Source organism: Methylophilus sp. E2MeOHC9, from assembly GCF_058744375.1.
Genome location: NZ_CP196024.1, coordinates 1608913 through 1666374 on the forward strand (window position 1 = coordinate 1608913; position 57462 = coordinate 1666374).

The window sequence follows — 57462 nt, forward strand, 5'->3', positions numbered from 1 at the left end:
GCGATTATTTTCCTCGACCTGGACCGCTTTAAAGAGGTGAATGACTCGCAGGGGCATGACCAGGGCGACCGCTTACTGTTACAGGCCGGGCACAGATTAATACAATGCATTGATGAAAATGGCCTGGTGGCGCGCCTAGGCGGTGACGAGTTTGTGCTGATGCTCAGCGATGCGCATGCAGGCCACGTAGAAGACATCGCCCAGAAAGTCATTGATAGTTTGTCTGAGCCATTCAAGCTGGAGCATACGCATGCCTATGTAGCGGCAAGTCTGGGTATCGCGATTTTTCCGGATGATGCCAGCAACAAAGAAGACCTGATGAAGCGGGTAGACCAGGCCATGTATGCCTCCAAGCAAAAGGGCGGCAACTGTTTTACCTATTTTACGCCACGTATGCAGGAGAACGCCGAGCGCCGCATGCAGTTGTCACATGACTTGCATATGGCAATCAACGGCCAGCAGTTTTTTCTTGAGTATCAGCCGGTGGTGAATCTGCAAACCAATACCGTGCTCAAAGCCGAGGCATTGATACGCTGGCAACACCCGGTCAAAGGTGTGATCCCGCCTATGGAGTTTATCGGCATTGCAGAAGATACCTTGTTGATTGTGCCGATAGGCGAGTGGGTCTTCAAAACCGCGATTGAACAATGCAGGCAATGGCGCATATCGCTCAATCCCGATTTTCAGATAGCGATCAACAAATCACCGGTACAGTTTGCAGCAGAATATAAAAAGCAGCGCGACTGGTTAAAAGAAATTTTGCATGGCACGACTGAGCGCAATATGGTGGTGGTTGAAATCACCGAGCGTTTGCTGCTGGATGCCAATACCCAAGTCAGCGAGCGGCTGGCGAAATATCAGCAGGCGGGTGTGCAGGTGGCGCTGGATGATTTTGGCACCGGCTATTCGGCCTTGTCCTATTTAAAGAAATTCCCGATTGATTATGTCAAGATTGATCGCTCGTTTGTGCGTGAGCTGGAGACTTCAAGTGAGGATGGCGCCTTATGTCGCGCCATTATCATGATGGCGCATAGCCTGGGCATGCAGGTCATCGCCGAGGGGATAGAAAGCCAGCGCCAGCTGGAGATTTTGCGCGATATGGGCTGTGACCACGGCCAGGGGTTTTATTTCTCGCAACCATTACGCCCGGATGATTTTGTAGCCTGGGTGCAGGAGTGGCAGCGGCATCCCGTCGCACAATAATGGGTGCCGTGAATAGTTGCTATTTGCTGTGCAGTTGCAACATCGCTTTTTCAAATTGCCCTTGCGCCAGCAGGTCAGTCACGGTGGTGGATTTAATAATGCTGTCGTCAATCGCCAGCTGTTCCTCTTTGCCGGCTGCTTTCAGCACATAATTCACGACTTCTGCCTTGTTGCCCGGGTGGCCTATGCCCAGCCGCAGGCGCCAGTAGTCAGGTGTGTTTAAGGCAGCATGGATATCGCGCAAGCCGTTATGCCCGCCATGGCCGCCGCCAAATTTCAGTTTGGCCTGGCCGGGTGGCAAGTCCAGCTCATCATGGACCACCAGAATCTCGGCAGGGGTGATTTTGTAGTAATTGGCGATCGCAGCAACAGATTTGCCACTGGCGTTCATAAAGGTGGTCGGTTTAAGCAACCATTTATCACTGTGGGGTTGCCATTTTCCGGCGATGCCAAACAGTTTGGTTTCTACCGACAGGCGGCTGGCAGATTGTTGCGCCAGTAAATCGACCAGCCAGAAGCCAGCATTGTGCCGGGTCATGGTGTACTTCTCGCCCGGATTACCCAGGCCTACAATTAATTTAATCCCGCTCATGCCATTGTCTTTAATGATTTAAAACCTGCAGCTGTAAATGCTGCAACGATGAAGTAACTTTTGCCCATAAAAAAACGCGCACAAAAGTGTGCGCGTTTATTTTAGCGTTAAAACGACTGTAAAGCCGATTATTCCGCAGCTGGTGCTTCTACTTCAGCGTCAGCTGAATCGTCACCACCACGTGGTTTCAGAATCGTTGCAATCGCTGCATCATCACCGTGTGCCAGTTGTACGAACTCAACGCCTTTAGGCAGTTTCACTTCGGACAAGTGTACAGAGTGACCTGTTTCCAGGTTGCTCAGGTCGATTTCGATGAACTCAGGCAGGTCTTTTGCCAGGCAGCTGATGTCAGCTTCAGTCTGGATGTGAGAAATGCTACCGCCACCCAGTTTTACGCCAGGCGCTGCATCTTCGTTCACGAAGTGGAAAGGCACTTTAACGTGGATTTTTTCTGAAGCAGACACACGTTGGAAGTCGATGTGCTGAATCGTATTACGCACCGGGTGCAGTTGGTAGTCACGCAGTAACACGCTTTCTGCTTTGCCATCCAGAACCAGGCTCAGGATAGAAGCGTGGAACGCTTCGTGGCGGAACTCCAGAAACAGTTCTTTGTGGTTGAACTCGATGGAAACAGCTGGCTGCTCACCACCGTAAACTACACCTGGCACATTGCCAGCGCGACGCAGGCGGCGGCTCGCACCCGTACCTTTAACGTCACGTTTGACGGCTTTAATTTCGATACTCATTTGAGAACTCCTAAAAACACCATAATGGTGGCACTACACTAAAATCCACCCGCCGCGACCAGCAGGTGGTGTAAATCTTATCTTTAATCCCAGAGGCTATTTAAGCCTTAATCAATGCTATCTAGCTTAACTTATGGATTTTCAATCCATAAATAGCGAAGAAACGGATTCTTCCTGGCTGATACGCTTGATGGTTTCTGCCAGCAAGGTGGCAGCGCTCAACTGGCGTATCTTTGGACAGTTCTGGGCATTGGTGTTCAATGCAATGGTGTTGGTCACGACCAGTTCATCCAGCTCGGAAGCCATGATGCGCTCGCCGGCACCACCCGACAACACCGGGTGCGTGGCGTATGCCACCACTTTTAACGCACCCTGGTTTTTCAGGGCGGCAGCGGCTTCACACAGTGTGTTTGCCGTATCCACCATGTCATCCATGATGACACAGGTGCGGCCTTCCACTTCACCAATAATATTCATGACCTTGGCGACGTTCGCTTTTGGGCGACGTTTGTCGATAATCGCCAGGTCAGCATTCAATTGTTTGGCTGCGGCACGGGCACGCACCACACCACCTACGTCCGGAGAGACCACGACCAGGTTTTCATACTTCTGTTGCACCAGGTCATCCAGCAAAATCGGCGTGGCATAAATGTTATCGACCGGGATATCAAAAAAGCCCTGAATCTGGTCTGAGTGCAAATCCATGGTCAGCAGGCGGTTCACACCCACGCTGGTGAGCATGTTGGCCACTACTTTGGCGGTGATCGCCACACGGGCAGAGCGCGGACGCCTGTCCTGGCGTGAGTAGCCCAGGTAGGGGATAGCGGCAGTAATCCGTCCGGCAGATGAGCGACGCAATGCGTCAACCATCACCATGACCTCCATCAGGCTGTCATTGGTCGGGTAGCTGGTGGATTGCAGCACGAATACATCGCGGCCGCGTACGTTCTCCAGCAGCTCGAGCATGATTTCACCATCTGAAAAACGGCCAACATCTGCGCGCCCTAGTTCAATGCCCAAATGCGTGGCAACTTCTTGTGCCAGTACCGGATTGGCATTGCCGGTAAAAACCATCATGTTGGCGTTACTCAACGTTGTACCCTTTTCAGCGAAAACGATGTCTTAAAACCCGAATTCCTGCCAGAGACAGGAATCTACAAAAAATTTAAGCGTGTAAATTGTTAAATCTACACGCTTTAAATTTGGCTGAGGAGGAAGGATTCGAACCTTCGCATGCCGGAATCAAAATCCGGTGCCTTAACCAGCTTGGCGACTCCCCAAAAACTTGTCTTACAACCGCTTTTTAGCCTGGCGACTTAATCTTTCGCTGAGCTGAAAAGCGGATGGTATTTTAACCCTTTTGCCCAAAAACCAGAAGTGTTTTCTGGTCGATTTGCAATCAATTCATCTGCTTTTTCTGCACTATCTACCGCAACGAATACTGAAGCACCGGAACCACTCATACGGGCATCGCCGTATTGCTTTAACCAGGTTAACGTATGATTCACTTCAGGGTAGAGTGCACAAACGACTGCTTCCATATCGTTTCTGGTTTGCTGCCAGAACGCGCTGGAATTAGCGCCGTTTGAAAAGTCCGCTATTCTCAATGGTTTTGAATCTCTTGTCAATGCTTGATGCGCAAATATTTGTGCGGTTGGAACCTGTACCTTCGGGGTGATCACTACATAGTATTTATCCATGATCTCGGGCGGTAAAGAAACGGCAGAAAGCTGTTCGCCCACGCCTTCAGCCCAGGCAGGCTGGCCGAAAATAAAGACCGGCACATCTGCGCCCAGGGTCAGGCCTATGTTCATCAGCTGCTGGCGTGTATAGCCCAATTGCCATAATTGGTTAAGTGCGAGCAAGACAGTCGCCGCATCTGAGCTGCCGCCGCCAAGGCCGCCACCCATGGGCGTGCGCTTGTTGCAGTGGATATCGGCACCGAGCTGGCAGCCGCTTGCTGTTTGCAAAGCACGTGCCGCACGTATGGTCAGGTCATTTTCCGGCAATACGCCCGGCAAGGGATTTTGCAGCAGGAGTTGTCCATCGGTACGCAGGGTGATGCGCAGGTCATCGCCATAATCGAGCAGCAGGAAAATGCTTTGCAAAGCATGATAGCCATCTGCGCGGCGGCTGGTGATATGTAAAAACAGGTTGAGTTTGCACGGGGCGAAAAATAATGAAGCATCCATGCCGCTATTGTAAAGCATGCGCCCAAGGTTAAAAGCGCAAAGCATGTTAAACAATCAAAGCCGTGTTCAATCGCCTAACCATGCCACGCGCGTTACTCCAGTATCATGCGGCCCTGGCTATCCTGGAGTGGACGCAAGTTTGGCTCACCTATCGCCTGCTGCAAGCTGGTCAGTTGTCCTTTGGATATTTTCAGTGCTTCTTTCATGATGATCCACTGTACGCCTTCGGTGCAGGGCGGTGAGGTCAGCGAGCCGGTATAGCGGTAATAGGCCGGTTTTGCTGGCATCAAATCTGCCGGGGTGACGCGGATCGCCAGTGATTTGCTTTGTTCTTTCTCTTTCGGGATGCTGTTCAGCAGCGTATCTATGGTGCTGTTGGCTGCGCCTTCTTCCAGCATCACCGCAATAATGACGCGATGCCCGGCTTTGTCCTCATGCACCATCTGCAGTTCTGCGGCATAGGATTTCTGTTTGATCTGGTGCTCGGAAGGCGCATGCACACTAATGTATTTCAACTGGTATGGTTTTTGATCCAGCACCATCATGTTGCCACTTCCTGCATCGAGGATCAGGCTGTGATCTTTCAGCGCGATATTTTTCAGCGGGAACTTCTGCAACCGTTTGATCGGTTTGAGCGCTGCGGTAATCGTGTTGTCGACATTGATCGGTGACTGCTGGCTACCTGCATTACACACGGCATAGTCCGGGTTGAGGCTGCCCCATTTCTCAGGGCCGCGTGGACCACTATACGCCCACGATTTATCTTCTTTATTGCCTTTTGCAGCTTTGTCTTTGCCTGGCTCTGCCTCAGCCTTTTTGCTTGCCGGGTCTTTGGATGCAGGTTTTTCAGTGGCTGGTTTCGCTGCGGGCGCATTTTTGCCATCTGCTTTTTCAGCTGTTTTTTCGACAGGTTTCTCTTCTGCCGGTGGGGTAGCCGCTGGCTCGGCCACACTGTTTGTAGCGGCCGGTTTATCTTTATCACTGGCTACGGCAGGTTGAATCGGGTTGGCGGCACGGTTGGCGACGGCTTCGGCGCGTTGTTTTTCCTTGGCTTGCCATTTGCAAGCATATTGTTGGGTGATCTCTACTTCAGAGTCAGGCAATGGCTCAATAAAGTCAGCCTGTTTGAGCGTGGTGCCTGCCGAGTAGACCAGCTCGCCCTGATCGTACTGGAACACCTGGATGGTCGCGGCTTTGCGCTTGGCGCAATCAAAATACCATAAGGCTTTGGCGTGGTTATACACACGGTCCACCGATTCCACATTTTTCTGCGGCTGGCGGTAATCCACTTTCACCCAGGCTTTGATATAGGTTTTTTCTTCGACCAGTGATTGTTTATCGACCATCAACTGGTTAGCGTCTGTTTTCTTGATCGACAGCCATTGAGCGGCCTGGCAATCGACAGGGCGCAGGCAGGCGAGTATCAGCAGGCTGGAGGCTAGCCAAAAACGGGAGTAAGTGAGTGAAAACAGATAACGGCTCATAGTGCCATTATCGACAGCTGGCGCTGAATCTTTAGCTCAGCACGCAGCGTTTTGCGGCAAGGCATATGCCGCGTGGCTGTATGCCTTATTGGTGGCTAATTCCACTTACCAATGCTGAATCACCAGTTTCAGTCTGACGTCCTGCTGTTGCAAGCGGGTCGTAAACGGCAGTGACTCCGAGAGGCCATTCAGTGCCGCCATCTGGTAATCATCATATTCTATACGCCAGTCATCCTGCGTCAGTGTGGCGGGTTCGCCGCTGGCGAGATAGCTGGCCTGGTAAGGGCTGGCAGTGTGCGGGATACCTAATATCCATTGGCTTAGGCCTGCCAGCGGCAAGCGCCAGCCCAGCAGGCGTTCAGTCAGGCTGGCAACGTCGGCGGCATGGTGTTGCTTGCCGCTCTGGTCTGTCAGCGTCACCGATTGGGCGGTGCGATGAATCAACGCCACCTGTTGCCCTAGCGGGCTGAATATCCGCATATGGTCTTCCTGGCCGGCGTGTTGCCACTCTAGGCGCGCGGTGTAGCCCTTGCCGCCGTACTGCACGGCCAGCTTGGCTTCCAGGGAAAACTGCTGCACGGCCGCCAGTTTTTGCATGCGTTGCTGCGCAGCGCTGTTGGCGGTCTGGCTCACCGGCGGTTTGGGCACGGTGCTGCAAGCAATCACGGTGAAAGCTAGCAGGCAGGTAGCCGCCATTCTGCCCCAGGTTTGGGGAATCGACAGGTGCCAGGTACGCATTACAGGTTGGATTTCAGTTTCTGCGCGGTGGAGGCCAGCACTTCGTTATCAGGATTGGCAGACAGGGCTCTATCCAGGATATCTTTGGCTTCTTCGCGCTGGCCTTGTTTCCATAATACCTCGGCCAGGTGGGCAGCAATTTCCGGATCCTGCTGGATAGCGTAAGCGCGACGCAATTGCTCAGTGGCATGGCCAATGTCGCCCAGTCTGTAATAAACCCAGCCCAAGCTGTCCATGATGTAATGGTCTTCCGGGGATAGCTTGGTCGCCGTTTCAATCAGGTTTTTGGCTTCGACCAGATTAATGTTACGGTCCGCATAGGAATAACCCAGGGCATTATAGGCTGCAGCATAGTCCGGCTTGAGTTTGATGACTTTATTTAAAGTGTCTTCCATGGCCTTGAAGTTACCCACGCGCTCCGCATTCAGTGCGTAATCATATAAAAGTTCGGGACTGTCCGGAAATGTCTGCACGGCTTTTTCGAGCAGCGCATAGGATTCATTAGTGCGTTTCGCCTGATTGAGCATCAAAGCCTGGTTTTGAATGACCAGTGTCTGTTGTTCAGCAGTCAGTCCATTGACATTGTCCAGCATGGTGATCGCGGCATCGACACCATCACGGCGGGAAATAATCGATGCAGCTGCCAACCTGCCTGCCAGGAACTGTTCGCCATCGCCGATTTTGTCAAACCATTGCAGGGCGCGCGCATCGTCGTGCTGTTCTGCAGCAGAACGGCCTAAGTTAAAATAAATCCTGTTTGGTTCCTTAAAGCCTACGTCCAGTGCATGCTGCAGGTAGCGGTCGGCGAACTCATATTCTTTCGCATCCAGTGCCAGCAAGCCAACAATGACGTTCATCTCCGGATTGTTCTGGTGTCTTTCCACCAGTTTGGTGAATTCTACTTTGGCATCGGTGGCGTTTTTCTGGATGAGCAATGTGCGCGCCAATGCCAGCCTGATCTGGTCAGCATCAGGATGCGATTCCAGGAATTCGCGATAGTAGGCAATGCCTTTTTGCGGGTCTTTTTCGCTCAGCATCTGGCCGCGGATTTGCGCCGGTGCCTCCCAGCCTGGGCGCAGTTTGGACGCTTCTTTCAGCTCTTTTTCCATCAAGGTTTCATTACGCGCAAAGTAGGCGGCCTGCGAGATGGCAAAATGGGCTTCTGGTAATTTTGGGTAAGGCTTGGCCAGGCGCTGAATGGTTTCCAGCACGCTATTTTTGTCTGTGACGCGCATCATCAGGCTGTTCAGTTCCATAAATGCACTGGGGCGGATGCGCTCATCGGCCAGCACTTTCTGGATCTTAGGTTCCGCTTTTTTCAGTTCACCATTGGCAATCAGTAACTGGCTGGCCGCTTGTGCTGCAGGGAGCGAGTCCGGCACCAGTTCTGACCACAATTCTGCCGAAGGTAAGGCAAGTTGGGGCGCCCGTGCAATGGTCGCTGCCTGAGTGGCGCGTTCAGCGAGTAAAGGGTCGCGTGTCTGCTTGGCTAAATCCAGGAACAACTGGCTGGCCAGCACAAACTCACCGCGCTGGGCGGCGACTTCACCGAGCAGGTATTTGTAGACAAATTCGGCAGTCGGCGTTGTCATTGTTGCAGTGGTGCCGGCAGACCAGACTGGAGGCGCCATTAACGCAAGCCACAGCGCCAATGCCGGGCGGCGCAATAAGGTAGGTTTTAGCTTGAAATGGCGGGTTTGAGGCATACTGGATTCCTGTTTAATAAGTCTGGTAATGGCGGCTGCAGTGAGGGTCACGAAGCGGGTAAAAGTAAGGCTGAATTTTAGTTTAGTCCGTGACAGTTGCTGCAAGTTCATCCATAATGTGCGATTTGTAACTGAATTGTAATTGGCGTCTAGATGCAGGTTAAAACGTCGTGTATGTCACTATAACTTTTTGGTGAAAACTTTGTCTAGGAATTTACTTTGGGATTTATTGACGGGTATGAAATCCAGCCGGTCACAAGTAGTGGTTCCAGGTATCCCCAAGTCAGCAAGTGTGTGGAAGAATTATGGCAAATTTGACAGTAGAAGCAATTGAATTGACCCGCCTTTATGGAGGGCGCGCTGCGGTAAGCGATGTGACCTTCAGTCTGCAACAAGGGCAGGTGCTAGGTTTTCTGGGGCCGAATGGCGCAGGTAAATCTACGACCATGAAAATGCTGACCGGTAATCTTGCACCGAGTGCCGGCAGTGTCAAAATCTGTGGCATCGATATGATAGAAAGCCCGAAAGAAGCCAAGGCTTTGATCGGCTACCTGCCTGAAATGCGCCCCTTATATAAAGAATTCACGGTTGACGAATACCTGACCATTGCGGCGCGCCTGCATAATGTCGCTGGCAAGCATGTTAAAAGAGCTGTTGAGCATGCCAAAGAGCGCTGTGGTTTGACGCATATGAGCAAGCGCCTGATTGAAAACCTGTCTAACGGTTACCAGCAGCGTGTGGGCATTGCCCAGGCCATTATTCATAACCCCATGGTGGTGATCCTCGATGAACCCACCGTGGGCCTGGATCCTATCCAGATCCGCGATATCCGCGCCCTGATCAAGGAGATCGGCCAGGAACACAGTGTGATCGTGTCTACCCATATCCTGCCGGAAGTCGAAATGGTGTGTGACCATGTGCAGATTATCGATAAAGGCAAACTGGTGTTCAACGGCGGTATCGATGTGCTTAAGCAGCAGCGGATTGGTAACAAGTTGCTGGTAGGCTTGCGTCAGGTGCCGGATATCGCTCAACTGTTAGCCATTGAAGGGGTGGCGGAAGCCGAGCCCGCAGATGGTTTATGGCGTATCCGCTTCCATGAAGGCAGCCAGCCGCACGAAGCCATCGTGCAGGCCGCTGTAAAGCATGGCTGGGGCTTGTATCATATCGCGCCTGATCAAACCAGCCTGGAAGATGTCTTCGTCCAGCTGACTTATCAAGACACGACCACTTCTGCAGACCTGCCCAAAGCAGCGTAGCTCACTCTGCCAGACCACTTATGTTGAAAGACCATCAATGTTGAATATTGCAAGAAAAGAACTGCAAAGCATGTTCGCCTCACCAATGGGGTGGATCATCCTGGCGGTCATCGCCGCCATGTTTGGTAATTACTTTGCCAATGGCGTCACTGATTACCTGGATGTCGCCTCGGGTGCCATCCGCCCGGCAGAGCGGTTTGGCATTACACAAGCGGTTTCGCAAAGTGTGTATGGCTCAGCTTCTTTTATCATGTTGTTTGCCGTGCCTTTGCTTTCCATGCGGCTGATCGCTGAAGAACGCCGTAGCCAAACCATGCCATTTTTGTTCAGCTCGCCGTTATCCATCACTGATATCGTGGTTGGCAAGTTTTTAGGCCTGATGGCATTCCTGGCAACGCTTATCTTGTATATCGGCCTGATGCTGTCTACCCTGAATCTGTGGTCGGATATCGATTTTGGCTACATTATTGCTAACACCATAGGCCTGTTTTTGCTGGTGGGCAGCTTTTGTGCGTTGGGCATTTATTTTTCCAGCCTGACTTCCCAGCCTATCATCGCCGGCATTCTGAGTTTTATTTTTTCTTTTATCCTGATGATTCTGGGGCGCTTTTTTGCGAATGACCCTACCAATGTCGCGGGGCAGTTTTCTTTCTCTACGCATTTTCAGTCGTTTGCCAGCGGGCTGATTGATACTGCAGATCTAGCCTTCTTTATACTGTTTATCGTGACATTTTTGACATTGACCATCCGTCGCCTGGATGCTGATCGTCTGCGCGGTTAACGCGCCCTGATTTTAAGTTTGAAAGCATTATGAAAATTAATCGTAAGTTAAGATTGCAGTTGCTGGCACAAAACTGGATGTTTGTGCTGGTGTTCCTGGCCCTGATCGTGATGCTAGGCTACCTCTCCAGCCAATATCGCTGGACCAGGGATATTACCCAGGCAAATCGCAACATCCTGACTCAGGGCAGTGTCAACGTGCTCAAGCAGATGGAAGGTGATATCAATATTACTGTCTACGCCACCAAGGATGATGCCAGCAATGGCGATACTTTCCGCAAGGGCATGCTCGACTTCGTTGCGCGCTATCAGCGTGAAAAGAAAAATGTCTTTATCTCCTTCGTTAACCCCTCCGAAGAGCCAAAGCTGGCGCAGGAAGCCGGTGTCAAGGTCGATGGCGAGACCATTGTTGAATACAACAAACGCAGTGAGCACATCAACCCGCCGTTTGCCGAGCAGGAAATGACCAACTTACTGGTGCGTCTGTCACGCACCAATAACCAGCCGGTCATGTACCTGGATGGGCATGGCGAACGCTTGCTGCAAGGCGTAAAAAATCACGACCTGGGCGAGTTTGGCAAACAACTGGAAAGCAAGGGTTTCAAGTTTGCCAACCCGGATCTGACCATTGCGCAGGAAGTCCCGGCCAATGGTTCTATGCTGGTGATCGCCGCACCGCAAGTGGACGTGAGCGCAGTAGAAGCCAAAAAAATCAAAGCCTATATTGAAGCCGGTGGCAATGTGCTGTGGTTGCTGGATGATGATAACCTGCGCGGTTTGCAGGAAGTGGCTGACTACCTGGGCATCAAAGTATCGTCAGGCATGGTGGTAGACCGTGCCGCCGAACAATACGGCGCGGATCCAAAAATGTCATTCGCCAGCCTGTATGGCGACCATCCGGTCACGCGTAACTTTATGTTGCGTACCGTGTTCCCGGAAGCGCATGAAGTCGATGGCCGCGCGTCAGACGACCTTGGCTGGAAAGTAGGGCGCCTGATTGATGTGGCACAGAATGGCTGGCTGGAATCAGACAAAATTCCTGCCGGTGCACAAAACCTGAAAGTACGCTTTGATCATGGTAAGGATAAACCAGGCCCTATCAATATCGGCGTGGCTCTGGAACGCCAGTACGGCAAAAAAGGACAGCGCGTGGTGGTGATTGGTAATGCCAACTTCCTGGCAAATACTTTTATCACCAATGGCGGTAACCTGGATCTGGGCATCAACATCATTAACTGGCTGGCTGGCGATGACCGTCTGATTACTATCCAGCCTATGCCATTGAAAGATATCAATATTAATATCCCTTCCGGCTCGATTGCCGCATTGGTTGTGGGGTATGGCACACAATATGTCTTGCCGATCGTCATCCTGGTTGCGGGCATGTTCTTGTGGTGGAAGCGCCGTAAAGCCTGAGTTTGAATTGTTAAAGTCGTATCGCGGACGGAGTTGCCTGCAATGAAAAAAAGATGGATATTGAACCTGTTGCTGCTGGCAGTGGTAGTCGGGATTGCACTTTTCCTGCACTTCAAGCCAGCAGAAAAAGCAGTCAGTGCCAGGTTTGAAGTGTCTACGCTCAAAATGGCCGATGCCGATGCGTTGAAGATTGAATTCCCCGCCAAGGCACCGACGGTTTTTGAACGGCAGAATGCTTACTGGATGATGCGTAAGCCCTATGCCGCCCGCGCCGATCAGATGTCTGTCCAGCGTGCCCTGTCTATTATTGCCGCAACCAGTGCCGCCAAATTGCCTTTGCAGGATGCGGCCAAATACGGGCTGGATCAACCGGAGTTAAAAGTGACTTTGTCCGGCAAGCAAGGCGAGCATGTGTTTGTTTTTGGCACGCACAATCCGGTGACTGAAGAACAATATGTGGGTTATGCGGGTAATGTGTTTTTGCTTTCAGGGCAATATAGCGAAGCGGCGGCGACGCAACCGATTGAAATGATAGACAAAAGCCCGCTGTCCCCGGCAGAGCGCAAGCAGCTGGCAGGCTTTGACCTGGCGCACCTGGAACAATGGGAAGAGAATGCGCTCAAGGTGCAACTGGCTAGCGATGGCAAATGGTCGGCCAATGACCCTAAAGCCAAGCCCACCCAGAATGAGATGAATGAGTGGCTGGATTTTACCTGGGCGCAAGCCCAGGCCACTTCAGTTGAAGTGTATACCCCGGATCGCAAACAACCTTATCCTTCATTTGAGGTGTTGCTGAAGGACGGCAAGAAAGTGCATTTTGATAAAATCCAGGAGTCGCCGGAATACCTGCTGGCACGCCCGGATGAAGGCATTATTTATCATTTCCCCAATGATGCCGGCTTCACCATGGTCAATCCGCCAGTCAATATTCAGGCACTCAAGAGTAAGTAAACGCCATGCCTGAATTACCTGAGGTAGAGGTCACCCGCCTGGGCCTGTTGCCGGTACAGGGCGCGCGCATACGCGAAGTGACTATCCGGCATCATGGACTGCGCTGGCCGATCCCAGCCGACCTGCCGCAGCATTTGCAAGGCCAGCGTGTATTGCAATTAACGCGACGGGCTAAATATATCCTGATTGAAATTGGTGACAGCACCCGCAAAGGCGTGCTGTTGCTGCATTTAGGCATGTCCGGGCGGCTATGTCTGCTGGAACGCTATTTCCCGCACGAGAAGCACGATCATGTCGACATCGCGTTTGAAGACGGACGCGTGATCCGCTTGCGTGACCCACGTCGCTTTGGTGCCGTGTTATGGTTGGATCAGGAGCCTTCGCAGCACCCCTTGCTGAGTAGCCTGGGGCCGGAACCGCTGGATGACACATTCGATGGCGAATATTTATTCCAGCAGTTACGCTCACGCAATGCAGCAATCAAGCCTACCATCATGGATGCGCATATTGTGGTCGGTGTTGGGAATATCTATGCCAGTGAATCGTTATTTCGCGCACGTATCCACCCGGAAACACCTTCCAGGCAGCTGACATTATTGCAATGCCAGTTACTGGTCGCAGAAATCAAGGCGACATTGCATGCGGCATTAGCCGCTGGGGGTAGCAGTTTGCGGGATTTTTTTGGTGCAGATGGCAATCCTGGTTATTTCCAGCAGACTTACTATGTCTATGGCCGTACAGGAGAGCCTTGCCGGGTCTGTGGGCAGCTGATCCGTACTATCCGCCTGGGTCAGCGCTCTACTTTTTTTTGTGCGACCTGTCAGCCGCGTACAGTGGCTTAACGCTTACTTTCTTCAACCAGTCTGTATCAAGTCGGATTCATTATCCGTATCGCCGTCAGGCTTGATGCAGTTGCGTCCGGCATGCTTGGCTTCATACAGATGATGGTCGGCACGTTCTACCACCTGTGCAAACGCTTCACTCTGTTGCATCTCAGCCAACCCGGCGCTGATAGTCACCCTGACCACCTGGTTATTAAAATGAAATTGCAGGCCAGCCACTGCGGCGCGGATGATTTCCGTAATGCCTCGGGCGCGGTCAATATCACAACCGGACAATAGCAGCAGGAACTCCTCACCGCCCCAGCGGCAAACAATATCTTCCTCACGCACATGAGACTTGATCAACTGTGCAATACGGGTCAAGACCAAGTCGCCTGCCTGATGGCCATAAGTATCGTTAATCAGCTTGAATAAATCGATATCCAGCAGGACTAAAGACAGCGGTTCGTCACGGCGTTTGCAGCGCGCAACCGCCTGTTTGAAATAAAACTCAAATACCTGGCGGCTGGTTGCGCCCGTCAGTTTATCCTGCGTCGCCATCGCTTCCAGTCTTTCGTGGTAGCCACGCACTGCAAAATGCGCCAGCAACAGGACAATCACGCTGATCACCAGGGCCACGGTCATGTTGATGATAAACGCTTTTTCAATGCGCTCAGAACTCGGGTCATTGACTTGTTCCACAATCAAATACCAGTCAAACTCGGGCACCAGCCGGCTGTTGAGGTATAGCGTGCTGCCATTATTGGTTTTAAATGAAAACGAGGCGCTGGGCGATGTCAGGATTTTGACAAACGCTTTATCCAGTGCCGCCTTGTTTTTGTTGTGCAGCTCGGAATGATACTGGCTGCTGCGCAACATGACTTCACCCTGTCGGTTCACAAAATAAATCTCGCGGCCATAGCGTTTCTGGTAGTTTTCTATCAGTTCGACCACTGATTGCAATGCCAGCCCGACACCGATAATGCCGATAAAGTTATTGGATTTATCCTCAATGCGGTAATTGACGAAAATGCTCAAGCGGCGGTGATCGGCAGTATCGCGATCGATATTGATGACATATGGGTGATGCGATTTTTTTGCCTCGAAATACCAGCTTTCATCCTCATTGGCTTCTGAGACTTTTTTCAGCACACCGGTAGGATGATAATAAAACCTGGATTTTTCAGAGATGAAGAACGCGGTGATTGTGTTATATTTTTTCTGGATCTGCGCCAGGTAGCTGGTCATTTTGCTGGCGTCTTTTTCGCCGCCGTTGACCCAATCAAACACAAACACATCATTGGCCATCAGTGAAGAAATCAGCAACGGTTGCAGCAAATCACGCTGGATCTCTGAGTAAATATTGTCGCTGGTGAGTGGCAGCATTTCTTGCTGCAGGCGTTCGGTGAGCGAGTCTTTGGCGACAAAGTAGCCGATCAGGCTGGTCGCCAGAAAGCCCGTCAATACAATGACGCTAAGAAGGATGGTGTAAAACCGCTTGTTAACTACCATAAGTTTCTTGCTGAGTGAAAAAAACAATCCCGGGCATTATCGCGAATGCCATACTTTTTTGTTAACTGGAACAATCACTGCTTTAAACGGTTATTCATCAATTGGTCATTTAAAAGTGATTAAAGTTTAATGCAGTGTTCAGATGCATGTTATTCCGTATGTCTGCGCGAGGCATGTTCATGCAGGTATCCATGCGGTGGTTGCGGGCTGCCGCCCAGCTTTTGCGGTAACAATGAGCCTATCACCATGGCAATGGCGCTGACCAGTAATCCCAATAATTGTGCCGGTACCAGGCTTTCTTCACCGAACATGACTTCAAGCGATATCCAACTGCCTATGCCTAAAATAATGGCAGCCAGTGCACCCTGGCTGGTAGCGCGCTTCCAGAATGCGCCAAATACCAATGGCACAAAAGCACCCGCCAGCGTGATCTTATAGGCGCTTTCCACCATGCCAAAAATGGAGAGTTCAGAGTTCAGTGCATAAAACAGCACCATGGCGGCAAAACCCACCAGGCACAGGCGCATGACACGCAGGAAGGCGTGGTCACTCATGTCAGGCACAAAGCCCTTGATCACGTTTTCAGCAAAGGTCACTGAAGGAGCCAGCAGCGTCGCCGATGAGCAACTCATGATCGCTGACAGCACGGCACCGAAGAAAATCGCCTGCGCCAGCAATGGTGTGTGGGTCAGTACCAGCGTAGGTAACACGCGTTGCGAGTCCGTTTCAACCAGCGCGCCAAAGGTGGCCGGGTCGATCAAGGTTGCCGCGTAAGCAATAAACATCGGCACAAAGGTGAAACAGAAATAGATACTGGCGCCGAGCAGCGATCCCCACAAGGCGATATTGGCAGTCTTGGCCGAGGTGATGCGCTGGAAAACATCTTGCTGCGGGATTGAGCCCAGCATCATGGTCAGCCAGCCGCCGAGGAAAGTCAGCCAGACGCTCCAGTTGGTCGATTGCGGGAAAAAATGCAGTTTTCCGGCATTGCGCGCATGCTCAATCACCGGCGCAACACCGCCAGTTTGACCAGACACGATGCTGGCAATGTAGAGCAGGCCGCCAATGACGACGATCATCTGCACAAAATCGAGGATGGCGACTGACAGCATACCGCCCAACGTGGTGTAGGTGAGCACAATCGCGGTGCCAACTATCATGCCGGTCGGTTCTGAGATATAGCCATTGCTGATCAGGTTGAAGATCAGGCCCAGTGCCTTGATTTGCGCGGCTACCCAGCCCATGTAAGACACCACGATGGCGATGGTGGTGAGAATCTCGACCGTGCGGTTATAGCGCATGCGGTAAAAGTCCCCCAGCGTGAGGATATTCAGTTTGTACAGGCGGCTGGAAAAGAAAATGCCAGCCAGGATCAGGCACATGCTGGAGCCAAACGGGTCGGCGGCAATGCCGGTCAAGCCTTCACGCACAAAGGTCGCAGAGACGCCAAACACCGCTTCGGCGCCAAACCAGGTGGCAAACACGGTAGCAGTGACCACCGGTAGCGGTAAATGGCGGCCAGCCACCGCATAATCTTTTGTGCTGTGGACGTTTCTGGCAGCGACCAGGCCGATCCCGATAGAGACCAGTAAATACGCCATGACAAACCAGATCAGCACTGTCCGTTTCCCTTAAAGCCGTTGCAAACGGCAGATTTTAAAACAAAAATTATTGATTGATAACGTTTCTTTTTGGCAGGAAATAAAAAAGCCTGAATCTCAGGCTTTTCTACCATGCAGAACATAAGCGTGTATTGAGCAAAGCTTATGTCATCCAGAACAGGATCAGGCTACTCACTTGCACGAGCACTAATGCCGCAATAGCTGCACCTAACCATTTTTGCCATTGGGATTGTTTCTGCTGGGTAGCCAGCAGGGTATCAATATAAGTTTGCTGTTTTGCGAACTCACTCTGGTTGCGCAAATACTGCTCGAATAGCCTGGGTATTTCAGCCGCGTGCGCGAGCACATAGGGCAGTTCGTGTTTCGCCGATTTGATCAACCTGCGCCAGCCTATCTGTTCACTCATCCAGCGTTTGAGGAAGGGTTTTGCGCTATGCCATAAGTCGATATTCGGGTCCAGCTCGCGCCCCATACCTTCGATATTCAGCAGGGTTTTTTGCAGCATGATCAGCTGCGGCTGGATGTTGACGCCAAAACGACGCGACATCTGGAACAGGCTGAGCAGGGTACGGCCAAAGGAGATATCCTTAAGCGGCTTCTCGAAGATAGGTTCGCAAATGGCGCGGATTGCCGTTTCCAACGCTTCCACATTGGTATCCGCAGGTACCCAGCCAGATTCGATATGTGCTACCGCAACATCACGGTAGTCACGGTTGAAAAATGCCAGGAAATTACGCGCCAGGTAATACTGGTCTGTAGGTGACAAGCTACCCATAATGCCAAAATCCAGCGCAATAAACTTGCCTTTGTCCGGCCCTTCGGTGACCACCTGGATATTGCCCGGATGCATGTCGGCATGAAAGAAACCATCGCGGAACACCTGGGTAAAAAAGATTTCAACGCCTTCGTGTGCGAGTTGCGTCAGGTTGATGCCAGCGGCCCTCAGGGCTTCAGTATTGCGTACAGGCGTGCCGAACATGCGTTGCATGGTCATCACCTGTTTGCGCGAATAATCCCAATATACAACAGGCACCAGCAGGCGTTTGTCACTGAAGTTGCGGCCCAGTTGCGAGCACTGCGCGGCTTCCAGGGTCAGGTCCAGTTCGTGCTCGGTGTGGCGTGCAAATTCTTCCACCATTTCATCCGGTTTCAGGCGGCGGCCCTCGCTGGATAGTTTTTTTACCCACCAGGCGATGGTACGTAATAAGGCGATATCCCTGTGGATGATGGCTGCAATGCCTGGACGCAAGACTTTGACGGCCACCTGTTCGCCACTATGCAGCGTGGCAAAATGCACTTGCGCAACAGAGGCACTGGCGACTGGTACCGGGTCAAATTCGGCGTAAGTGCTGTTCAGAGGCGCATTAAATGCTTCAATCAAAATCGCTTCCACCTGGCTAAACGCAAATGGCGGCACCTGGTCTTGCAGTTTGGTGAGTTCATCCGCGACATCAGGTGGCAGCAGGTCGCGGCGGGTAGACAGCATCTGGCCGAATTTAACGAAGATAGGCCCTAGCGTTTCCAGTGCCAGCCTCAGCCGGATCGCGCGTTGTTGCGGTGCGCTGCGCCAGAAGAAAAGCAGGTTCAGCAGACGCGGCAATAGATTGGACTTCTCTTCACGTACAAAAAAGATGTCCAGCCGGTACCAGATAAATACACCGATAATATGAAAGAAACGAAACCAGTGCATGTTTATCGGCTTTCTGAGGAAGAGGTGTTTGCCAGCAATTTATCCACGCGCGATTGCAGGCGATCAGTATCTTCACGCAAGCGGTCTACAGACTGATTAAAGTGTTCTATGCTGGTTTTTTTTGCGATCAGTGGCTGTTCTTCCTGCCAGTATTCCACCAGCATTTCCCCCAGGTTTTTGGCATTGGCCTGTAACTTCCGGAATTTTTCCTGGCCAAGCTCTACCACTTGATAGGCCGCAATGTCGCCGACCACTTTGCTTAAATCGCCTTCTACATCCCAGCGCGCGGCAGATAGTATTTTGCCGACTTCAATGCCTAACGCCACATCGCCTTCGATTTTTATCAGGCTGGCGGCCAGCGGGTCTTTGCGCATTAAACGCATGACCAGGCTGGGTGGTAAATGGATGGTGGCATCCGCAGTGGCAGAATCAGCCGCGACGGCCAGTTCGCCATTGGGCAAAATAGTCAGGTTGACTTGTGCGACCTTGAAATCAAACCTCAGCGTCTGGTTGGCATAAGGTTGCAGCAGCGGCGCCGTCCAGTCGTTTTGCTGCATCAGGTGCTGCAACACAAATTGAATCAATGGTTTAAACATAGAATTAGAGTTTAATGCCTTTGTGCAATGCGACGACGCCTGCGGTCAGGTTGTAATAATCCACCTTCGCAAAGCCTGCGTCATGCATCATTTTCTTCAGGGTTTCCTGATCCGGATGCATGCGTATGCTTTCCGCCAGGTAACGATAGCTGGGTTCGTCATTGGCGATCCATTTGCCCAGCTTGGGTAGCAGTTTGAAAGAGTAGGTATCGTACAGTTTTTCCAGCGGCTGCCAGACTTTGGAGAACTCCAGCACCAGCAAGCGTCCGCCGGGTTTCAGCACGCGCTGCATTTCGCGCAGGGCATTGTCTTTATGTGTCATGTTGCGCAAACCGAATGCCACGATGACACAGTTAAACGATTCATCGGCAAAGGGTAGGGTTTCAGCGTTGCATTGCGCGGCTGGCACAGTCAGCCCGGCATCTATCATACGGTCACGGCCCACGCCCAGCATGGAGGCATTGATATCTGTCAAAATGACCTGGCCGGGATTGTGCGCCGATTGCGTGCCGACTTTTTTAGCAAACAAGCTGGATAAATCGCCACTGCCGCCTGCAATATCCAGCACCTTGTCACCCTGGCCAACGCCGCTGACATCGACTGCAAAACGCTTCCACACACGGTGTAGCCCGGCTGACATGACGTCATTCATGATGTTGTATTTTTGCGCGACCGAATGGAACACCTCGCCGACCTTTTTTTGCTTGTCGTGCTCAGCCACGGTCTCGAAACCGAAGTGGGTGGTTTTTTGCTGTCCTGGCGTGTCTTGCATGTTTAAGTTTCCTTGCGCGGCTGACCGGCGATGGTCAGTTTGGTGATGTAGTCCTGCCACAGGCTTTCATAGTGCTGGGCCAGGTAGTACAAATAATCCCATGAATACAGGCCCGTATCATGACCGTCGTCAAATATCAGCTTGACGGCATATCTGCCCACCGGTTCGATGCCGCTGATGTTGACAAGTTCTTTGCCTATCTGCAGGACTTCCTGCCCGGCGCCATGGCCACGCACTTCGGCAGAAGGCGAGTACACGCGCAAAAACTCGCATGACAGCATGCATTCGGTATCGTTATCGAAATGAATTTCCAGCAAGCGCGAGCCCTGATGCAACTGGATCAGGGTAGGGATGGGTGAATCTGGGAGAAGACCGCTCATAAGATTGAAGAAAGTCGTGTTTCAGGCCGTTATATGACTAATGCGCATGATAGCAGATGACAACCGCCTACGCATAAATGCGTATAAAGCTAATCTTATGGTTGATAATTCATTTTATTTATGAATTAATGGCTATACCTACATGATTTATTTGAACTTTTCTGAAATCGTGATAGATTAGCAAAAAACAGGCAATCCTAAGTAGGTTACCGAATAACTATTAAGCAGGTCCTATGGAAAATAACAGACTGGCACAACAATTTGATTTGTATACACGCTGGCGTGAAACAATTGCTGATGTACTGGGGGAGTATCGGCGCTGGTTGGCCGATAAGCAGCTTAGCGATGTGCAACTTGAAGAACGTATTCAGCATCAGCTTAACCGTTTACGCGAAGATAAGCTGAATGTCGCATTTGTAGCCGAATTTTCACGCGGTAAATCCGAGCTTATCAACGCCATTTTCTTTTCTGATTATGGTCATCGATTATTACCTTCCGGCGCCGGGCGCACCACCATGTGTCCCACCGAGTTGCGCTATGACATGGGTAAACCCGTCAGCCTGTCGCTGTTGCCCATCGAAAGCAGTGCCAACCAGATTTCTATCAGTGAATACCGGCGCATGCCACAGGCATGGTCTGTGATCGAGTTTGATGCCCATTCACGCGAGAGCATGGTCGAAGCATTTAAAGAGGTCAGCCGCACACGTCGCGTCACACTCGAGGAAGCACAAACACTAGGGTTATACCATCCCGATCATCCTGACGATTTAATGCTGATCGGGCAGGATGGCCTGATGGAAATCCCTTGCTGGCGTTATGCCGTGATTAATTTCCCGCACACCTTGCTCAAGCAGGGCCTGGTGATCCTCGATACGCCGGGATTGAATGCCATAGGCGCCGAACCTGAGTTGACCATGAGCATGCTGCCGAATGCACATGCGGTCCTGTTTATCCTCGGTGCGGATACCGGCGTCACCAAATCTGAAATGGAAGTCTGGCGCCGTTATATCAGTGGTGCGCGCTGGAAGCAAAAAGGGCGCATCGCCGTTCTCAATAAAATCGACGGCTTGTGGGACCCGCTGAAAACCGACGACGAGATACAAATCGAACTCTCGCGTCAGCTACAGACTACTGCCGAATTACTCGGTCTGTCGCGTGACCAGATCTTGCCCACCTCGGCACAAAAAGGGTTGCTGGCAAAAGTCACTGGCGATCACCAGTTGCTGGCGAAAAGCCGCTTGTTGCAACTGGAAAAAAATCTTTCCGAGGAGCTGATCCCTGCCAAGCAGGAAATTGTGCGCGAAAGTATCCATAGCGAAATTGAAGATATGGTGTTGCAAACGCGCGGTATCCTGGAAACCCGCTTGCAAAGTGTGCTGGACCAAACTGAAGAGCTACGCTGCCTGCAAGGCAAAAACGAAGATGTGATCGCGCAAATGATGCGCAAGGTCAAACAGGACAAAGTCAATTTTGAAGTCGGGTTGCAGCGCTACCAGGCGTTACGCAGTGTATTCTCGGTGCAATCCAGCCAGCTGTTCCATCATCTGGGCATGCCAGCACTGAAAAACAAAGTGCGCGAAACACGTGACAGCATGATGAAAGCGTCGTTTACCAAAACCATGCGCCAGGCGATGGATGATTTTTTCAGTGACCTGAAACGCCGCTTGATGGAAGCCGATGTGCATGTGCATGAAATCAAAAAAATGATGGAAGCCATGTATGAAAAATTCTCAAAAGAGCATGGCCTGCTACAAAAAACGCCACCGCCATTCTCAACCTCGCGTTATCTCAAAGCACTGAATAAACTGGAAACCATATACCGCGATCAGTTTAATACTACCTTCAACATGATCGCGCATGAGAAATTCACCCTCACCAGCAAGTTTTTTGAAACCCTGGCTAGCCACGTCATCCTGGAGTATGAAGCGGCTAACCGCGATGCCGAAAGCTGGTTGAAAGCAGTGATCGCGCCTATGGAAAGCCAGATGCGCGAGCACCATGTGCAACTGAAACGCCGTGTGGAAAGTATTAAACGGATTTACCAGGCAACAGATACACTGGAAGAGCGGATTGCCGATCTGGAACAGGTTGAGTTAACTATCCGCCAGCAACTGGCCGAACTGGATCAACTCAATGGTAAAGCGCTGCTCGCCTTGCAGCATGAAGAAGTGATAGTGCAGGCGGCTTAAAGAATATACCTTAAAGGATATACATAGTGCAGAAACAGAAACGGGTGCCTGGGCACCCGTTTTTATTACTTGCTTTCCAGCATGTAAGTCTTGATTTTCTGCATCGCCTTTTGCTCGATCTGGCGAATACGTTCGGCAGACACATTGAACTCCGCAGCCAGTTCGTGCAGGGTAGAGACATCGCCCTCAGTCAACCAGCGCGCCTGTAACACACGGCGGCTACGCTCATCCAACTGTTGCAAGGCCGCGCTCAATCCTTCAGTCTGCATATGCTCGGTTTGCAGCGTTTCCAGCAATACTGATGGCTCTGGGCCTTCGTCCTGCAGGTAAGCAATCGGGCTATACACATCTTCGCCGTCGTCATCTACCTGCGCGTCCAATGGAATCTCCTGACCGTTCAGGCGATATTCCATCTCGACCACTTCTTCAGGCTTCACATTCAATTCAGTGGCGATACGGTTTACATCGTCCGGGCTTAAAGTCTCAAATCCTTGCTTCATGCTACGCAAATTAAAGAACAACTTGCGTTGTGCTTTAGTGGTCGCGGTTTTCACCAGACGCCAGTTGCGCACAATATATTCATGAATCTCGGCTTTAATCCAGTGCATGGCAAACGAAACCAGACGCACGCCGCGCTCAGGGTCAAAACGTTTCACCGCTTTCATCAAGCCAATGTTGCCTTCCTGGATCAGGTCTGCTTGCGGCAAACCATAACCACTATAGCCACGCGCGATGCTGGCTACCAGGCGCAAATGCGACACAATCAACGCACGTGCGGATTCCAGGTCACCAGTCTTGTTCAGGCTTGTGGCATAGCTGTATTCTTCTTCAGGCGTCAAAATTGGAAACTGCTTAATGGTTCGCAGGTATTTATCCAGGCTATCAGCGGATGAAACAACAGGTATAGTCAAAGCGTTAATGGTAAAGCTCCTTGTGAAAGAAGATGTTTAAACTAATTTTAGCACTCATGGAGTGAGAGTGCTAGTCTGGAAAAAAGTTTCAGTAATTCATTAAAGATGAATAGCTTTTCAATGTCTTCAAATGCGGCAAGCGAAAGCTGGGATTTAATCTTCCAGATTGTGATGCCAGAAAGTCTTTAGCGTAAGCACCCTTCAATGCGTAGCTATCGTTTTACCCTGCACTTTTAACACGCACCATGCGCACAGCATTATGCTGTCAAATGCCATGGCGAAAGCTCTGAGTTCAAGCATCAGTCATGGTCGTGGCCACGGCCCGGCCCACGGTTGCCATGTTTGGGGCCGTTGCCTCGTCCTTTCTTGTCATAGTGATCATGCCGATGATCATCTCTTCTCTCCCTGTAGTGTCCGTGGTCATGGCCTGGTCCGGTAGTATAAGTAACGTAGCTAGGTGCGTACACGTTTTGATACCAGGCGTCTTGCACAAAATAAACCTGTCTGCCGCATGCGCCATAATGACCACAATAACGCCCCCATTTTTTCATCTGGCCTGGTGGCACGCGTAAATACATAGGTGCTTGCACAACGGCGACTGGTGGCGGTTGAATAATGACTGGCTGGGCATAAATGACTTGGGGCGCGGGGTAGGGGTTGCCTAATACGATCTGCCCATAGAAACCAGGCTGACCTATGCTGACTGCTACATTGGTATCTGCATAGGCAGAAATGCCGCCCGCCAAAAGAAATACTCCGATTGCTAAATGTTTAATCATGGCCAACCTTCTTTCAAATGAAACATGCTTTGCTATGTCGTTAAAGCATAAAAAATAATGCACTTGAGCGCATTCTAAAAACCTACTCAAGTGGAAAATAGTCTCATTAATCTGATAGCAGTGTCAGAGTCGGCTGACAGGGCGATAGGAATTTATCCTAACAAAGAAGCCAGGGTGGAGTGGCCGCGCTGGGCGAAGGTGGTATTTTTTTGGCCATGCATGGAAATTAAATATTCATTTCCATGCATGGCATTGCTGTAAGGCTTTAACTTTTAAGCAGAAATCTATTTGATGTTCCGTATCGCCGTCCATCCCAAGTCATGCATACAAACCACAAAGGCGCGTTTGAACGTCTGGGTTTTGTAGTCGGGTAAATAGTCAGGGCCTAGTTTTTTCTCGCAGGACACTTGATCCTGTTTCAGCTTGTCTGGGAAAGCACCCATTTTCCACCATGAGTTAATCGCGTATTCCACATTGGGGCCGTCGTTCACTGTTGAGTGAGTGGCGGGCGTGTCTGCTTTATCTTCCGTAATCTTGCTGCTTGTCGTGGCCGGGGCGGCGTGTGCCGCTACTTCGGCAGGCCGGGTCGCAGCTGTTGCCGTGTTCTGTGGCGGTTTTACAACACCGACTGCTGCTGGTTTTTCCTTTTTATCCGGTGTGACCTCAATAAACGGGCTTGGCTTGCTAATGACTTCCTCATGGTTGTCGCGTGTTTCTATCGTCGCAAACAGCGGGTCCATGGCATCTACCTTTGGTTTTTGCCAGCCCTGTTCTGCCAGGCAGGCCGCCAGTTGCTCACCGCTGCCGCGGCAGGCTTGATGGGCTCTATCTATATCTTGTTGCGATCCGCCACGTTTGTAGGAAACCTCACCACAGCCGGGTAATAAAGCGATCAGAAATAAGTAAGTTAAAAGACGCATTGCGAGCCCTGTTCTCAATTTGTTATGTGCAGTCTAGCGGTGTTTGGTATGAAGCATCACTACGCAAATTGACGTATTTGTCCTACACCGCTCTCTCGTTAATCTGGGCACAAGTTTTGATCGACTGTGATTGTTTGAAGTTAACGAGAAAGGGAGTTTTAGATGATGAATATTAAGAAATGTGCCTTGCATACTGCGGTAGCAATGGCTTGTGGCCTGGGTGTGCAACTGGCAAATGCGGGTGCCACCATCAGTTTTGGTGAAGATAAGTATATCAGTGCTGGCTTTGGTTTTATCACAAGTTATAACTCTGTTGAAGATGCTTCTAACAACGGTAGTGACCGCTCCAACGATTTCACACTGGACAGTGCGCGTTTGTATTTGTCAGGCTCATTCAATAAATACATCAAGGGTATGTTGAACACCGAGAAATCCGGTGGCGGTAGTGATGTTGGCAGCAACATCGAGGTGATCGATGCCAACGTGCAGTTCCAGGTAACACCTGAAGTGGCTATCTGGGCAGGTCGTTTCCTGTCACCTAGTGACCGCGCCAACATGGCAGGCCCTTACTACTCTATGGGTGGTGGCTACTGGGCAAATATTGCTTCTCGCTATGGCTGGAACGGTGGTGTGATCGGTCGTGATGAAGGTGTGGCTATTGTTACAAGCTTTCTTGAAGATCATTTAGCTGTTTCTTTCGGTGCGTTTGAAGGCGATAAAACATTCCGCTTCAGCGGCGTGGGCGCTCAAGGTGAATCTGCAGCCGTTAAAGACAAACTCATGTATGCCGGTCGCGTGCAATACAACTTCTGGGATGCTGAGCCAGGTTATTACGGCACAGGTAACTACTTTGGTGCCAAAGATATTCTTTCTATCGGTATCGCTGGCCGTATGAAAAAAGATGGTGCGGTGGCGACTGGTGGTTTAGCTGGTGATTATAAATCTTACAGTGTCGACTTTCTGTTAGAGAAGAAAGATGTAGGTCCAGGCACATTCTCAGCCGAAGCAGCTTACTACTACTACGATACAGATAATGTATTTCTGGGAGAACAAGGTAAAGCTTACTCCGCAGGCCTGGGCTACTTGTTCAGTGATCCAGTCGGCTGGGGCAAGATCATGCCTATCGTCCGTTATCAGAAATTTGACGCAGACGGCACAACAACTGCAGCCAGCGTGAACACCCGTACCGGTGCAGATACCAAGCGTTTTGAGATTGGCGCGAATTACATCATTGCCCCATACAACTCAGTGATAACTGCTACTTTGGGCAAAACTGATACGCCGACAACTTCTAGCGACAACTTCTTCAAAGTCGCATTACAGATGCAATTCTAATCTGACCTTATAACCCTTTCTCACCTAACTTTTCTTATTAGGAGATGAGTGACATGAAAACAATAGTAAAACTGGATTTGGATAAAAAACCATGGGAACAGGACGGCCAGATCCATAACCGCTGGCATCCTGACCTGCCCATGATCGCCATGGTCAAGCCTGGTGATGAGTTCCGGGTGGAATGTATGGACTGGACCGGTGGCCAGATCGGTAACAACGACAGCGCCAACGATATCCGTGACGTGGACCTGACCCAGGTGCATTACCTGAGCGGCCCTATCGGTGTTGAAGGTGCTGAACCGGGTGACCTGATGGTAGTTGAGATTCTGGATGTCGGTACGTTTGACGACCAGCAATGGGGTTTTAACGGCCTGTTTGCCAAAGAGAATGGCGGTGGTTTCCTCACTGACCACTTCCCTAAGGCCAGCAAGTCGATCTGGGATTTCCACGGTGTGTACACCACCTCCCGCCATGTGCCTAAGGTACGTTATGCCGGCATCATGCACCCGGGTTTGATCGGTTGCCTGCCATCACGCGAATTACTGGAGACCTGGAATGAGCGCGAAGCTGCGCTGATCGCCACCGATCCAGACCGCGTGCCGGCACTGGCACTGCCACCAGAGCCTAAATCTGCTGTGATGGGCCGTTTGTCCGGCGACGCTGCCACAAAAGCGGCGGCTGAGGGTGCACGTACTGTGCCACCACGTGATCACGGTGGTAACTGCGACATCAAGAACCTGACCAAAGGCTCAAAAATATTCTTCCCGGTCTACGTGAAGGATGGCGGCCTCTCCATGGGTGACCTGCACTTCTCCCAGGGCGATGGTGAAATCACTTTCTGCGGCGCGATTGAGATGGCTGGTTACCTGGATATCAAGGTCAGCCTGATCAAAGACGGTGTGAAGAAATATGCGATTAAAAACCCGATCTTCCAGCCTAGCCCAATCACACCGACTTACCGTGATTATGTGATTTTTGAAGGTATTTCAGTCGATGAAGCTGGCAAGCAACATTACCTGGATGTACACGTCGCTTACCGTCAGGCTTGCCTGAACGCGATCGAGTACCTGAAGAAATTCGGCTACAGCGGTGAACAGGCAGTGGCTATCCTCGGCACGGCCCCGGTAGAAGGGCATATCAGCGGCATCGTGGATATCCCGAATGCGTGTGCCACCTTGTGGATCCCGACCGAGATCTTCGAGTTTGATATCCGCCCGAATGCTGACGGACCGAAGATCGAAGTGCCGCCGGGTATTAGCGTGGCGCCAAGTACTTAATTTGCAGGCAGTAGAAGGTCAAGTTTTCAAAAGCCAGGTTTGCATAAGGCCAAGTTTAAAAGGGAAGTGTACAGATGCCTCTTTACGAATATGAGTGTGACAGTTGTGGTGTGTTTACCGCGCTACGCAAAATGAGTGAATCCAGTTTGCCAGCTGATTGCGAGTGCTGTGGGTCTGAAAGCCCGCGCATCCTCTCGGTGCCCAAACTGGCCATCATGGGCAAGCAACAGCGGTCCGCACATGAACGTAACGAGAAGTCTGCCCACGAGCCACGCAGTGGTCGCCGCTCAAGTTGTGGTTGCACAGGGTCACATACCTGCAAAACCACTACCAAAGTGAACCCTGATAACGGCAAACCGGCGATGCAGATGCAAACCAAGAAAACGGCCAGGCCATGGATGATCGGACACTAACCAGTCATCCGCAATCAATGCAGTACCTGAACAGAGTATGTAGTGAGCAATGTTTCAAGTTGAAGTTAACTGATTTTTAAAGGAGAGTTGTAATGAGTACCTTGAACAGAAGGGGTTTTATCAAAGGCGCGATGCTTGGTGCCATGATGGCAGCGGGTCTCGTTACCGGACACGCATTTGCTGCAGATTTTCCAACGGCAAAAGTGAACACCACCGGCCTGGCAGTGACTGATACCACAGTAAAAGTCGGTATCCTGCACTCCGCCACCGGCACGATGGCGATCAGTGAAACAGGTTCTATCCAGGCTGAAAAGCTGGCGATCGAGCAGATCAACGCCATGGGCGGTATCTTGGGCCGCAAGATCGAAATCGTACAGGAAGATGGCGCTTCAGACTGGCCGACTTTTGCTGAAAAAGCGAAGAAACTGCTGGAAAAAGACAAAGTGGCTTCTGTGATGGGCTGCTGGACATCTGCTTCACGTAAGGCGGCTTTGCCAGTGTTTGAAAAAGATAACGGCTTGCTGTTCTACCCGACTTTCTATGAAGGTTTAGAGCAATCCAAAAACGTGTTCTATACAGGTCAGGAAGCAACACAGCAAATCCTGGCAGGTCTGGACTGGATCGCCAAAGAGAAAAAAGCCAAAACTTTCTACCTGATCGGCTCTGACTATATCTGGCCACGTACTTCCATGAAAATTGCCCGTAAACACATCGAGCAACACCTGGGCGGCAAAGTGGTGGGTGAAGAGTACATTGCTTTGGGCGACACGCAATTTGGTTCTGTGATCAACAAGATCAAACTGAAAAAACCTGATGTGATCTACGCAGCGGTTGTGGGCGGCAGTAATGTGGCCTGGTTCAAACAGTTGAACGCAGCTGGCTTGAACTCCAGCAAGCAAACAATGCTGACTATCTCGGTAACTGAAGATGAAGTATTAGGCATCGGTGGCGAAAACCTGGCTGGTTTCTACTCAGCAATGAAATACTTCCAGTCGCAAGACAATGATTCAAACAAGAAATTTGTTGAAGCATTCAAAAAACGCTGGGGTAAAGATGCTGTGATCGGCGACGTAACCCAAGCTGCTTACCTGGGCCCATGGTTGTACAAGGCTGCTGTTGAGCGCGCAGGTAGCTTCGATGTAGATAAAGTACAAGCTGCATTGCCAGGCTACGAGTTCAAAGATGCACCTGAAGGTTCTGTGACTGTAGAAGCTAACCATCACCTGACCACCAAGTTGCGTATTGGTCAATGGGGCAAAGATGGCCAGGCGAAAGTGGTCTACACCTCTGGCTACATCAAACCTGATCCGTTTCCAAAAGGCTACCAATAAACTGGTCTTGTCTTAAATAGCTGACGCGGTAGCCGGTTAACCCGGCTACCGTTTGGCACAAGTAACAAAAACTCAACACAGAATCATTATAGAAATTGCATTTAACAGGAGACCGCTATGTTTGGTTATTCGATGGCAGAAATAGGCAATATTGTGGTGATGCAGGGCTTTTCGGGCCTGAGCATGTTTACAGTGTTGCTACTGATGGCACTAGGTCTCGCGATTATTTTCGGGCAGATGGGTGTGATTAACATGGCGCATGGCGAGTTCATGACCATAGGTGCTTACACCACCGTCATGCTTTCAAAAGTGGCTGCTACTTACGGGTTTACTAACTACTACTTTATATTCGCCATTGCGATCGCCTTCGTGTTGGCATTCGCCGTCGGCTACTTCATTGAATTCATCATGATCCGGCATCTTTACAAGCGGCCACTGGATACGCTGCTGGCGACCTGGGGTTTGAGCCTGGTCATGCAGCAGATCTTCCGTTCCTCATTTGGCGCAAAAGAAGTAAGTGCCGAATTGCCAGAGTGGATGCTGGGTTCAGTGAATCCAACACCGGATATTGATATTCCAATCAACGGTTTGTTCGTGATGGTGCTGGCAGCGCTGGTGACTTTCGGTGTGTATATGTTTATGTATAAATCCCGCTGGGGCCTAAGAGTGCGTGCCACCGTGCAAAACCGCACCATGGCTGGCGCAGTAGGCATCAATACCGCCAAAGTTGACCGTGTCACATTTGCACTTGGTTGCGGCATCGCTGGTATCGCAGGCGCAGCATTTACCACAATTGCTTCCACTGGCCCGACCACAGGTACCTTGTACATCGTCGACAGCTTTATGGTGGTGGTGTTTGGCGGCGCAGCGAGCATCGTCGGTACGATTGCCTCTGCCTTCGGTATCGCCCAGGCACAATCTATCCTGCAATTCTTTATGACCAGCTCTATGGGTAAGGTGTCTACCTTGCTCGTCATCGTCACCATCCTGATGATGAAACCAGAGGGCTTGTTTGCCTCCAAACTGCGTAAGTAATTAAGGGTATAGGACTGTTTAATCAATGAGCGAGCGGGAGTCAGCACAAGGCGCACGGCGCACAGAAACCGCAATGTACACAAAGTACATGAGGATTTCGAGCACCGCGCAACGCAGTGATGGCCCCGCGCAGCCATTGAGTAAAAGTTCTATAAGTAAGAAGACGTATTAAGTGTTTAACCCTGCCGCAATAGAATCAACGCATCAACAGAGGAGAAATCTTGATGACAATATGGGAAAAAATCAAAGCCAGCCCGTTAGTGGGTGGTAAGGAAGGTGCGATCAGCCTGGCTGTACTGGCTGCCATCATCTTCGTTGTACTGCCACTGGGTGTAGATATCTTCCGCCTGAATTTAATCGGTAAATACCTGACTTACGCGTTTGTCGCTGTCGGCCTGGTCATGCTGTGGGGCCACGGTGGTATCCTGAGTTTAGGCCAGGGTATCTTCTTCGGTCTCGGTGGTTATGCGATGGCGATGTTCCTGAAACTGGAGGCTTCTGATCCGCTCAGCACTAAAATCCAGTCTACCCCTGGTATTCCTGACTTTATGGACTGGAACCAGTTGACTGCCTTGCCATGGTTCTGGGAGCCGTTCAAGAGCTTGCCGTTCACCATCTTTGCAGTGCTGACCATTCCGGCATTGTTTGCCTATATCATCGGTTACGCCATGTTCAAGCGTCGTGTGGGCGGGGTGTATTTCTCCATCATTACCCAAGCCGTGGCACTGATTTTAAGCATCCTGATTGTCGGTCAGCAAGGCTATACCGGTGGTGTGAACGGGATGACTGACTTGCGCACCATGCTGGGCTGGGATATCCGTAGTGATTCTGCCAAATACATCCTGTACTTTGTGAATGGCCTGTTGTTGTTCGGTGCGATCTTCCTGTCCAAATACATCATGAGCAGCAAGTTCGGCATGCTGCTGCTGGCGATGCGTGATAAAGAAGAGCGCGTACGTTTCTCCGGTTACGACGTCTCCAATTTCAAGATCTTTATCTTCTGCCTGGCTGCCATGATGTCTGCTGTCGGTGGTGCCATGTTCACCCTGCAAGTCGGTTTTATGTCACCTTCCTTCGTCGGTATCGTGCCATCGATTGAAATGGTGATCTTCTGTGCGGTCGGTGGACGAGCTTCACTGGTTGGCGCTGTATACGGCACCTTGCTGGTCAATTACGGTAAAACCGTGTTCTCCGAAACTTACCCCGAGATGTGGCTTTTCCTGATGGGCGGGCTGTTCATCGCAGTGGTGATGTTCTTCCCAAGCGGGTTGGCAGGTATCTGGGATAAATACGCGACCAAATATGGCTGGTTCAAAGACAAAGCGCCAGCTGTAAAAAAGCCTGAGGTAAGTACTTCTGAGGTAGAAGCACAAGCAGTACTTACCGATACACCCACTGACACAACCCTGGCCACTGAATCTACCGATGTGGCCACCAAGAAAGCACCACGCAAGAAAGCAGATAGCACTTCTGCAATCGAAAGTAATAAATTGAGAGGAGCAGAAGCATGAGTAATACAGACTTCGTCTTGGCTGTAGAAGATTTAACCGTCTCCTTCGATGGCTTTAAAGCGGTGGATAAACTCACCATGTATATCGATAAAAACGAATTGCGTGTACTGGTAGGCCCCAACGGCGCGGGTAAAACCACCGTGCTGGACCTGATCTGCGGTAAAACCAAATCCACTGCGGGTTCGATCAAGTTTAATAATATCGAGTTGACCAAGCTCTCAGAGCACGAAATCGTACGTTCGGGCGTAGGCCGAAAATTCCAGAACCCGTCTATCTATGAAAACCTGACCGTATACCAGAACCTGGAAGTGTCTTACCCCAAAGGTCGTGGTGTGTTTGGCAGCCTGACATTCAAACGTACACAGGAAGTGGAAGACCAGGTACGCCGGGTGGCTGCCGATATCATGCTGACAGAATTCCTGGATATGGAATCTGCCTTGCTCAGCCATGGCCAGAAGCAATGGCTGGAAATCGGCATGCTGCTGATGCAGGAACCTGAATTGCTGATGCTGGATGAGCCGGTGGCGGGCATGAGCGCCAAGGAACGCGACCAGACGGCTGAACTGCTCAACCGCATTTGCCAGAACCGGTCAGTGATCGTGATCGAGCATGATATGGAGTTCGTGAAGAAAATCGCGCACAAAGTCACGGTATTGCACCAGGGCAAGATCCTCGCCGAAGGGCCGATGGAAAAAGTGCAGGCAGATGAAAAAGTCATTGAAGTTTATTTAGGTCATTAATTGAATTGGGCCAGCAGAGGAGCACAGCATGTTTGAAATTGAGAATTTGCAGGTGAGTTATGGCCAAAGCCAGGTGATACACGGCCTGAATTTTAAAGCCAACAAAAATGAAACCCTTGCCATCATGGGCCGCAACGGCATGGGTAAAACCACGCTGTTTAAATCCCTGATGGGCATTTTGCCGAGCAAAGCCAGCAAAGCCACTGTGGATGGCGTGGATCTGCAAGGTTCGGCCACGCATGATCGCGTGATGAAAGGCCTGGCCTATGTGCCGCAAGGCCGCTGGATTTTCCCTAACATGACGGTGCAGGAAAATATCGAAACCGGGCTGGAAAAATCGGCCACTCGCGAGATTCCCGATGATATTTTTGCCTTGTTCCCGGTATTGCATGAAATGCGCAAACGTAAGGGCGGTAACCTGTCTGGCGGTCAGCAGCAACAGCTGGCGATCGCGCGTGCGCTGGTGACCAACCCTAAAGTGTTATTGCTGGACGAACCGACCGAAGGCATACAGCCATCCATTATTAAAGACATTGCCAAAGTGCTGAACGAAATCCGCAAAATGCGCGAGATCACGATTATCGTTTCCGAACAGGTGCTGAGTTTTACCATGGAAGTGGCAGATCGTATTATCGTGATCGATAAGGGCCGCTTTATTCACGAAGACACCCGCGACAATGTCGATGCCGCCAAGGTGAAAAGTTATCTGTCTGTGTAGATTCTGGATTGTGTTAGCCACAGAGCGCCCAGCGTGTTCAAATGTTCGCTTTATTTTCACTGCGTGCACTGTGGCAAGTATTAAAAACAAAATCTTGATTTAGCTGTGGCATGATGCCGTTATGGATGATTTAAAGCCTGCGATTTCATCGCCACCTATACAAAGTACTGCCGCAAAACACTGGCAAGCGAGGCTAGAACTTGGCTTTGCCAGGCGTGATGCCCGCTCTTACCTGGCGCATAGGCTACATCACGGCCCGCTGGTCGTGCAGAAGAGCCTGCATCCTGAAGGGGAAGGGATCTGTCATGCAGTGGTGGTACATCCGCCAGGTGGTGTAGCAGGCGGCGACGCATTGCATTTGCAGGTGAATGTTGAGACCGGTGCGCGCGCCCTGTTAACCACGCCAGGCGCGGGTAAATGGTATAAGGCAAACGGCACCAAGGCGACACAAACCTTGCAGTTCCAGCTGGCTGAGGGCAGTGGCCTGGAATGGTTGCCGCAAGAGAATATTTTGTTTAATGCCGCAGAAGTCGGTTTTTCTGCCGAGATTGCATTGGCCGCAGATGCAACCTTGGCTGCCTGGGATATCGTCTGCCTGGGACGTCAGGCGCAACAGGAAGTCTGGCAGCGCGGCCTGTATCAGCTAAACCAGCGCATCACACGCAATGGCCAACTGATCTGGAACGAGCGGGCACGTATGCAGGCAGAGGATCTGGTCAAGGCCAGTCGCGTTGGTCTGGGCGATGCGGCAGTATTCGGCACATTTCTGGTGTGCGCTGGTGCGGTACCTGCCGAGGTGTTGCAAGCCTGTCGCGACATTGTGGTATCGGATGCCAAAACCGGCATCACGGCGTTGCCGGAAGTATTATGCATACGCTATGTCGGTCATGCCTCACAGCAAGCCAGGCAATACTTTGAGCAGTGCTGGCAGATATTGCGGCCATGGTATTATCAAAAAGACGCCATCAGGCCACGTATCTGGAATACCTGACTTGCCGCAGAAATTGACATAGAGAATCAGCCAACTGGAACACACCGTTTATGGAACTCACCCCAAGAGAAAAAGATAAGTTATTGATTTTTACTGCCTCGCTATTAGCCGAGCGACGCAAGGCACGTGGTTTAAAGCTGAATTATCCTGAAGCGGTGGCTTATATTTCAGCCGCGATCATGGAAGGGGCACGAGATGGTAAAACGGTGGCAGAACTCATGAGTTATGGCACCACCTTGCTGGCACGTGATGAAGTGATGGAGGGTGTGCCGGAGATGATCCCGGACATACAGATTGAAGCTACCTTTCCGGATGGGACCAAGTTAGTCACCGTCCACCACCCCATTCCATGAGTCATTGAATGATGAAAATGGCGAATTGCGGCGTTGCGCGGTGCTCGAAATCCTCATGTACTGCATGTACATTCCGGTTTCTGTGCTCCGGGCGCCTTGCACTTCATCCATTTTGATCATTAACTGATCTCATGGAATATATAGGCATGGCACTGCAAGCGTGGATGGCGGTGTTGCATATCCTTGCCGTACTGTGTGTACTGTCTGCGGATATGCGCCTTGCCCTCCGCGCTTACAACACCATGCCTGGCTCGCCTAAGTTAAAAACGACTATGATTAAAAACGATACAAAAAACGACTGGAGTAACCCATGATTCCCGGCGAAATGCAGGTCGCAGCAGGCGACATCGAATTAAATACAGGGCGTGAAACAGTGACGCTGGATGTGGCTAACAAAGGCGACAGACCTATCCAGGTCGGTTCACATTATCATTTTTATGAGACCAACGAAGCGTTAGCGTTTGACCGCGCATTGGCTTACGGCGCTCGCCTGAATATCGCTGCCGGGACTGCGGTGCGCTTTGAGCCTGGCCAAACCCGTACCGTGCAACTGGTCAAACTGGTCGGCAAACGCGAGGTGTATGGTTTTGCTGGCAAAGTCATGGGCGCACTGAAGTAGTGTTGCAATACAGTAAGAGTGAAGGATAAGTAATGACAGTCAAAATGGATAAACGCGCCTACGCAGAAATGTTTGGCCCAACTGTCGGCGACAAGGTGCGGTTGGCGGATACCGAGTTGTGGGTAGAGGTAGAAAAAGACTTCACCATTTATGGCGAAGAAGTGAAGTTTGGCGGTGGCAAGGTGATCCGTGATGGCATGGGGCAAGGGCAGGGCCTGGCGGCTGAAGTGGCCGATACCGTGATCACCAATGCATTGATTATTGATCACTGGGGCATCGTCAAAGCTGATATCGGCATCAAGGGCGGCTATATTTCAGCCATCGGTAAAGCCGGTAACCCTGATATCCAGCCCGGCGTAACGATTGCGATTGGTGCCGGTACTGAAGTGATTGCCGGTGAAGGCATGATCATCACTGCCGGGGGCATTGATACGCATATCCATTTTATCTGCCCGCAACAGATTGAAGAAGCGCTGATGTCTGGCGTCACCACCATGATAGGTGGCGGCACAGGGCCAGCGACCGGCACTTTTGCCACTACTTGTACACCGGGGCCGTGGCATATCCATCGCATGCTGCAAGCCGCAGATGCTTTTCCCATGAACCTGGGCTTTCTAGGCAAGGGCAATGCGAGCCTGCCTGAGCCTTTGCGTGAGCAGGTGCATGCGGGGGTGATTGGTTTGAAACTGCACGAGGACTGGGGCACGACTCCGGCCGCGATTGATAATTGCCTGAGCATTGCCGATGAAATGGATGTGCAGGTCGCTATCCACTCCGACACCCTGAATGAATCCGGTTTTGTGGAAACCACCATAGGTGCTTTTAAAGGACGCACCATTCATACTTTCCATACCGAAGGCGCGGGTGGTGGGCACGCACCGGATATCATCAAGGCAGCGGGCTACCCTAATGTGCTGCCTTCGTCGACCAATCCTACCCGGCCATTTACTGTGAACACCATAGACGAACACCTGGATATGCTGATGGTCTGCCACCACCTGGACCCGGCCATTGCCGAGGATATCGCGTTTGCTGAGAGTCGCATCCGCCGCGAAACGATTGCAGCGGAAGATATATTCCATGACCTGGGTGCGTTTTCCATGATGTCATCTGACTCGCAGGCCATGGGCCGTGTCGGCGAGGTGATTATCCGCACCTGGCAAACTGCGCATAAAATGAAGATCCAGCGCGGCCCGTTGGCGGAAGACGCACCGGGTAATGATAACTTCCGTATCAAGCGCTACATCGCCAAATACACCATCAACCCGGCCATTACGCATGGTGTCTCACATGTCGTGGGTTCGGTCGAAGTTGGCAAACTGGCTGACCTGGTGGTGTGGAAACCTGCATTCTTTGGCGTAAAGCCTTTTACCATTATCAAAGGCGGCATGATCGCCGCTGCGGCGATGGGGGACCCGAATGCTTCCATTCCGACACCGCAACCCGTACATTACCGCCCCATGTTCGGCGCCTATGGGGGCGGCCTGAAAACCGCAGTCACCTTTGTGTCACAAGCCGGGCTGGATAACCCTGAGCTGAAAACACTGGGCCTGCAAAAAACACTGGTGGCGGTCAAAGGCACCCGCGGTGTGAAAAAATCCGATATGGTGCATAACACCTGGATGCCCAAGATAGAGGTGGATCCGGAAACCTATGAAGTATTGGCCGATGGTATGCCTTTAATTTGTGAACCGGCGGAAGTATTGCCGATGGCACAACGTTATTTCCTGTTTTAATCATGATTCATTTAACTGAACGTATCACTGTCAGCGGCCGCATCGATGACACGCTGGAATTACCTTTTGACCTGCGGCAGAAAAGTCGCCTGCGCGTGACATTGGCCTCAGGCAATGAAGCAGCGCTGTTTTTAAGCCGTGGCATTATTCTGCGTGGTGGCGATCTGATCCAGTCTGCAGATGGCAAGCTGGTGGTGCAGATTTTGGCAGCACAAGAGCCGGTGTATAACGTGGTTGCGCCGACGCCACGCGACCTGATGCGGGCCGCTTATCACCTGGGTAACCGGCATGTGCCACTGCAAATCGGCGATGGCTGGCTACGGCTGGAGCAGGACTATGTGCTCAGGGATATGTTAGTGGGGTTGGGCATGCAAGTGAGTGAAGTGCAGGCGCCATTTGAACCAGAGGCGGGTGCTTATGGCGGTGGCCATAGACATGGTCATGATGAAGATAGCTTGCAATCTTTACGTCCACGCCTCAAAGGGCAGGGAAGCTAGATGGCCAATGCCCTTGCATTAAGCCGCTTGTTGCAATTGGCCAGCCCGATGTTGCCGGTAGGCGCCTATTGCTATTCGCAGGGGCTGGAATGGGCGATCGAGTCTGGCGAAGTGAAAGATGTGGCTTCGGCCCAAGCCTGGATAGGCGACAGTTTGCAGATATACCAGGCCCGCTTCGAGTTGCCGGTGTTGTACCGTTTATACCAGGCCTGGCAGGCAGGAGACCTGGCCGCAGTGCAGGAGTGGGACAGTTTTTACCAGGCCGGGCGCGATACCGCAGAAGGTTGGGCAGAAACACGGCAGATGGGTTACTCCCTGCGTCGTTTGCTGAATGACCTCAAACCCATGTCAGAAACACTGGTGGCGCAGGTCAACACATTAGAGTCACCTGCTTTTCCCACCTTATATGCCGCCATTGCCCAGCACTGGCAGATTCCGCCTGAACAGGCTTTGCATGGCTATGTCTGGGGCTGGCTGGAAAATCAGGCCAGCGCGGCCATGAAAACAGTGCCTTTAGGGCAAGTGGCCGGACAAACGATTTTATTGGCCATGGGTGAACAATTGCCGCAAGTGGTAATGAGCGCCATGGCTTTAGCAGACGATGCCATGAGTAATTTCAACCCCTTACTCAGCATTGCCGGTTGCCAACATGAAACACAATACAGCAGGTTATTCAGATCATGAAAATACATACCCAGTTTGAGACACCCACCCCGGCCGTGACCGATTTTAAAGAGCCGTTACGCGTTGGTATCGGTGGCCCGGTCGGCTCCGGTAAAACGGCACTGACACTCGCGTTGTGCCAGCGTTTACGCGAGGTATACAACATCGCAGTCGTCACCAACGATATCTACACCAAGGAAGACGCCGAATTCCTGACCCGCAATGAGGCATTGTCGCCTGAGCGTATTATCGGCGTGGAAACCGGCGGTTGTCCGCATACCGCGATCCGTGAAGATGCTTCTATGAACTTGGAGGCAGTCGCGCAATTGAGCAAACGTTTCCAGACACTGGATATCGTGTTTGTGGAAAGTGGCGGTGACAACCTGGCGGCGACGTTTAGTCCGGAATTATCAGACCTGACCATTTATGTGATTGATGTGGCGGCTGGCGAGAAAATCCCGCGCAAAGGCGGCCCTGGCATCACCAAGTCAGACTTGCTGGTGATCAACAAGATAGACCTGGCACCTATGGTCGGCGCCTCGCTGGAAGTGATGGCCCAGGATGCCAAACGCATGCGTGGCGAAAAGCCGTTTATTTTCAGCAACCTGAAGAGTGGCCAGGGCTTGGAGGAGATAGTCACCTTCATCGAAAAACAAGGCCTCATGTTATAAAAATGCGCGCTACACGTCCGTGGCGGCGTTGTGTCGGCTTGCCGTACTAGAGTGTACTGTCTGCGCCGACACGCCTTGCCACAAACGCGCAGCGCGCATTTTTGAGCGGCAGAAATCAGCCTGCTTGAGGGTCGAGGTTTGCAGAAAATTAGATAGTCTTAAATGAAGTGATCTAAGTTAAATAACTATTGGTAATTGAACGTTGTGGGAGAAGATTCTATGAAAAAAACTATTCTTTTGGGTATCGCGGCTAGCCTGGTTTCGGGCATGGCCTGGGCGCATCCGGGGCACGATCTGCAGGCAGGGTTTGCGAGCGGGTTCTTGCATCCGCTGACTGGCTGGGATCATTTGCTGGTGATGTTGTCACTGGGGATTTGGGCAGCGCGGCGTCCAGTGCAACAAGGCTGGCAATTGCCGGTATTGTTTGTCAGCGTGATGGCCGTGTTTGCGGCGCTTGCCATGGTTTGGCTGCCGATGTCACTGGCTGAAATGCTGGTTGCTGCCAGCGTGCTGGTGATGGGTGGCTTGCTGATAGGCAAAGGCCGTTTTGCCAGATGGTTGCGATTGGCAGTGGTGGCATTGCTTGCGGCGGCACATGGTTATGTGCATGGCATAGAGCTAGGCCAAAGCTGGAATGCCTTAGGCGGCATGGTGTTGGCGACTGCTGGCTTGCATGGGCTGGGTTGGCTGCTGGGCCGCCAGCAGCAACCATGGTTGAAAGGGATGACCAGGCTGCTGGGTGCGGTGATGATGGCATTGGGTACTTATTGGCTGCTCGCCTAATCAAGATATCTCAGGCAATACAATCTGGGTTTTAAAAGCGGATCATGCTGGTCCGCTTTTTTATTGTGTTGATCTAAATGTAAAGCCCTGTCAGTATTCTTGCCTTGGCCGCCTGCGTCAATTAACGTAGTGATTGATTTGCCTGCCCGTTTTAATATAGCCTTGGGCAGCGCTATGGCCTGGCGCCATGCCATTGTTGTTACTGTGTCCTGAATACCTGTCCTCTTTTAAAGGGTTTTTGATTGACCATACCGTCTGCCGGAATATCCGCTGAAATCACTGCCGAACCGATACAGCGTATCGTCAAGATCCGTCGCGACTATAACAATTGGGTAGCCAACGAAACAATTGAGGATTATGCGCTGCGTTACACGCCACGCGCTTTCCGCAAATGGTCCATTTTACGCGTCTCCAATACTGCACTGGGCGCGATCTCGTTTTTGGTACTCGAGGCGATAGGCGGCACGATCACCATTAATTATGGATTCCCCAATGCCTTATGGGCGATTCTGGCTGTGGGCGCGATTATTTTCCTGACCGGCCTGCCTATCAGCTATTACGCTGCCAAGTACGGGCTGGATATGGACTTGCTGACCCGGGGTGCCGGGTTTGGCTATATAGGCTCGACGATATCGTCGTTTATTTACGCCTCCTTTACTTTTATCCTGTTTTCGCTGGAAGCGGCGATCATGGGCTATGCGCTCGAACTCTATTTTCATTTGCCGCTATACCTGGGTTACCTGGTCAGTGCGCTGATCGTGATTCCGCTGGTGACGCATGGCGTGACGCTGATCAGCCGCATACAGATGATTACGCAACCGATCTGGATTGCGCTGATGTTTCTGCCTTTTTTCGCGATTCTGCGTGCGGATCCCGATGTGTTGCACAGGTTGAGTGATTTTGCCGGGACATCCGCCAATGGCGGGCATTTCAACTGGTTGATGTTTGGCGCGGCCACCGCTGTGGGTGTGGCGCTGATCCCACAAGTTGGCGAACAAGTCGACTTTTTACGCTTTATGCCAGCGCGCACCAAGGAAAATTACTGGCGCTGGAATATAGGCGTATTGATGGCGGGCCCCGGTTGGGTGATTCTCGGCATGCTCAAAATGCTGGCTGGCGCTTTGCTGGCCTACCTGGTATTTACGCGCGATATGCCCATCAGTTCTGCGGTCAACCCGACGCATATGTATCTGGTTGGTTTTGAGCATGTGTTCAGCAATCACGAAATCGCATTGGCGATCACGGCTTTGTTTGTCTGTGTGTCGCAAATCAAGGTCAATATGACCAATGCCTACGCCGGCTCACTGGCGTGGTCGAATTTCTTCGCCAGGCTCACGCATAGCCATCCTGGCCGGATTGTCTGGGTCGCCTTTAACGTGATGATCGCCATCGTGCTGATGGAGCTGAATGTGTTCCAGGCGCTGGAAGAGATCCTGGGCCTGTATGCCAATATCGCCATTGCCTGGATTGCCGCAGTGGTGGCAGATCTAGTGATTAACAAGCCACTTGGCCTCAGCCCGAAAGGGATAGAGTTCAGGCGCGCTTATCTCTATGACATTAACCCGGTCGGCGTCGGCGCCATGTTTATTGCATCGGCGATTTCGATTGCCGCTTACACTGGTGTCATGGGGGTGGTCGCGCAATCTTTTTCTACCTTTATTTCATTGTTCACCGCGATGCTGTTATCGCCGCTGATCGCCTGGTATACCAAAGGCAAGTATTACCTGGCCAGGCAACGCCCGGTCTACCTGCAACCCTCTGCGACCAAGCAGTGCGTGATCTGCGAGAGAGATTACGAAGTCAGCGATATGGCGCATTGCCCTGCTTATGGTGGTGCAATCTGTTCCTTATGTTGCTGTCTGGATGCCAGATGCCATGATGCCTGTAAGCCGCAGGCGCGGCTGAGTGCACAGTGGGAGGCCTTGAACCGGAAAATTCTGCCAGAGCGTTTTTGGCCACATCTCAACGGCGGCGTGGCGCACTTCCTGTTGCTGATGGTGATCGCCATGCTGTTGTTTGGGGCGACCATCAGTTTGATTTACCTGCATGATTCGCTGACCATTGGGCAGCAATATCCTGAACTGATGGCACGCTTCCGCTCTGGTTATCTTAAGGTATTTGTCGCATTGCTGTTTCTTGGCGGCATTGTGGCCTGGTGGCTGGTACTCACGTCTGCCAGCCGTCGTGTGGCGCAGGAAGAGTCCAACCGGCAAACCGGGCTGTTGTTGGAAGAAATTGAGTCACACAAGAAAACCGATACCCAGCTGCAAAAAGCCCGCCGGCTGGCAGAAGAGGCGAACCAGGCCAAGAGCCGTTATATCACCGGTATCAGCCATGAGTTACGCACGCCGCTTAACAGTATTCTGGGCTATGCCCAGTTGTTGACCAATGATGACAGTATCCCGGACCATCGCAAGCAGGCGATCAAAACCATCAGTCGTGGTGGTGAGCATTTGCTGTCACTGATAGAGAGTACGCTGGATATTGCGCGCATTGAAAGTGGCAAAATGGCATTTGATGTAAAGCCGCTGCACTTTCCTGAATTCATCACCCATATTGTCAGCATGTTTGAGATCCAGGCGCAAAACAAAGGCCTGACCTTCAATTTTGAACAGGTCGGCGTTTTGCCTGAATATGTGCGGGCAGACCATAAACGCCTGATGCAGATCCTCGTGAATATTCTTGGCAATGCGGTCAAATTTACCACTAAAGGCAGCGTGACTTTCCGTATCAGCTACGCACGCGAAATTGCGCAGATCGAGATCCAGGATACCGGCCCCGGCATTGCGCCGAATGAAGTTGAGAAGATCTTTGAGCCGTTTGAGCGCGGCAGTGCGGCCAATGTGGTCGGCATAGGCGGCACGGGTTTAGGCCTGACCATCAGCAAGCTGTTGACGCAACTGATGGGGGGCGAAATCCATTTTGACAGCGTGGTGGGCTATGGCACGCGCTTTGATATCCGCTTGTTTTTGCCACAAATCCGCGAAACTGCGCATTTATCCAAACAGGCGGTGCGGCAACGTACTGGCTATGAAGGCTCGCCCCGCACTATTCTGGTGGTGGATAATGAAGAGGTGGACAGGGAGTTGTTACGGGATACCTTGCAGCCGCTTGGATTTATCATCCATGAAGCGGCTAATGGTCAGGAATGTGTGAACCAGTACCAGGCAGTGAAGGCTGATTTGATACTGATGGATCTGGCCATGCCGGTGATGGATGGCTGGGAAGCAGCCTATATCATCCGCGAGGTGCATCATTCGCAGATTCCGATTGCGATTGTGTCTGCCAATGCCTATGACCGTAGCCTGGATAACCAGGCCAAGATCCCGGCACAGGATTTCTTTGTCAAACCTGTGAGTCTGGATGAAGTGCTGGATTGGGTGGGACACCGATTGGGTCTGACCTGGCGCTATGTCGATAGCAGTAAAGATAAACCAGCACCATTGGCAGCAAATGTTCCGGTTGCTATCACTCCCGTTGATGCACCCGCTATTCCTGAGGCATTGCTGGAGAACCTGATGCAGTTTGCCAAAGTAGGCTATGTCAAAGGCGCGCGCGAGGTGATGGCGACGCTGGCGCGGGAATACTCACATCACCAAACATTGATTAACGCACTGAATGCGGCCATGGAACGCTTTGATTTTGCTACACTGCAGCGCTTGATTGAGGATGCAAAATGACCAACCCAAATTATACCGTCCTGATTGTGGATGATGTGCCGGAAAACCTGGCCTATCTGCATGACGCCCTGGATGAATCGGGCTATCAGGTTTGTGTTGCCAATTCCGGCGAAATGGCCTTGCAGGTCGCCCACCTGGTGCAGCCGCACGTGATCCTGATGGATGCGATGATGCCAGGCCTGGATGGATTCGCCACGTGCAGGCGTATCAAGGCCACCGCTGAAACCCAGCATATCCCGGTGATTTTTATGACCGGCCTGACCGAGATTGAGCACGTGACCATGGCATTTGATGCTGGCGGTGTCGATTATGTCACCAAGCCAGTTCGCCCGGCAGAAGTGCTGGCACGCGTGAAAGCGCACGTGCAGAACGCCACCAAAATGCATCAGGCTACCTCGGCTTTAGATGCCTTTGGCCAGGCCACGATTGCCATTTTACCGGCTGATAAACGGCTGGTATGGCAAACGCCTTTGGCCAAACAATACCTGGAACAATATTTTGCCGAATGGGTAGCCAAAGAGGCCTATAGCGCAGTGCAAACCCTGCCGCCTATGATTTACCAATGGCTGGAAAGCTGTGTACAGCAATTCGCCGCTGGCCAGACCATGCAAACCTTGAGTGTAAATCAGGGTAATGCGCGGCTCAGCCTCACCGTGGCCAATACCAGTGAAGAGCAATGGGTGATCGTGTTGCGCGAGCATTCTGATGAGTTGCAGATCGAGTCATTGGGTAAAGTATTCCAGCTCACCAAGCGGGAATCGGAAGTGCTGTACTGGACGGTCAAAGGCAAAACCAATAGGGATGTCGGCGAGATTCTGGGCACCAGCCCGCGCACTATCAATAAACATCTTGAACATGTCTTCCAGAAACTGGGCGTTGAAACCAGGACCGCGGCGGCTTCGCTGGTGACTTCAAAAATCAAATTTTAACGGCATGACCTTTTGCCGCCAGTTCCTGCTTAATAAATTGGATAAGCAGCTTCACATTGGGTAATTGCCCAAGCTTCTGGGTGGTCATCGCGTTGAGCGGCGCACGCTCTGCTTCATAGCCGGTAAGCGCCGCCGCCAGTCTCCCCGCCTGCAAATCCTCAGCCACATCCAGCCGTGATTTGTAAGCGATGCCGTATCCGGCTAATGCCCATTGGCGAACAATCTCACCATCATTCGTGGCTTTGCTGCCAGACACTTTGACATGTATCACGTTGCCGTAATGTTCAAATCGCCATTGGTTGTGCACGGCGTTCTCCAGCATAAAACACAGGCATTCATGTTTGATCAACTCTTCAGGATGGGCTGGCACGCCATGCAGATCCCAGTATTCAGGGCTGGCGCAAATCACCCGCTGATTGCCGGGCATCAGGGAAGTGGCGAATAAATTTGAATCGTCGGGGACACCATAGCGTATCGCCATATCTACCGTTGATTGGTAGAGATGCGTGACTTTGTCGCTCACCAGTAGTTTGATTTCCAGCTTGGGATGCTGGTGCTGGAATTGATCTATTAGCTTTCTCAGTATGCCCCGGCCTAAATCCGATGGTGCGGAAATCGTCATGCGTCCACTGATTTCCCGTTGTTCCTGATGTAACACTTGCTGGCCTTCCCGCATGGTATCCAGCGTTGCTTTGGCAAATGGCAGGTAACGCTGGCCGGCCTCAGTCAGTGCCACATGGCGCGTAGAGCGTACCAGTAATTGTGTATCCAGGTGTTGCTCAAGGCGCTTTAACGCCAGGCTGGCGACAGCGGGGCTGATCTCCAGCACTTTGCTGGCAGCAGAAAATCCCTGATATTCACAGACAGTCACAAATACTTGTAAATCGTTTAGCGTGATCATTATTAATAAAATATTGATTAATATTTAAATAATACATTATTTTTTATTGATAATCATCGCGGTAAGATGCCTGAGTGAGTGGAAAAAGGGAATACACATGAAGGCGATCGGATTTTATAAAAATTTGCCTATACAACAAGCTGAGGCATTACAAGATATTGAGTTAGCTAGACCAACCGCCACCGGGCATGATCTGCTGGTAGAAGTGAAAGCGGTATCCGTCAACCCGGTGGATACAAAAATTCGTTTCGGAAGTGCGCCGCCTGCAGGGCAGGCTAAGGTATTGGGTTGGGATGCTGCGGGTGTCGTCAGTGCCGTTGGCGAGCTGGTGACCCATTTTAAGCCAGGGGATGAGGTCTGGTATGCTGGCTCGATTACCCGCCAGGGCAGTAATGCTGAATATCAACTGGTGGATGAGCGCATTGTGGGTCGCAAGCCTGCCAACTTGTCCTATGCCCAGGCCGCGGCTTTGCCATTAACGGCACTCACTGCCTGGGAGTTACTGTTTGACCGCTTGCAGGTGAACAGGGAAGACTGCCATGTGGCCGCCTGGGAGTTATTGTTTGACTGTTTGCCGGACAGCAGGAAAGATAGACAGTGCAGCATACTGGTGGTCGGCGCGGCTGGTGGCGTTGGATCTATCCTGATCCAGCTGTTAAAACAGCTGACTGAGTTAACCATTATTGCAACCGCTTCACGACCGGAGAGCCGGGACTGGTTATTACAGCATGGCGCACATTATGTGCTCGATCATGGTGCTGCAGGAAAGGATCAGGACATGCAAGCGCAATTACAGCAACTTGGTTTGCACCCGGTAGACTACGTGATCGGCCTGAACAAGACAGATCAGCATTTTGCTGCCATGATTGAAATGCTGAAACCGCAAGGCAAGCTGGCACTGATTGACGATCCGGAGTTCATCGATGCGCGCCTGCTCAAGAAAAAAAGTATTTCTTTGCACTGGGAGCTGATGTTTACACGCTCACTATTTGGCACAGCGGATATGATCAGGCAACATGAGATATTGAATTCGGTAGCTACGATGGTGGAACAGGGCTACATTCAATCTACCGTACAGCAGCATCTGGGCAAGATCAACGCGGAAAACCTGCGCAAAGCACATGCCTTGATAGAGCAGGGGCAATCTATCGGCAAGATTGTGCTTGAAGGATTTTAAACACGACTGGTAAAGGAAAGTATATGGACTTGCAACTGGCAGGCAAAAAAGCATTGGTGTCCGGGTCAACGGCAGGCATTGGCTTGGCGATTGCGCGTTTGCTGGCACAAGAAGGCGCAGAGGTGATTATCAATGGCCGCTCCGATGCTTCAGTGAAGCAGGCGATTGCAGACATTCAGCAAACGACTGGCAAAACGGTATCAGGCTTCGCTGGCGATCTGACACAGGCAGCCGTGGCAGAGTCTCTGGTGTCTCAGTATCCGCAAGTCGATATCCTGGTGAACAACCTGGGCATTTTTGAGCCGAAAGCGTTTGAAGAGATCCCTGACGCTGACTGGCAACGTTTTTTTGATGTGAACGTATTAAGTGGTGTACGCCTGGCCAGGCTGTATTTAGCTGGCATGAAGCAAAAAGACTGGGGCCGTATCGTGTTTATCTCTAGCGAGAGCGGGGTGCAGATTCCGCCGGAAATGATTCACTATGGCATGACAAAATCTGCACAAATCGCAGTCGCGCGTGGCCTGGCTGAGTCGCTGGCCGGCACGCAGATCACCGTCAACAGCATTTTGCCAGGTCCAACACGCTCGCGTGGTGTGGGCGATTTCGTTGAGGCGCTGGCGCAAGCAGAAAATAAGTCGCAAGCGGCATTTGAGCAGGAATTCTTTGAGCATGTCAGGCCGACTTCACTGATCAAACGCTTCGCCACCACAGAGGAAGTCGCCAATCTGGTGGCTTACATCGCTAGTCCTTTATCTTCAGCCACTACCGGTGCCGCTTTACGTGTCGATGGCGGTGTGATCAAAAGTGCGTTTTAAATAAGCATCTTACTATTCCGGGCCGGCATTTTTGCTTTTGAAGCAGTACCAGGCAGGGTGACTCTGCTGGCAGGGCATGTTAAGGTCACCCATTACGACCAATAACGGGTAAGACTTGATGCGGTTATTCCGGCACGCACATTCCTTTGACGCACTTGCACAGCATTATGGCGAGCAATATAAATGGATGGTGTTATGCATCATCGGCCTCGGCACCATTGCCGGGGTGTTATGCACCTCCAGTTTTAATGTGGCGGTGCCAGCGCTAACCAGAACCTTCCACCTGGGCCAGGACCATGTCCAGTGGGCGATGACGGCTTTCCTGGCCGCGATGACGATTGCCATGTTGCCTGCGGCCTGGCTACTTGAGCGTTTTGGCCTGCGCCGTGTATTTATTAGTGCGTTGTGGTTATTGATTGCGGCCAGTATTGCCGGTTTTTATTCCCATACGTTTGTACATGTCGTCATTGCACGCCTGGTGCAAGGCCTGGCAGCGGGGGTGTTGCAACCGTTGGGCATCATGGCTTTGATGCGTTTATTTCCACCCAATATCCAGGGGCGCGCTTCTGGCATCCTGATTGTCGGTATCGCCTTTACGCCTGCCATCGCGCCTTCCATCAGCGGCTGGATGCTGGATCAATTTGGCTGGCAGGCGATTTTCCTGTTAGGTGTGCCGTTTGCATGCCTGGCCCTGATCGCCGCCCGAATCTGGTTGCCCGCTCCGCGTAAAAGAGAAGTGCAACCATTTGACTGGGCTGGCCTGGGCTGGCTATCCGCCGCCTCAATAGGATTGATCGAGTTTGTTTCCAGTTTGCACCATAGTGGGCTGGCCGCGTTTTGGACCTGGGGTTATGCCATCCTGCTGGTCGTCTCCATGGCATGCTATATCCGCCATGCACGTAGTTTGCCACACGCCATTATTCAATTACACCTGTTCTCCAAACCTACATTCAGCCGCGGTACTTTCGTAGCCTTTGCCTATGGATTCGGTTTGTTTGCATCTACTTACCTGATCCCGGTATTTTTGCAAAGCGCCATGGCGTTTAGTGCAACTGACGCCGGGCTGCTACTGCTGCCTTCCGGCATTGCGCTGGTACTGACCATCCCCTTTGCCGGGCGCATGGCGGATAAGCTCTCCCCCAGACGTATCACCCTGGCGGGTTTGTCTATATTCGGCGCCTCATTTCTGGTATTCGTCTTCGCCGCAGACACGGTGCAATACTGGGAGATCGTCGCCGCAACCGTGGTTGGCCGTATTGGCCTCGGCATGATTCTGCCGGCACTCAACCTTGCCACCTTGCATGAAATGGAACCGCAGCATCTGGGGCAATCTTCTGTTGTCGTCAGTTATGCCAGGCAATTAGGCGGCGTGGTGGGTGTGACCATGATGGCGGTGTTCCTGGAATGGCGTCAGGAAATGTGCGGTGCGAGTACTGCAGGGACCTTCCAGGCCTATGCGCAGGGCTTCTTGTTACTTACTGTCGTGTTTGTGCTGGCGATCGTGGTCGCCACAGGCATGAAAGACGCCAGGCGTTAAAGTATCAATCTCCAGGCCTGCATGCTGGACGGCTGAAACCCGTGCTGTTGATAGAGTTTCTGGGCGGCAACATTGTCGTGATCAGTCAACAAGGTCATTCTGAGTACCTGCTGGCTGCGCGCAAATGTGAGGGCATATGCCAGCAATCGCGAGCCAATGCCCTGGCCACGATATGTCGGCTGCACGATCATATCTTCCAGCAAAGCGACACGGCCACCCAGGGCGGTGGAAATGGTGAACAGCAAACTCACCATGGCAATAACTTCCCCATCGCATCTAGCGACAAGAATGCGGCTGCTATCAGGTTGTTGCAAGATGGCAGTAAGGCCTCGTTGCTGGGCGGTGATATCAGGGGTGAATTCGTGTTCTTGCGAAAACAGCAGGGTGAGCAGGGCGCTTAATGCCGGCAGGTCAGCCAGTTGCGCCGGTTCAAAAGAAATCGCAGTGTCAGATGTCATAGTGATACTTTCAACATCTGCACACTGCGATCATTTTGCTTTGTGACTTGTATTTTTCAGACTTATTTTTCAGACTTATTTTTCTACAAAAGCCTTTTCAATGACATAGTCGCCCAGTTCGCCAATGCGAGGCGAGACTTTGAAGCCACGTTTATCCAGCATCTCGGCGCTATCCTTAAGCATGGCCGGGCTGCCACAAATCATCGCGCGGTCTGTTTCCGGGTTCAATGGTGGCAGGCCGATATCCTCAAACAATTTGCCACTTTCCACCAGGTCAGTCAGGCGGCCCTGGTTTCTAAACGGCTCACGTGTCACTGTCGGGTAGTAGATCAGCTTGTTTCTCACTTCTTCGCCAAAGAATTCATTATTCGGTAATTCCTGGCTGATAAAGTCGGCATAGGCGAGTTCATTCACATAGCGCACACCGTGAATCAGGATCACTTTTTCAAAGCGGTCATACACTTCGATATCCTGGATCAGGCTCATGAATGGGGCCAGGCCGGTGCCGGTAGAGAAGAAATACAGGTTTTTACCTGGTTTCAAATCGTGGGTAACCAGAGTACCGGTTGGCTTGCGGCTGACTAAAAGTGGATCGCCCACTTTCAAGTGTTGCAGACGTGAAGTCAGCGGGCCGTTCGGTACCTTGATACTGAAAAACTCCAGATGCTCTTCATAGTTTGGGCTGGCGATACTGTAAGCACGGGTCAGTGGCAGGCCATCTACTTCCATGCCTATCATCACAAACTGGCCGTTTTCAAAACGCAAACCTGGGTCGCGCGTGGCCTTAAAACTAAACAGGGTGTCGTTCCAGTGATGAACGCTCAATATCGTTTCTGTGGAATATTTTTTATTACTCATGTCTTATTTTTACTCGCGGCTAGGCAAAGGATTTGAATTTAAAGGGTTTATTCTAAGCGACTATTATAACGCAGCTGTCAGTTCTGGCACGGCTTCAAACAAATCTGCCACTAATCCGTAGTCAGCGATCTTGAAAATCTGTGCTTCCGGGTCCTGGTTAATCGCCACTACCACTTTGCTGTCCTTCATGCCGTAAGCATGCTGAATGGCGCCAGAAATACCGACGGCGATATATAACTCAGGCGCGACCACCACGCCGGTCTGGCCGACTTGCAAGTCATTCGGTGCATAACCGGCATCTACCGCGGCACGGCTGGCGCCGATAGCGGCATGCAGTTTGTCAGCCAATGGCGCGATGACCTGGGCGAACGCGTCAGCACTACCCAGAGCGCGACCACCGGAAACCACTACTTTGGCCGCAGTCAGGGCAGGGCGCTCGGATTTATTAAAGGCTTCTGAGACCCAGCGGCTGCCTTGTGGCGCTGCTGGCGTTGCAATTGCTTTAATCTCGGCCGCTGCACCCGCAGCAGCGATTGCAAATTTGCTGCCGCGAACCGTGAGTACCTGTGTCGCATCCTGGTTGTGCACGGTGGCCAATACGTTACCGGCGTAAACGCCACGTACGTAAGTATTGCGATCCTGGATCTCCAGCACGTCGGACAGCATATTCACATCCAGCAAAGCAGCGACGCGTGGCAGTATATTTTTGCTGAAGGCGCTATGCGCTGCCAGCACGACAGTGTAATCGGCGGCCAACGGTACGATGATATCAGCCAGGTGTTCAGCGGTCGGATGTTGCAAGGCAGCATCGGTTGCGACTAAGACAGTGCTGACACCTTGTAAGGCAGCCACTTGTGCAGCCAGTGCCTCTGGTTGCGCAGCGGCGATCAATACATCCACCGGCTGTTGCCAGTGTTGCGCCGCCGTCACGGCACGCGCTACTTGTTCGTTTAGGTGCTGGCCGTCATGTTCGGCAATAATCAGTGTTCTCATGAAATAATCCCTTCGTGTGAGCGCAGCTTGCTCAATAACTCATTCACATCCTTGACCATGATGCCAGCAGGGCGCGAAGGTGGCGCGGCCACTTTAAGCTGTTGCACATTGTGTGTGAGGGTGACGTTCAGCGACTCCAGCGGGATGTTTTCCAGCGGCTTTTTCCTGGCCATCATCAGGTTAGGCAGTTTGACGTAGCGCGGCTCATTCAGGCGCAGGTCAGCCGTGATCACGGCAGGTAAATCGACCACCAATGTCTGTGTGCCGCCATCAATTTCGCGGACGACGGTCGCCTGGTTATCGGCAATGGTGATTTGTGAGGCATAAGTCGCTTGCGGCAGTTTCAGCAAAGCCGCAAGCATTTGACCGGTTTGGCCGGCGTCGTCATCAATCGCTTGCTTGCCCAGTAGGATCAGTTGCGGCTGTTCACGCTCTGCTACGGCTTTCAATACTTTGGCGACGCCCAGAGAATGCAGGGTTTCCTGTGTTTCCACCAGCATGGCGCGGTCGGCACCCATGGCCAGGGCATGGCGCAAGATATCCTGATTGGCAGCGCCGCCTATGGTGACGGCAATGATTTCAGTCGCAATGCCTTTTTCTTTCAGGCGGATGGCTTCTTCAATCGCGTTTTCATCAAATGGGTTAACGCCCATTTTAACGCCTTCAATATCCACATCTGAGCCGTCTGCCTTGACGCGAACCTGGATGTTGTAATCGACGACCCGTTTAATCGCCACCAATATTTTCATAAACCTAATACTTTCATAGAACGTTTGATTTGGTAAAAAATTGCTTGCACGTTGCCGAGCATTTTAAGCTAGCTTATAATATTTATTAAATTGATTATTATAATAATATATATCTGTTTTTTAGATGAATTTGATGTCGCTCAATTGCCGCACACCTAGCCTAATCATCGTATTATCATCATCTGAATGAAATATACCCTCAGGCAGCTGGAGATATTTGTCGCTATTAGCCGTGCTGGCAGCGTTTCCCGCGCCTGCGCGCAATTGGCGTTATCGCAATCCGCAGCCAGTACTGCGCTGATCGAACTGGAAAAACAATTTGAAATCCAGTTGTTTGATCGCGTCGGCAAAAGCTTGCGTATCAATGAATCCGGCCAGCAATTACTGCCCAAAGCGGTAGAGTTGCTGGACCGCGCCCGTGAAATCGAGCGCATGCTGCATGGTCAGCAGGGTTACGGGCACTTGAAAATAGGCGCCACGCTCACGGTTGGTAATTACCTGGTTGCGTTATTGGTCGCTAAATTCCTGCAACAATACCCGCAAAGTCATATCCAGCTACAGGTGCAAAATACGCGTACTATCGTTGAGCAAATTGCGAATCATACACTGGATTTGGGTATGATAGAGGGCGAATGTAATCACCCGGATATCGCTGTAGCGCCATGGATCGCCGATGAATTGGTGATTTTTGCAGCACCGTCGCATCCGCTGGCGAAAATCGCACAGACCGGTAAAACCATCTATAAGTCTGATTTATTGTTGCAGCCATGGATAGTGCGTGAAAAAGGCTCGGGCACACGGGAGACATTTGACCGCGCGTTTAGCCAGGATTACTCCAGGCTGAATATCACGCTGGAGCTGGAACATACCGAGGCCATCAAGCGTGCCGTGGAGTCTGGCCTGGGCATAGGTTGTATCTCCAGGCTGGCACTCAAGGACGCGTTCCGGCGCGGTAGCCTGGTGCCTATCGAAAACCATAGTTTGCAGTTTCACCGGAATTTTTATTTTTTGTGGCATAGGCAAAAATATCAAACCGGCGGTATCCGCCAGTTTCTGGCGTTTTGTCAGGCGTTCACGCAAGGCGCGGCGCGCAGTGACCTGATAGATATCCCCGCTATTGCCTGATTGCTCGCGTCTGATTGTAGGAGGAAGTATGGAAAGAGATGTAATGGAATATGATGTGCTGATTGTCGGCGCTGGCCCTGCCGGTTTATCGGCCGCCATCCGTCTCAAGCAATTGGCTCAAGAAAAAGGGCAGGAACTAGGTGTTTGTGTACTCGAAAAAGGCGCCGAAGTCGGCAGCCATATTTTCTCGGGCGCGGTACTTGACCCCAGGGCATTGCAGGAATTACTGCCTGACTGGCAATCACTGGGCGCACCGCTGAATACGCCGGTGGATAAAGATACCTTTGTCGTACTGGGCGAGGAAAAAGCCTGGGCGTTGCCGGAATGGACATTGCCGCCGCTGATGCGCAACCATGGCAATTACATCGTCAGTCTGGGTGAAGTGTGCCGCTGGCTGGCGACGCAAGCTGAAGCGCTGGGTGTCGAAATCTATACCGGTTTTTCTGCACAAACGCCAAGTTATGACGAAACTGGCCGCATGATAGGCGTCATCACTGGGGATATGGGCCTGGATAAACAAGGCAACCCCACCGCTAATTACACCCCTGGAATTGAAATCCGCGCCAAATATACCCTGGTGGCAGAAGGCACGCGCGGCTCACTGACCAAGCAACTGGAAGCGCGTTATGGTTTACGCGCTGCCTCCAGCCCGGCCAAGTATGGCCTTGGATTCAAGGAAATCTGGCGCGTCAAACCGGATCTGCATCAAAAAGGCCTGATTGAACATACCCTGGGCTGGCCGCTGGATGCCAACACCGGTGGCGGTGGCTTTATTTACCACCACGGCGACAACCTGGTATCGGTCGGCTATGTGGTGCACCTGGATTACAGTAATCCTTATTTGTCATTGTTTGATATTTTCCAGACCTATAAAACCCACCCGAAACTGAAAGCACTGCTGGAAGGCGGACAGCGCATTAGCTATGGCGCGCGTGCTATTTCAGAAGGTGGCATACAGTCTTTGCCGGAACTGGCTTTCCCCGGTGGCGCATTGCTGGGTTGCAGCGCTGGCCTGGTCAATGTGCCCAAAATCAAGGGCAGCCACTATGCCATGAAATCAGGCATGCTGGCCGCAGAGTCGGTGTTTGACGCCATTCAGCAAGGCGCTCCGGAAATATTGGCCAGTTACCCGCAAACATTGCGTGCATCCTGGATCTGGCAGGATTTAACGGCTGTGCGCAACGTGAAGCCATATTTATCCCGCTGGGGCACCTGGGTCGGCACCATGCTGGGTGGTGCGGAAATGTGGTTGTCCGGCTTTGGGATCACCTTACCCTGGACCTTGAAGCATACGATTGCCGATCACTCCACCCTGGATGAAGCAGATAAAAGTCGCCAGCCTGAATATGCCAAACCTGATGGCGTGCTGACGTTTGATAAGCTCAGTTCAGTCAGCCTGTGCAATATCGGCCACGATGATCAGCAGCCATGCCATTTGAAACTGACGGTGCAGGACATCCCCGAGCGGGTCAACCTGCCGCGCTATGCCGGGCCCGAACAGCGCTATTGCCCGGCGGGTGTTTATGAGTTTATTGAGCAGTCTGGTGAGCAAGTGCTACAGATCAATGCGCAGAATTGCATTCATTGCAAAACATGCGATATCAAGGATCCAACGCAGAATATTAATTGGGTACCACCGGAGGGTGGGAGTGGGCCTAATTATGTTGCGCAGTGATTTGGTCGCACGCGTAATGGCTGTTTAAGCGGTAGTCCGCACGGTATGCAGGAAAGGCAATGACCATCAGTCTCATGGCGTAGGGTGAGGGGCGCAGTGCATGTGGTGCGCCTACAAGAGGGGTGGCTTATGTTTGTTGATTAGGCCGTCATTCTGGCGGAGGGTGTAGCAGGTGTTTCAAAGAGCATGCTCTTTGCCTGCGGAACGACTGGCTTATGCAGAAGCCAGTGCGCCCTGCAAGGGAGAATCCAGGCAATGTTCATGATTAGCTTAGCTGCAATAAAGCGCAAGTGTCGCACTTGTTGTAGGCTCTAATCGGTATTTCTTTGGTTGATTCGGCACTCTATTTCGCCCCTAGGCGAGTGACTTTTCTTTGCTTGCCCAAAGAATAAGTCACCAAAAGAAAGGGCACCCTAGCTTCCGCTTGTTTCCTGCGTTGCTCATCAACGTGGGCGTCCAACGAAACTCGCCCTGACAAGCCACACACTTCGTGGCTTGTTGCGGAACTCGAACAGCCGCTGGCCGACAACTCCCACGCTGATTGCGCTATTCGGCGCGTCAGATAGGGGCCCATTTAAAACCACCACGCGGTTACTGATACTTAAATTCATCACATTGCATCCCGCCGACACACTGAAATAAAACAAAGCAAACGGATAAGATGACCAACAAAATAGTTTGTTGGCCATTTGCTTTAGATCTTTTAAAAAGCCTCTTCGCGCCCTAGATGCTATACGTTTAACCAACATCTCATCGTGGTGGTTTAAACCGGGCCCCTATCTGACGCGCCAAGTAGCGCAGACAAAATAAGGGCGAAGGGAGCGACTGTTTGAATCCCGCAGTAGCTCACGTTTTGTGTGAGCTACCAGGTTGAGTTTCGTGACCGCTTATTTTGGCGAGCAACGGAGGAAACAAGCGGAAGCTAGGGTGCCTTTTCTTTTGGTGACTTATTCTTTGGGCAAGCAAAGAAAAGTCACTCGCCTAGAGGCGAAAGAAAATGGTGAAATAGAGCACAGAACCATCCAAAGAAATACCAATTAGAACTTCACAGCAAGCGTATTAATTACGCTCTCTATTGGAACCAGATTAAGTATGGGCCTTGCCTGGATTCTCCCTTGCAGGGCGCGTTGGCTTCTGCATAAGCCAACCGTTACGCAGGCTCAGAGCACGCTCTGAGAAACACCTTCGCCAGAATGACGCACGCATCTACTTTCGCGGGTGAAGAAGAGCGAGGCCTTTCAGCGCTTCTGCGTCAACGCAATAAACGCCGCTATCCAACCTATCAACGTCGAAGCCAATAAAATCAACCCACCAATATTCACCAGGTGAAACACCAGCTGGAAATTGCTCTGGTAATTGTTAGCCAGCAGTTGTACCGGTTGCTTGAGGTTCCACACAATGGCAAACAGCAAGCCGACCGCAATCAGGCCCCCACCTAATCCGTAAACACTGCCCATATATAAAAACGGGCGACGGATAAAGCTATGTGTGGCGCCGATCAAGCGGCTGACTTCGATTTCTGGCTCATGCGTCAGCACCTGCATGCGCACGGTGTTGCTGATGACCGTGACCATGGCAATGCCCAGCAGGCAGGCGAAAATGAGGGCGATGCGTTTACCCAGTACCAGCATGGAGTTCAGGCGTTCGATCCAGACGCTGTCGATCACCAGTTCTTCGACTTCGTCACGCGCTTGCAGCATTTCCTGCACCGGTTTTGCTGTGTTTGACTGTGTGTCTGCCAGGGTGATGAACAGCGCATCAGGCAGCGGGTTCTGCGGTAAATCGGCCAGCAGGTCTTTTTGCAGGAACTGTTGCCCCAGCTGTTTGATGGCTTCTTCCTTGGGTACGTAGCGTACTTCTTTGACTTGCGGTAAGGCTTGCACGTCATTGATCAGGCGCTGGATGACGTTGCCGTTGAGCGCAGGCTTGAGGAAGGCGCTCATTTGCGCGTCTTGCTTGATCGAGCGCGAGGCATCCTGCAGGTTGTCTACGCCAACGAATAGCAGGCCTGGTAGCGTCACGGTGATGCCTATTACCAGCCAAATGGTCAGTGTGTTGAGCCAATGCGCTTTCAGCCGCTGCAAGACCAGTTGCATGGCAAGGGTGTGTTGGTTCAGCCAGTTTTTCATAACATGCCCACCTGGGATGGCATTGCCGTAATTGTTTGCTGGTCTATATGCAAGGTTCTGTAGGCGATGGTGCTGACCTGCGCCACATCATGCATAGCGATGACGACGGTGACGCCTACATCGTTAAATGCTTTGAGCAGTTGCATGATCTCCAGTGAAGCGACCCTGTCCAGGCCACCGGTAGGTTCATCGGCAATTACAATCGAGGGGCGGCTGACCACGGCGCGTGCGATGGCCAGTCGCTGTTGTTCACCACCTGACAGGGTGATAGGCATGGCTTTTTCTTTGTTGAGTAACCCGACTTTATCCAAAGCTGCGCGCACGCGACGTGCGGCTTCGTCGCCGGTGATGCCCTGGATGCTGAGCGGCAGGGCGACATTCTCAAAGCTGTTGCGGTCGTACAGCAACTTGTGATCCTGGAACACAAGGCCAAAACGGCGGCGCAGGTAAGGAATGGCGTTTTGATGCAGCTTGCTGATGTCCTGCTCATTAATCAGGATATGG

54 protein-coding genes and 1 tRNA gene (2 of these 55 cut by a window edge) are annotated in these 57462 nt (G+C 51.7%); 31 read left to right on the forward strand and 24 right to left on the reverse strand.

Annotation, left to right across the window (positions count from 1 at the left end; translation table 11 throughout):
• On the forward strand, positions 1-1203 hold the 3' end of the coding sequence (locus ACSSVF_RS07745; protein ID WP_492402581.1) for a bifunctional diguanylate cyclase/phosphodiesterase. The gene continues 1560 nt to the left of window position 1, outside the view; only the last 1203 of its 2763 coding nucleotides appear in the window; the start codon falls outside the window, past its left edge; its stop codon occupies positions 1201-1203.
• A gap of 19 nt (positions 1204-1222) precedes the next feature.
• On the opposite strand, the gene pth is transcribed toward ACSSVF_RS07745, so the two are convergent.
• The 8 genes from pth to ACSSVF_RS07785 all read right to left on the reverse strand — a co-directional run bounded on the left by pth (position 1223) and on the right by ACSSVF_RS07785 (position 8661).
• Entirely contained in the window at positions 1223-1795 is a 573-nt protein-coding gene (gene pth / locus ACSSVF_RS07750; protein WP_492402583.1) for an aminoacyl-tRNA hydrolase, read from the reverse strand.
• 128 nt (positions 1796-1923) lie between these two features.
• Positions 1924-2541 (reverse strand): 50S ribosomal protein L25/general stress protein Ctc, encoded by a 618-nt coding sequence (locus tag ACSSVF_RS07755; protein WP_492402585.1) that lies wholly within the window; start codon positions 2539-2541, stop codon positions 1924-1926.
• A 141-nt stretch (positions 2542-2682) separates the two neighbouring features.
• On the reverse strand, positions 2683-3618 hold the full coding sequence (locus ACSSVF_RS07760) for a ribose-phosphate pyrophosphokinase (RefSeq protein ID WP_492402587.1): 936 nt from the start codon (positions 3616-3618) through the stop codon (positions 2683-2685).
• Positions 3619-3744: 126 nt separating this feature from the next.
• Positions 3745-3821 (reverse strand) — tRNA-Gln (locus ACSSVF_RS07765).
• Positions 3822-3857: 36 nt separating this feature from the next.
• On the reverse strand, positions 3858-4733 hold the full coding sequence (gene ispE, locus ACSSVF_RS07770) for a 4-(cytidine 5'-diphospho)-2-C-methyl-D-erythritol kinase (RefSeq protein ID WP_492402589.1): 876 nt from the start codon (positions 4731-4733) through the stop codon (positions 3858-3860).
• Positions 4734-4825: 92 nt separating this feature from the next.
• Positions 4826-6217, reverse strand: a complete 1392-nt coding sequence (locus ACSSVF_RS07775; RefSeq protein WP_492402591.1) for a carbonic anhydrase — start codon at positions 6215-6217, stop codon at positions 4826-4828.
• Between the two features lie 105 nt (positions 6218-6322).
• Complete coding sequence (gene lolB, locus ACSSVF_RS07780; RefSeq protein ID WP_492402593.1) at positions 6323-6955, reverse strand: lipoprotein insertase outer membrane protein LolB; 633 nt, start codon at positions 6953-6955, stop codon at positions 6323-6325.
• Positions 6955-8661, reverse strand: a complete 1707-nt coding sequence (locus ACSSVF_RS07785; protein ID WP_492402595.1) for a tetratricopeptide repeat protein — start codon at positions 8659-8661, stop codon at positions 6955-6957. The genes lolB and ACSSVF_RS07785 overlap by 1 nt, the downstream gene beginning before the upstream one ends.
• 305 nt (positions 8662-8966) lie before the next feature.
• Between ACSSVF_RS07785 and ACSSVF_RS07790 the strand changes: the two genes are divergently transcribed.
• Genes ACSSVF_RS07790 through mutM form a run of 5 tightly spaced genes read left to right on the forward strand, consistent with a single transcriptional unit; the run spans position 8967 to position 13909 of the window.
• A complete protein-coding gene (locus tag ACSSVF_RS07790; RefSeq protein WP_492402597.1) occupies positions 8967-9920 on the forward strand; it encodes an ABC transporter ATP-binding protein in 954 nt (317 codons plus the stop codon).
• Between the two features lie 37 nt (positions 9921-9957).
• A complete protein-coding gene (locus tag ACSSVF_RS07795) occupies positions 9958-10701 on the forward strand; it encodes an ABC transporter permease (protein WP_492402599.1) in 744 nt (247 codons plus the stop codon).
• A gap of 29 nt (positions 10702-10730) precedes the next feature.
• Positions 10731-12116, forward strand: a complete 1386-nt coding sequence (locus tag ACSSVF_RS07800) for a GldG family protein (protein ID WP_492402600.1) — start codon at positions 10731-10733, stop codon at positions 12114-12116.
• 42 nt (positions 12117-12158) lie between these two features.
• On the forward strand, positions 12159-13067 hold the full coding sequence (locus tag ACSSVF_RS07805; protein WP_492402601.1) for a DUF4340 domain-containing protein: 909 nt from the start codon (positions 12159-12161) through the stop codon (positions 13065-13067).
• A 5-nt stretch (positions 13068-13072) separates the two neighbouring features.
• Positions 13073-13909 carry a bifunctional DNA-formamidopyrimidine glycosylase/DNA-(apurinic or apyrimidinic site) lyase gene (gene mutM, locus ACSSVF_RS07810; RefSeq protein WP_492402603.1) on the forward strand — a complete coding sequence of 279 codons (837 nt, stop codon included), beginning with the start codon at positions 13073-13075 and terminating at the stop codon, positions 13907-13909.
• 12 nt (positions 13910-13921) lie between these two features.
• Here mutM and ACSSVF_RS07815 read toward each other — a convergent pair whose 3' ends face one another.
• The 6 genes from ACSSVF_RS07815 to ACSSVF_RS07840 form a co-directional block, all read right to left on the reverse strand.
• The gene (locus tag ACSSVF_RS07815) at positions 13922-15400 is read right to left on the reverse strand and encodes a sensor domain-containing diguanylate cyclase (protein ID WP_492402605.1); all 1479 of its coding nucleotides are present in this window, start codon (positions 15398-15400) and stop codon (positions 13922-13924) included.
• Positions 15401-15549: 149 nt separating this feature from the next.
• On the reverse strand, positions 15550-17019 hold the full coding sequence (locus ACSSVF_RS07820) for a high affinity choline transporter 1 (RefSeq protein ID WP_492402607.1): 1470 nt from the start codon (positions 17017-17019) through the stop codon (positions 15550-15552).
• 145 nt (positions 17020-17164) lie between these two features.
• Positions 17165-18712 (reverse strand): ubiquinone biosynthesis regulatory protein kinase UbiB, encoded by a 1548-nt coding sequence (gene ubiB, locus ACSSVF_RS07825; protein WP_492402608.1) that lies wholly within the window; start codon positions 18710-18712, stop codon positions 17165-17167.
• Positions 18713-18714: 2 nt separating this feature from the next.
• Complete coding sequence (locus ACSSVF_RS07830; RefSeq protein ID WP_492402610.1) at positions 18715-19308, reverse strand: ubiquinone biosynthesis accessory factor UbiJ; 594 nt, start codon at positions 19306-19308, stop codon at positions 18715-18717.
• Between the two features lie 4 nt (positions 19309-19312).
• Entirely contained in the window at positions 19313-20080 is a 768-nt protein-coding gene (gene ubiE / locus ACSSVF_RS07835) for a bifunctional demethylmenaquinone methyltransferase/2-methoxy-6-polyprenyl-1,4-benzoquinol methylase UbiE (protein WP_492402612.1), read from the reverse strand.
• 2 nt (positions 20081-20082) lie between these two features.
• Positions 20083-20460 (reverse strand): gamma-butyrobetaine hydroxylase family protein, encoded by a 378-nt coding sequence (locus ACSSVF_RS07840; protein WP_492402614.1) that lies wholly within the window; start codon positions 20458-20460, stop codon positions 20083-20085.
• A 233-nt stretch (positions 20461-20693) separates the two neighbouring features.
• On the opposite strand from ACSSVF_RS07840, the gene ACSSVF_RS07845 reads away from it, so the two are divergent.
• Positions 20694-22649, forward strand: a complete 1956-nt coding sequence (locus ACSSVF_RS07845; protein ID WP_492402616.1) for a dynamin family protein — start codon at positions 20694-20696, stop codon at positions 22647-22649.
• Positions 22650-22714: 65 nt separating this feature from the next.
• Here the strand turns inward: ACSSVF_RS07845 and rpoH are convergent, their stop codons facing one another.
• The 3 genes from rpoH to ACSSVF_RS07860 form a co-directional block, all read right to left on the reverse strand.
• On the reverse strand, positions 22715-23515 hold the full coding sequence (gene rpoH, locus ACSSVF_RS07850) for an RNA polymerase sigma factor RpoH (RefSeq protein ID WP_492406328.1): 801 nt from the start codon (positions 23513-23515) through the stop codon (positions 22715-22717).
• Positions 23516-23859: 344 nt separating this feature from the next.
• Positions 23860-24339: a hypothetical protein gene (locus ACSSVF_RS07855; RefSeq protein WP_492402618.1), complete on the reverse strand. Its 480-nt coding sequence runs from the start codon at positions 24337-24339 to the stop codon at positions 23860-23862.
• 284 nt (positions 24340-24623) lie between these two features.
• Positions 24624-25259, reverse strand: coding sequence for a hypothetical protein (locus ACSSVF_RS07860; RefSeq protein ID WP_492402620.1), 636 nt, complete (start codon positions 25257-25259; stop codon positions 24624-24626).
• Positions 25260-25421: 162 nt separating this feature from the next.
• Between ACSSVF_RS07860 and ACSSVF_RS07865 the strand changes: the two genes are divergently transcribed.
• The 19 genes from ACSSVF_RS07865 to ACSSVF_RS07955 all read left to right on the forward strand — a co-directional run bounded on the left by ACSSVF_RS07865 (position 25422) and on the right by ACSSVF_RS07955 (position 44541).
• A complete protein-coding gene (locus ACSSVF_RS07865; protein WP_492402622.1) occupies positions 25422-26594 on the forward strand; it encodes a porin in 1173 nt (390 codons plus the stop codon).
• Between the two features lie 53 nt (positions 26595-26647).
• On the forward strand, positions 26648-27871 hold the full coding sequence (fmdA, locus tag ACSSVF_RS07870) for a formamidase (protein ID WP_444702497.1): 1224 nt from the start codon (positions 26648-26650) through the stop codon (positions 27869-27871).
• Between the two features lie 74 nt (positions 27872-27945).
• Entirely contained in the window at positions 27946-28284 is a 339-nt protein-coding gene (locus ACSSVF_RS07875; RefSeq protein WP_055867841.1) for an FmdB family zinc ribbon protein, read from the forward strand.
• Positions 28285-28376: 92 nt separating this feature from the next.
• Positions 28377-29615 (forward strand): urea ABC transporter substrate-binding protein, encoded by a 1239-nt coding sequence (urtA, locus tag ACSSVF_RS07880; protein WP_492402625.1) that lies wholly within the window; start codon positions 28377-28379, stop codon positions 29613-29615.
• Positions 29616-29732: 117 nt separating this feature from the next.
• On the forward strand, positions 29733-30650 hold the full coding sequence (gene urtB, locus ACSSVF_RS07885; protein ID WP_379031659.1) for an urea ABC transporter permease subunit UrtB: 918 nt from the start codon (positions 29733-29735) through the stop codon (positions 30648-30650).
• Between the two features lie 224 nt (positions 30651-30874).
• Positions 30875-32161, forward strand: coding sequence for an urea ABC transporter permease subunit UrtC (gene urtC / locus ACSSVF_RS07890; RefSeq protein ID WP_492406329.1), 1287 nt, complete (start codon positions 30875-30877; stop codon positions 32159-32161).
• Positions 32158-32901, forward strand: a complete 744-nt coding sequence (gene urtD / locus ACSSVF_RS07895) for an urea ABC transporter ATP-binding protein UrtD (RefSeq protein WP_492402627.1) — start codon at positions 32158-32160, stop codon at positions 32899-32901. Before urtC ends, urtD begins: the two co-directional genes overlap by 4 nt.
• Positions 32902-32929: 28 nt before the next feature.
• Positions 32930-33619 (forward strand): urea ABC transporter ATP-binding subunit UrtE, encoded by a 690-nt coding sequence (urtE, locus tag ACSSVF_RS07900; RefSeq protein ID WP_492402629.1) that lies wholly within the window; start codon positions 32930-32932, stop codon positions 33617-33619.
• Positions 33620-33740: 121 nt separating this feature from the next.
• Positions 33741-34610: an urease accessory protein UreD gene (locus ACSSVF_RS07905; protein WP_492402631.1), complete on the forward strand. Its 870-nt coding sequence runs from the start codon at positions 33741-33743 to the stop codon at positions 34608-34610.
• A 50-nt stretch (positions 34611-34660) separates the two neighbouring features.
• Entirely contained in the window at positions 34661-34963 is a 303-nt protein-coding gene (ureA, locus tag ACSSVF_RS07910) for an urease subunit gamma (protein ID WP_492402633.1), read from the forward strand.
• A 146-nt stretch (positions 34964-35109) separates the two neighbouring features.
• Positions 35110-35277, forward strand: coding sequence for a hypothetical protein (locus tag ACSSVF_RS07915; RefSeq protein WP_492402635.1), 168 nt, complete (start codon positions 35110-35112; stop codon positions 35275-35277).
• Positions 35274-35582: an urease subunit beta gene (locus tag ACSSVF_RS07920; protein ID WP_492402637.1), complete on the forward strand. Its 309-nt coding sequence runs from the start codon at positions 35274-35276 to the stop codon at positions 35580-35582. Before ACSSVF_RS07915 ends, ACSSVF_RS07920 begins: the two co-directional genes overlap by 4 nt.
• A gap of 32 nt (positions 35583-35614) precedes the next feature.
• Positions 35615-37318 carry an urease subunit alpha gene (gene ureC / locus ACSSVF_RS07925; RefSeq protein ID WP_492402639.1) on the forward strand — a complete coding sequence of 568 codons (1704 nt, stop codon included), beginning with the start codon at positions 35615-35617 and terminating at the stop codon, positions 37316-37318.
• 2 nt (positions 37319-37320) lie between these two features.
• Positions 37321-37815 (forward strand): urease accessory protein UreE, encoded by a 495-nt coding sequence (ureE, locus tag ACSSVF_RS07930; RefSeq protein WP_492402641.1) that lies wholly within the window; start codon positions 37321-37323, stop codon positions 37813-37815.
• A complete protein-coding gene (locus tag ACSSVF_RS07935) occupies positions 37816-38499 on the forward strand; it encodes an urease accessory protein UreF (protein ID WP_492402643.1) in 684 nt (227 codons plus the stop codon). It abuts the gene before it with no gap.
• On the forward strand, positions 38496-39149 hold the full coding sequence (gene ureG, locus ACSSVF_RS07940) for an urease accessory protein UreG (protein ID WP_492402645.1): 654 nt from the start codon (positions 38496-38498) through the stop codon (positions 39147-39149). Before ACSSVF_RS07935 ends, ureG begins: the two co-directional genes overlap by 4 nt.
• Before the next feature lie 219 nt (positions 39150-39368).
• A complete protein-coding gene (locus ACSSVF_RS07945; protein ID WP_492402646.1) occupies positions 39369-39932 on the forward strand; it encodes a HupE/UreJ family protein in 564 nt (187 codons plus the stop codon).
• A 242-nt stretch (positions 39933-40174) separates the two neighbouring features.
• Positions 40175-43612, forward strand: a complete 3438-nt coding sequence (locus tag ACSSVF_RS07950) for an ATP-binding protein (RefSeq protein WP_492402648.1) — start codon at positions 40175-40177, stop codon at positions 43610-43612.
• Positions 43609-44541 (forward strand): response regulator, encoded by a 933-nt coding sequence (locus ACSSVF_RS07955; RefSeq protein ID WP_492402650.1) that lies wholly within the window; start codon positions 43609-43611, stop codon positions 44539-44541. The genes ACSSVF_RS07950 and ACSSVF_RS07955 overlap by 4 nt, the downstream gene beginning before the upstream one ends.
• On the opposite strand, the gene ACSSVF_RS07960 is transcribed toward ACSSVF_RS07955, so the two are convergent.
• The gene (locus ACSSVF_RS07960) at positions 44531-45442 is read right to left on the reverse strand and encodes a LysR family transcriptional regulator (protein ID WP_492402652.1); all 912 of its coding nucleotides are present in this window, start codon (positions 45440-45442) and stop codon (positions 44531-44533) included. The two genes, ACSSVF_RS07955 and ACSSVF_RS07960, sit on opposite strands and share 11 nt — an antisense overlap.
• Before the next feature lie 97 nt (positions 45443-45539).
• Here ACSSVF_RS07960 and ACSSVF_RS07965 point away from each other — a divergent pair, with 97 nt between their 5' ends.
• The 3 genes from ACSSVF_RS07965 to ACSSVF_RS07975 all read left to right on the forward strand — a co-directional run bounded on the left by ACSSVF_RS07965 (position 45540) and on the right by ACSSVF_RS07975 (position 48971).
• Complete coding sequence (locus tag ACSSVF_RS07965; protein WP_492402653.1) at positions 45540-46619, forward strand: zinc-binding alcohol dehydrogenase family protein; 1080 nt, start codon at positions 45540-45542, stop codon at positions 46617-46619.
• 23 nt (positions 46620-46642) lie between these two features.
• Positions 46643-47434, forward strand: a complete 792-nt coding sequence (locus ACSSVF_RS07970; protein WP_492402655.1) for an SDR family NAD(P)-dependent oxidoreductase — start codon at positions 46643-46645, stop codon at positions 47432-47434.
• 118 nt (positions 47435-47552) lie between these two features.
• Positions 47553-48971 (forward strand): MFS transporter, encoded by a 1419-nt coding sequence (locus tag ACSSVF_RS07975; RefSeq protein WP_492402656.1) that lies wholly within the window; start codon positions 47553-47555, stop codon positions 48969-48971.
• Here the strand turns inward: ACSSVF_RS07975 and ACSSVF_RS07980 are convergent.
• From ACSSVF_RS07980 to ACSSVF_RS07995, 4 genes are all read right to left on the reverse strand, one after another.
• Positions 48968-49429, reverse strand: a complete 462-nt coding sequence (locus tag ACSSVF_RS07980) for a GNAT family N-acetyltransferase (RefSeq protein ID WP_492402657.1) — start codon at positions 49427-49429, stop codon at positions 48968-48970. The two genes, ACSSVF_RS07975 and ACSSVF_RS07980, sit on opposite strands and share 4 nt — an antisense overlap.
• A 75-nt stretch (positions 49430-49504) precedes the next feature.
• A complete protein-coding gene (locus ACSSVF_RS07985) occupies positions 49505-50287 on the reverse strand; it encodes a ferredoxin--NADP reductase (RefSeq protein WP_492402659.1) in 783 nt (260 codons plus the stop codon).
• A gap of 63 nt (positions 50288-50350) precedes the next feature.
• Positions 50351-51280 (reverse strand): FAD-binding protein, encoded by a 930-nt coding sequence (locus ACSSVF_RS07990; RefSeq protein ID WP_492402661.1) that lies wholly within the window; start codon positions 51278-51280, stop codon positions 50351-50353.
• Positions 51277-52029, reverse strand: coding sequence for an electron transfer flavoprotein subunit beta/FixA family protein (locus ACSSVF_RS07995; protein WP_492402662.1), 753 nt, complete (start codon positions 52027-52029; stop codon positions 51277-51279). The genes ACSSVF_RS07990 and ACSSVF_RS07995 overlap by 4 nt, the downstream gene beginning before the upstream one ends.
• Positions 52030-52215: 186 nt before the next feature.
• Here ACSSVF_RS07995 and ACSSVF_RS08000 point away from each other — a divergent pair, with 186 nt between their 5' ends.
• Entirely contained in the window at positions 52216-53154 is a 939-nt protein-coding gene (locus ACSSVF_RS08000) for a LysR family transcriptional regulator (RefSeq protein WP_492402663.1), read from the forward strand.
• Positions 53155-53182: 28 nt separating this feature from the next.
• Complete coding sequence (locus ACSSVF_RS08005; protein ID WP_492402664.1) at positions 53183-54829, forward strand: electron transfer flavoprotein-ubiquinone oxidoreductase; 1647 nt, start codon at positions 53183-53185, stop codon at positions 54827-54829.
• A 1238-nt stretch (positions 54830-56067) separates the two neighbouring features.
• On the opposite strand, the gene ftsX is transcribed toward ACSSVF_RS08005, so the two are convergent.
• The gene (gene ftsX, locus ACSSVF_RS08010) at positions 56068-56958 is read right to left on the reverse strand and encodes a permease-like cell division protein FtsX (RefSeq protein WP_492402666.1); all 891 of its coding nucleotides are present in this window, start codon (positions 56956-56958) and stop codon (positions 56068-56070) included.
• A protein-coding gene (gene ftsE, locus ACSSVF_RS08015; RefSeq protein WP_492402668.1) for a cell division ATP-binding protein FtsE crosses the window boundary here: on the reverse strand, positions 56955-57462 show its 3' portion. It continues 170 nt past the right edge of the window; the window shows 508 of its 678 coding nt (coding positions 171-678); its start codon lies off the right edge, out of view; it ends in the stop codon at positions 56955-56957. Before ftsE ends, ftsX begins: the two co-directional genes overlap by 4 nt.

Excerpts from the sequence above, each read along its gene's own strand:
- ACSSVF_RS07935 (WP_492402643.1), top strand. The coding sequence starts at position 37,816 with ATGGCCAATGCCCTTGCATTAAGCCGCTTGTTGCAATTGGCCAGCCCG.
- ACSSVF_RS07790 (WP_492402597.1), top strand. The coding sequence starts at position 8,967 with ATGGCAAATTTGACAGTAGAAGCAATTGAATTGACCCGCCTTTATGGA.
- ACSSVF_RS07815 (WP_492402605.1), bottom strand. The coding sequence starts at position 15,400 with ATGGTAGTTAACAAGCGGTTTTACACCATCCTTCTTAGCGTCATTGTA.
- ureA (WP_492402633.1), top strand. The coding sequence starts at position 34,661 with ATGGAACTCACCCCAAGAGAAAAAGATAAGTTATTGATTTTTACTGCC.
- ACSSVF_RS07980 (WP_492402657.1), bottom strand. The coding sequence starts at position 49,429 with ATGACATCTGACACTGCGATTTCTTTTGAACCGGCGCAACTGGCTGAC.
- ACSSVF_RS07845 (WP_492402616.1), top strand. The coding sequence starts at position 20,694 with ATGGAAAATAACAGACTGGCACAACAATTTGATTTGTATACACGCTGG.
- ACSSVF_RS07995 (WP_492402662.1), bottom strand. The coding sequence starts at position 52,029 with ATGAAAATATTGGTGGCGATTAAACGGGTCGTCGATTACAACATCCAG.
- ACSSVF_RS07970 (WP_492402655.1), top strand. The coding sequence starts at position 46,643 with ATGGACTTGCAACTGGCAGGCAAAAAAGCATTGGTGTCCGGGTCAACG.
- ACSSVF_RS07975 (WP_492402656.1), top strand. The coding sequence starts at position 47,553 with ATGCGGTTATTCCGGCACGCACATTCCTTTGACGCACTTGCACAGCAT.
- ispE (WP_492402589.1), bottom strand. The coding sequence starts at position 4,733 with ATGGATGCTTCATTATTTTTCGCCCCGTGCAAACTCAACCTGTTTTTA.
- ACSSVF_RS07755 (WP_492402585.1), bottom strand. The coding sequence starts at position 2,541 with ATGAGTATCGAAATTAAAGCCGTCAAACGTGACGTTAAAGGTACGGGT.
- fmdA (WP_444702497.1), top strand. The coding sequence starts at position 26,648 with ATGAAAACAATAGTAAAACTGGATTTGGATAAAAAACCATGGGAACAG.
- ACSSVF_RS07875 (WP_055867841.1), top strand. The coding sequence starts at position 27,946 with ATGCCTCTTTACGAATATGAGTGTGACAGTTGTGGTGTGTTTACCGCG.
- ACSSVF_RS07990 (WP_492402661.1), bottom strand. The coding sequence starts at position 51,280 with ATGAGAACACTGATTATTGCCGAACATGACGGCCAGCACCTAAACGAA.
- ACSSVF_RS07760 (WP_492402587.1), bottom strand. The coding sequence starts at position 3,618 with ATGATGGTTTTTACCGGCAATGCCAATCCGGTACTGGCACAAGAAGTT.
- pth (WP_492402583.1), bottom strand. The coding sequence starts at position 1,795 with ATGAGCGGGATTAAATTAATTGTAGGCCTGGGTAATCCGGGCGAGAAG.
- ACSSVF_RS07965 (WP_492402653.1), top strand. The coding sequence starts at position 45,540 with ATGAAGGCGATCGGATTTTATAAAAATTTGCCTATACAACAAGCTGAG.
- ACSSVF_RS07855 (WP_492402618.1), bottom strand. The coding sequence starts at position 24,339 with ATGATTAAACATTTAGCAATCGGAGTATTTCTTTTGGCGGGCGGCATT.
- ACSSVF_RS07830 (WP_492402610.1), bottom strand. The coding sequence starts at position 19,308 with ATGTTTAAACCATTGATTCAATTTGTGTTGCAGCACCTGATGCAGCAA.
- ubiB (WP_492402608.1), bottom strand. The coding sequence starts at position 18,712 with ATGCACTGGTTTCGTTTCTTTCATATTATCGGTGTATTTATCTGGTAC.
- ACSSVF_RS07985 (WP_492402659.1), bottom strand. The coding sequence starts at position 50,287 with ATGAGTAATAAAAAATATTCCACAGAAACGATATTGAGCGTTCATCAC.
- ACSSVF_RS07905 (WP_492402631.1), top strand. The coding sequence starts at position 33,741 with ATGGATGATTTAAAGCCTGCGATTTCATCGCCACCTATACAAAGTACT.
- urtD (WP_492402627.1), top strand. The coding sequence starts at position 32,158 with ATGAGTAATACAGACTTCGTCTTGGCTGTAGAAGATTTAACCGTCTCC.
- lolB (WP_492402593.1), bottom strand. The coding sequence starts at position 6,955 with ATGCGTACCTGGCACCTGTCGATTCCCCAAACCTGGGGCAGAATGGCG.
- ureC (WP_492402639.1), top strand. The coding sequence starts at position 35,615 with ATGACAGTCAAAATGGATAAACGCGCCTACGCAGAAATGTTTGGCCCA.
- ACSSVF_RS07840 (WP_492402614.1), bottom strand. The coding sequence starts at position 20,460 with ATGAGCGGTCTTCTCCCAGATTCACCCATCCCTACCCTGATCCAGTTG.
- ubiE (WP_492402612.1), bottom strand. The coding sequence starts at position 20,080 with ATGCAAGACACGCCAGGACAGCAAAAAACCACCCACTTCGGTTTCGAG.
- ACSSVF_RS07775 (WP_492402591.1), bottom strand. The coding sequence starts at position 6,217 with ATGAGCCGTTATCTGTTTTCACTCACTTACTCCCGTTTTTGGCTAGCC.
- ACSSVF_RS07805 (WP_492402601.1), top strand. The coding sequence starts at position 12,159 with ATGAAAAAAAGATGGATATTGAACCTGTTGCTGCTGGCAGTGGTAGTC.
- ACSSVF_RS07785 (WP_492402595.1), bottom strand. The coding sequence starts at position 8,661 with ATGCCTCAAACCCGCCATTTCAAGCTAAAACCTACCTTATTGCGCCGC.
- ACSSVF_RS07865 (WP_492402622.1), top strand. The coding sequence starts at position 25,422 with ATGATGAATATTAAGAAATGTGCCTTGCATACTGCGGTAGCAATGGCT.
- urtC (WP_492406329.1), top strand. The coding sequence starts at position 30,875 with ATGACAATATGGGAAAAAATCAAAGCCAGCCCGTTAGTGGGTGGTAAG.
- urtE (WP_492402629.1), top strand. The coding sequence starts at position 32,930 with ATGTTTGAAATTGAGAATTTGCAGGTGAGTTATGGCCAAAGCCAGGTG.
- urtA (WP_492402625.1), top strand. The coding sequence starts at position 28,377 with ATGAGTACCTTGAACAGAAGGGGTTTTATCAAAGGCGCGATGCTTGGT.
- ACSSVF_RS07860 (WP_492402620.1), bottom strand. The coding sequence starts at position 25,259 with ATGCGTCTTTTAACTTACTTATTTCTGATCGCTTTATTACCCGGCTGT.
- urtB (WP_379031659.1), top strand. The coding sequence starts at position 29,733 with ATGTTTGGTTATTCGATGGCAGAAATAGGCAATATTGTGGTGATGCAG.
- ACSSVF_RS07915 (WP_492402635.1), top strand. The coding sequence starts at position 35,110 with ATGGCACTGCAAGCGTGGATGGCGGTGTTGCATATCCTTGCCGTACTG.
- ACSSVF_RS07800 (WP_492402600.1), top strand. The coding sequence starts at position 10,731 with ATGAAAATTAATCGTAAGTTAAGATTGCAGTTGCTGGCACAAAACTGG.
- ACSSVF_RS08005 (WP_492402664.1), top strand. The coding sequence starts at position 53,183 with ATGGAAAGAGATGTAATGGAATATGATGTGCTGATTGTCGGCGCTGGC.
- ACSSVF_RS08000 (WP_492402663.1), top strand. The coding sequence starts at position 52,216 with ATGAAATATACCCTCAGGCAGCTGGAGATATTTGTCGCTATTAGCCGT.
- mutM (WP_492402603.1), top strand. The coding sequence starts at position 13,073 with ATGCCTGAATTACCTGAGGTAGAGGTCACCCGCCTGGGCCTGTTGCCG.
- ACSSVF_RS07920 (WP_492402637.1), top strand. The coding sequence starts at position 35,274 with ATGATTCCCGGCGAAATGCAGGTCGCAGCAGGCGACATCGAATTAAAT.
- ACSSVF_RS07945 (WP_492402646.1), top strand. The coding sequence starts at position 39,369 with ATGAAAAAAACTATTCTTTTGGGTATCGCGGCTAGCCTGGTTTCGGGC.
- ACSSVF_RS07955 (WP_492402650.1), top strand. The coding sequence starts at position 43,609 with ATGACCAACCCAAATTATACCGTCCTGATTGTGGATGATGTGCCGGAA.
- ftsX (WP_492402666.1), bottom strand. The coding sequence starts at position 56,958 with ATGAAAAACTGGCTGAACCAACACACCCTTGCCATGCAACTGGTCTTG.
- ACSSVF_RS07795 (WP_492402599.1), top strand. The coding sequence starts at position 9,958 with ATGTTGAATATTGCAAGAAAAGAACTGCAAAGCATGTTCGCCTCACCA.
- ACSSVF_RS07960 (WP_492402652.1), bottom strand. The coding sequence starts at position 45,442 with ATGATCACGCTAAACGATTTACAAGTATTTGTGACTGTCTGTGAATAT.
- ureG (WP_492402645.1), top strand. The coding sequence starts at position 38,496 with ATGAAAATACATACCCAGTTTGAGACACCCACCCCGGCCGTGACCGAT.
- ureE (WP_492402641.1), top strand. The coding sequence starts at position 37,321 with ATGATTCATTTAACTGAACGTATCACTGTCAGCGGCCGCATCGATGAC.